General features: G+C 64.2%; 59 protein-coding genes (1 of these 59 only partly in view). 38 read left to right on the top strand and 21 right to left on the bottom strand.

Annotation, left to right across the window (positions count from 1 at the left end; all coding sequences use genetic code 11):
- Together NK214_RS13410 and hutH are read left to right on the top strand one after the other, a co-directional pair.
- Nucleotides 1-1148: the 3' portion of an amino acid permease gene (locus NK214_RS13410; protein WP_107801299.1), read on the top strand. It extends 238 nt beyond the left edge of the window; only the last 1148 of its 1386 coding nucleotides appear in the window; its start codon lies beyond the left edge, outside the window; its stop codon occupies nucleotides 1146-1148.
- A gap of 141 nt (nucleotides 1149-1289) precedes the next feature.
- The gene (gene hutH, locus NK214_RS13405; protein WP_107801298.1) at nucleotides 1290-2819 is read left to right on the top strand and encodes a histidine ammonia-lyase; all 1530 of its coding nucleotides are present in this window, start codon (nucleotides 1290-1292) and stop codon (nucleotides 2817-2819) included.
- Between the two features lie 63 nt (nucleotides 2820-2882).
- On the opposite strand, the gene NK214_RS13400 is transcribed toward hutH, so the two are convergent.
- Complete coding sequence (locus NK214_RS13400) at nucleotides 2883-3638, bottom strand: BPSS1780 family membrane protein (RefSeq protein WP_227105849.1); 756 nt, start codon at nucleotides 3636-3638, stop codon at nucleotides 2883-2885.
- A gap of 429 nt (nucleotides 3639-4067) precedes the next feature.
- On the opposite strand from NK214_RS13400, the gene tkt reads away from it, so the two are divergent.
- The 10 genes from tkt (at nucleotide 4068) to NK214_RS13350 (ending at nucleotide 14831) form a co-directional block, all read left to right on the top strand.
- Nucleotides 4068-6053, top strand: coding sequence for a transketolase (gene tkt, locus NK214_RS13395; RefSeq protein ID WP_253314737.1), 1986 nt, complete (start codon nucleotides 4068-4070; stop codon nucleotides 6051-6053).
- Between the two features lie 130 nt (nucleotides 6054-6183).
- Nucleotides 6184-7194, top strand: a complete 1011-nt coding sequence (gene gap / locus NK214_RS13390) for a type I glyceraldehyde-3-phosphate dehydrogenase (protein ID WP_048408492.1) — start codon at nucleotides 6184-6186, stop codon at nucleotides 7192-7194.
- A 186-nt stretch (nucleotides 7195-7380) separates the two neighbouring features.
- Nucleotides 7381-8496 (top strand): zinc ribbon domain-containing protein, encoded by a 1116-nt coding sequence (locus NK214_RS13385; RefSeq protein WP_253314736.1) that lies wholly within the window; start codon nucleotides 7381-7383, stop codon nucleotides 8494-8496.
- The gene (locus NK214_RS13380; RefSeq protein WP_107801295.1) at nucleotides 8483-9658 is read left to right on the top strand and encodes a phosphoglycerate kinase; all 1176 of its coding nucleotides are present in this window, start codon (nucleotides 8483-8485) and stop codon (nucleotides 9656-9658) included. Before NK214_RS13385 ends, NK214_RS13380 begins: the two co-directional genes overlap by 14 nt.
- 90 nt (nucleotides 9659-9748) lie before the next feature.
- A complete protein-coding gene (locus NK214_RS13375) occupies nucleotides 9749-10378 on the top strand; it encodes a LysE family translocator (RefSeq protein ID WP_107801294.1) in 630 nt (209 codons plus the stop codon).
- A gap of 86 nt (nucleotides 10379-10464) precedes the next feature.
- Nucleotides 10465-11529: a class II fructose-bisphosphate aldolase gene (fba, locus tag NK214_RS13370; protein ID WP_107801293.1), complete on the top strand. Its 1065-nt coding sequence runs from the start codon at nucleotides 10465-10467 to the stop codon at nucleotides 11527-11529.
- 137 nt (nucleotides 11530-11666) lie between these two features.
- On the top strand, nucleotides 11667-11918 hold the full coding sequence (gene moaD / locus NK214_RS13365; protein WP_253314735.1) for a molybdopterin converting factor subunit 1: 252 nt from the start codon (nucleotides 11667-11669) through the stop codon (nucleotides 11916-11918).
- A gap of 2 nt (nucleotides 11919-11920) precedes the next feature.
- Nucleotides 11921-12379 (top strand): molybdopterin synthase catalytic subunit MoaE, encoded by a 459-nt coding sequence (gene moaE / locus NK214_RS13360; protein WP_107801290.1) that lies wholly within the window; start codon nucleotides 11921-11923, stop codon nucleotides 12377-12379.
- Entirely contained in the window at nucleotides 12376-12960 is a 585-nt protein-coding gene (mobA, locus tag NK214_RS13355) for a molybdenum cofactor guanylyltransferase MobA (RefSeq protein ID WP_253314734.1), read from the top strand. Before moaE ends, mobA begins: the two co-directional genes overlap by 4 nt.
- A gap of 179 nt (nucleotides 12961-13139) precedes the next feature.
- Nucleotides 13140-14831, top strand: coding sequence for a 5'-nucleotidase C-terminal domain-containing protein (locus NK214_RS13350; RefSeq protein ID WP_253314733.1), 1692 nt, complete (start codon nucleotides 13140-13142; stop codon nucleotides 14829-14831).
- A 15-nt stretch (nucleotides 14832-14846) separates the two neighbouring features.
- Here the strand turns inward: NK214_RS13350 and NK214_RS13345 are convergent, their stop codons facing one another.
- A complete protein-coding gene (locus NK214_RS13345; protein WP_227105838.1) occupies nucleotides 14847-15461 on the bottom strand; it encodes a 3'-5' exonuclease in 615 nt (204 codons plus the stop codon).
- Between the two features lie 138 nt (nucleotides 15462-15599).
- Here NK214_RS13345 and NK214_RS13340 point away from each other — a divergent pair, with 138 nt between their 5' ends.
- A complete protein-coding gene (locus NK214_RS13340) occupies nucleotides 15600-16211 on the top strand; it encodes an EAL and HDOD domain-containing protein (RefSeq protein WP_107801286.1) in 612 nt (203 codons plus the stop codon).
- A 13-nt stretch (nucleotides 16212-16224) separates the two neighbouring features.
- Here the strand turns inward: NK214_RS13340 and NK214_RS13335 are convergent, their stop codons facing one another.
- Together NK214_RS13335 and NK214_RS13330 are read right to left on the bottom strand one after the other, a co-directional pair.
- Nucleotides 16225-17025: an ABC transporter substrate-binding protein gene (locus NK214_RS13335; RefSeq protein ID WP_199225955.1), complete on the bottom strand. Its 801-nt coding sequence runs from the start codon at nucleotides 17023-17025 to the stop codon at nucleotides 16225-16227.
- Nucleotides 17026-17503: 478 nt separating this feature from the next.
- On the bottom strand, nucleotides 17504-18937 hold the full coding sequence (locus NK214_RS13330; protein WP_235085632.1) for a DEAD/DEAH box helicase: 1434 nt from the start codon (nucleotides 18935-18937) through the stop codon (nucleotides 17504-17506).
- A 379-nt stretch (nucleotides 18938-19316) separates the two neighbouring features.
- Between NK214_RS13330 and NK214_RS13325 the strand changes: the two genes are divergently transcribed.
- Together NK214_RS13325 and NK214_RS13320 are read left to right on the top strand one after the other, a co-directional pair.
- Nucleotides 19317-20003: an MliC family protein gene (locus NK214_RS13325; RefSeq protein WP_107801284.1), complete on the top strand. Its 687-nt coding sequence runs from the start codon at nucleotides 19317-19319 to the stop codon at nucleotides 20001-20003.
- 237 nt (nucleotides 20004-20240) lie between these two features.
- Nucleotides 20241-20777, top strand: coding sequence for a YaeQ family protein (locus NK214_RS13320; protein ID WP_227105835.1), 537 nt, complete (start codon nucleotides 20241-20243; stop codon nucleotides 20775-20777).
- Here the strand turns inward: NK214_RS13320 and NK214_RS13315 are convergent.
- The 3 genes from NK214_RS13315 to NK214_RS13305 form a co-directional block, all read right to left on the bottom strand.
- Nucleotides 20770-20931, bottom strand: a complete 162-nt coding sequence (locus NK214_RS13315) for a hypothetical protein (RefSeq protein ID WP_158274390.1) — start codon at nucleotides 20929-20931, stop codon at nucleotides 20770-20772. The genes NK214_RS13320 and NK214_RS13315 overlap by 8 nt on opposite strands.
- Nucleotides 20928-21131: a hypothetical protein gene (locus NK214_RS13310; protein WP_107801282.1), complete on the bottom strand. Its 204-nt coding sequence runs from the start codon at nucleotides 21129-21131 to the stop codon at nucleotides 20928-20930. The genes NK214_RS13315 and NK214_RS13310 overlap by 4 nt, the downstream gene beginning before the upstream one ends.
- Before the next feature lie 143 nt (nucleotides 21132-21274).
- The gene (locus NK214_RS13305; RefSeq protein ID WP_227105831.1) at nucleotides 21275-21580 is read right to left on the bottom strand and encodes an antibiotic biosynthesis monooxygenase; all 306 of its coding nucleotides are present in this window, start codon (nucleotides 21578-21580) and stop codon (nucleotides 21275-21277) included.
- 114 nt (nucleotides 21581-21694) lie between these two features.
- Between NK214_RS13305 and NK214_RS13300 the strand changes: the two genes are divergently transcribed.
- A complete protein-coding gene (locus NK214_RS13300; protein WP_253314732.1) occupies nucleotides 21695-22222 on the top strand; it encodes a GNAT family N-acetyltransferase in 528 nt (175 codons plus the stop codon).
- 54 nt (nucleotides 22223-22276) lie between these two features.
- On the top strand, nucleotides 22277-22774 hold the full coding sequence (locus NK214_RS13295) for a M48 family metallopeptidase (RefSeq protein ID WP_107801279.1): 498 nt from the start codon (nucleotides 22277-22279) through the stop codon (nucleotides 22772-22774).
- 61 nt (nucleotides 22775-22835) lie between these two features.
- Here NK214_RS13295 and NK214_RS13290 read toward each other — a convergent pair whose 3' ends face one another.
- Nucleotides 22836-23834, bottom strand: a complete 999-nt coding sequence (locus NK214_RS13290) for a sulfate ABC transporter substrate-binding protein (protein WP_235085634.1) — start codon at nucleotides 23832-23834, stop codon at nucleotides 22836-22838.
- Between the two features lie 210 nt (nucleotides 23835-24044).
- On the opposite strand from NK214_RS13290, the gene NK214_RS13285 reads away from it, so the two are divergent.
- From NK214_RS13285 to NK214_RS13275, 3 genes are all read left to right on the top strand, one after another.
- Entirely contained in the window at nucleotides 24045-24617 is a 573-nt protein-coding gene (locus tag NK214_RS13285; RefSeq protein ID WP_107801277.1) for an alpha/beta hydrolase, read from the top strand.
- Between the two features lie 171 nt (nucleotides 24618-24788).
- Nucleotides 24789-25739, top strand: a complete 951-nt coding sequence (locus NK214_RS13280; protein ID WP_253314731.1) for a substrate-binding domain-containing protein — start codon at nucleotides 24789-24791, stop codon at nucleotides 25737-25739.
- Between the two features lie 113 nt (nucleotides 25740-25852).
- Nucleotides 25853-26395 (top strand): DUF2059 domain-containing protein, encoded by a 543-nt coding sequence (locus NK214_RS13275; RefSeq protein ID WP_107801275.1) that lies wholly within the window; start codon nucleotides 25853-25855, stop codon nucleotides 26393-26395.
- A gap of 89 nt (nucleotides 26396-26484) precedes the next feature.
- Here the strand turns inward: NK214_RS13275 and NK214_RS13270 are convergent, their stop codons facing one another.
- A complete protein-coding gene (locus tag NK214_RS13270) occupies nucleotides 26485-26709 on the bottom strand; it encodes a hypothetical protein (RefSeq protein ID WP_107801274.1) in 225 nt (74 codons plus the stop codon).
- Nucleotides 26710-26821: 112 nt separating this feature from the next.
- On the opposite strand from NK214_RS13270, the gene NK214_RS13265 reads away from it, so the two are divergent.
- The 3 genes from NK214_RS13265 (at nucleotide 26822) to NK214_RS13255 (ending at nucleotide 29338) form a co-directional block, all read left to right on the top strand.
- On the top strand, nucleotides 26822-27625 hold the full coding sequence (locus NK214_RS13265) for an ABC transporter substrate-binding protein (RefSeq protein WP_235085640.1): 804 nt from the start codon (nucleotides 26822-26824) through the stop codon (nucleotides 27623-27625).
- A gap of 88 nt (nucleotides 27626-27713) precedes the next feature.
- On the top strand, nucleotides 27714-28580 hold the full coding sequence (locus NK214_RS13260; protein ID WP_235085643.1) for an NYN domain-containing protein: 867 nt from the start codon (nucleotides 27714-27716) through the stop codon (nucleotides 28578-28580).
- A gap of 239 nt (nucleotides 28581-28819) precedes the next feature.
- Nucleotides 28820-29338, top strand: a complete 519-nt coding sequence (locus NK214_RS13255; RefSeq protein ID WP_107801271.1) for a GNAT family N-acetyltransferase — start codon at nucleotides 28820-28822, stop codon at nucleotides 29336-29338.
- A 105-nt stretch (nucleotides 29339-29443) separates the two neighbouring features.
- Here NK214_RS13255 and pyrI read toward each other — a convergent pair whose 3' ends face one another.
- The 4 genes from pyrI to NK214_RS13235 all read right to left on the bottom strand — a co-directional run bounded on the left by pyrI (nucleotide 29444) and on the right by NK214_RS13235 (nucleotide 33870).
- A complete protein-coding gene (pyrI, locus tag NK214_RS13250; RefSeq protein ID WP_107801270.1) occupies nucleotides 29444-29902 on the bottom strand; it encodes an aspartate carbamoyltransferase regulatory subunit in 459 nt (152 codons plus the stop codon).
- Between the two features lie 20 nt (nucleotides 29903-29922).
- Nucleotides 29923-30843: an aspartate carbamoyltransferase gene (gene pyrB / locus NK214_RS13245; RefSeq protein ID WP_227105817.1), complete on the bottom strand. Its 921-nt coding sequence runs from the start codon at nucleotides 30841-30843 to the stop codon at nucleotides 29923-29925.
- A 308-nt stretch (nucleotides 30844-31151) separates the two neighbouring features.
- Nucleotides 31152-31766: a LysE family transporter gene (locus NK214_RS13240; protein ID WP_235085645.1), complete on the bottom strand. Its 615-nt coding sequence runs from the start codon at nucleotides 31764-31766 to the stop codon at nucleotides 31152-31154.
- Between the two features lie 28 nt (nucleotides 31767-31794).
- Nucleotides 31795-33870: a methyl-accepting chemotaxis protein gene (locus tag NK214_RS13235; protein WP_253314730.1), complete on the bottom strand. Its 2076-nt coding sequence runs from the start codon at nucleotides 33868-33870 to the stop codon at nucleotides 31795-31797.
- Between the two features lie 493 nt (nucleotides 33871-34363).
- Here NK214_RS13235 and NK214_RS13230 point away from each other — a divergent pair, with 493 nt between their 5' ends.
- Nucleotides 34364-35578 (top strand): HD-GYP domain-containing protein, encoded by a 1215-nt coding sequence (locus tag NK214_RS13230; protein WP_107801266.1) that lies wholly within the window; start codon nucleotides 34364-34366, stop codon nucleotides 35576-35578.
- 28 nt (nucleotides 35579-35606) lie between these two features.
- On the opposite strand, the gene NK214_RS13225 is transcribed toward NK214_RS13230, so the two are convergent.
- Entirely contained in the window at nucleotides 35607-36332 is a 726-nt protein-coding gene (locus tag NK214_RS13225) for a 16S rRNA (uracil(1498)-N(3))-methyltransferase (protein WP_227105810.1), read from the bottom strand.
- Nucleotides 36333-36428: 96 nt separating this feature from the next.
- Here NK214_RS13225 and NK214_RS13220 point away from each other — a divergent pair, with 96 nt between their 5' ends.
- Entirely contained in the window at nucleotides 36429-37214 is a 786-nt protein-coding gene (locus NK214_RS13220; protein ID WP_197081382.1) for an inositol monophosphatase family protein, read from the top strand.
- A gap of 6 nt (nucleotides 37215-37220) precedes the next feature.
- Here NK214_RS13220 and NK214_RS13215 read toward each other — a convergent pair whose 3' ends face one another.
- The 5 genes from NK214_RS13215 to NK214_RS13195 all read right to left on the bottom strand — a co-directional run bounded on the left by NK214_RS13215 (nucleotide 37221) and on the right by NK214_RS13195 (nucleotide 42057).
- Nucleotides 37221-37568: a DMT family protein gene (locus NK214_RS13215; RefSeq protein ID WP_107801265.1), complete on the bottom strand. Its 348-nt coding sequence runs from the start codon at nucleotides 37566-37568 to the stop codon at nucleotides 37221-37223.
- A gap of 9 nt (nucleotides 37569-37577) precedes the next feature.
- A complete protein-coding gene (locus NK214_RS13210; RefSeq protein WP_253314729.1) occupies nucleotides 37578-37769 on the bottom strand; it encodes a Lar family restriction alleviation protein in 192 nt (63 codons plus the stop codon).
- Between the two features lie 72 nt (nucleotides 37770-37841).
- A complete protein-coding gene (locus tag NK214_RS13205; protein WP_253314728.1) occupies nucleotides 37842-39176 on the bottom strand; it encodes an SGNH/GDSL hydrolase family protein in 1335 nt (444 codons plus the stop codon).
- A 261-nt stretch (nucleotides 39177-39437) separates the two neighbouring features.
- Nucleotides 39438-40451: a class I SAM-dependent rRNA methyltransferase gene (locus tag NK214_RS13200; protein ID WP_253314727.1), complete on the bottom strand. Its 1014-nt coding sequence runs from the start codon at nucleotides 40449-40451 to the stop codon at nucleotides 39438-39440.
- A 247-nt stretch (nucleotides 40452-40698) separates the two neighbouring features.
- Nucleotides 40699-42057 carry an SGNH/GDSL hydrolase family protein gene (locus NK214_RS13195; protein ID WP_253314726.1) on the bottom strand — a complete coding sequence of 453 codons (1359 nt, stop codon included), beginning with the start codon at nucleotides 42055-42057 and terminating at the stop codon, nucleotides 40699-40701.
- A 283-nt stretch (nucleotides 42058-42340) separates the two neighbouring features.
- On the opposite strand from NK214_RS13195, the gene NK214_RS13190 reads away from it, so the two are divergent.
- Nucleotides 42341-43216, top strand: coding sequence for an HD domain-containing phosphohydrolase (locus tag NK214_RS13190; protein WP_253314725.1), 876 nt, complete (start codon nucleotides 42341-42343; stop codon nucleotides 43214-43216).
- A 322-nt stretch (nucleotides 43217-43538) separates the two neighbouring features.
- A complete protein-coding gene (locus NK214_RS13185; RefSeq protein WP_253314724.1) occupies nucleotides 43539-44474 on the top strand; it encodes an alpha/beta hydrolase in 936 nt (311 codons plus the stop codon).
- A 146-nt stretch (nucleotides 44475-44620) separates the two neighbouring features.
- Here NK214_RS13185 and NK214_RS13180 read toward each other — a convergent pair whose 3' ends face one another.
- Entirely contained in the window at nucleotides 44621-45205 is a 585-nt protein-coding gene (locus tag NK214_RS13180) for an SIS domain-containing protein (protein WP_107801259.1), read from the bottom strand.
- A gap of 61 nt (nucleotides 45206-45266) precedes the next feature.
- A complete protein-coding gene (locus NK214_RS13175; RefSeq protein ID WP_253314723.1) occupies nucleotides 45267-45986 on the bottom strand; it encodes a helix-turn-helix transcriptional regulator in 720 nt (239 codons plus the stop codon).
- Between the two features lie 329 nt (nucleotides 45987-46315).
- On the opposite strand from NK214_RS13175, the gene NK214_RS13170 reads away from it, so the two are divergent.
- The 11 genes from NK214_RS13170 to NK214_RS13120 form a co-directional block, all read left to right on the top strand.
- The gene (locus NK214_RS13170) at nucleotides 46316-46729 is read left to right on the top strand and encodes a Mor transcription activator family protein (RefSeq protein ID WP_048415913.1); all 414 of its coding nucleotides are present in this window, start codon (nucleotides 46316-46318) and stop codon (nucleotides 46727-46729) included.
- A 151-nt stretch (nucleotides 46730-46880) separates the two neighbouring features.
- Complete coding sequence (locus NK214_RS13165) at nucleotides 46881-47303, top strand: M15 family metallopeptidase (RefSeq protein ID WP_253314722.1); 423 nt, start codon at nucleotides 46881-46883, stop codon at nucleotides 47301-47303.
- Nucleotides 47300-47524, top strand: coding sequence for a hypothetical protein (locus NK214_RS13160; RefSeq protein ID WP_227105798.1), 225 nt, complete (start codon nucleotides 47300-47302; stop codon nucleotides 47522-47524). Before NK214_RS13165 ends, NK214_RS13160 begins: the two co-directional genes overlap by 4 nt.
- Complete coding sequence (locus NK214_RS13155) at nucleotides 47524-48102, top strand: hypothetical protein (protein WP_253314721.1); 579 nt, start codon at nucleotides 47524-47526, stop codon at nucleotides 48100-48102. Before NK214_RS13160 ends, NK214_RS13155 begins: the two co-directional genes overlap by 1 nt.
- Nucleotides 48099-48296 carry a TraR/DksA family transcriptional regulator gene (locus tag NK214_RS13150; protein ID WP_043589247.1) on the top strand — a complete coding sequence of 66 codons (198 nt, stop codon included), beginning with the start codon at nucleotides 48099-48101 and terminating at the stop codon, nucleotides 48294-48296. The genes NK214_RS13155 and NK214_RS13150 overlap by 4 nt, the downstream gene beginning before the upstream one ends.
- Before the next feature lie 14 nt (nucleotides 48297-48310).
- Complete coding sequence (locus tag NK214_RS13145; protein WP_019102036.1) at nucleotides 48311-48526, top strand: hypothetical protein; 216 nt, start codon at nucleotides 48311-48313, stop codon at nucleotides 48524-48526.
- 158 nt (nucleotides 48527-48684) lie between these two features.
- Nucleotides 48685-49932, top strand: a complete 1248-nt coding sequence (locus NK214_RS13140) for a tail fiber protein (RefSeq protein WP_107801255.1) — start codon at nucleotides 48685-48687, stop codon at nucleotides 49930-49932.
- Between the two features lie 116 nt (nucleotides 49933-50048).
- Nucleotides 50049-50747 (top strand): phage protein Gp37, encoded by a 699-nt coding sequence (locus tag NK214_RS13135; protein ID WP_253314720.1) that lies wholly within the window; start codon nucleotides 50049-50051, stop codon nucleotides 50745-50747.
- 75 nt (nucleotides 50748-50822) lie between these two features.
- The gene (locus tag NK214_RS13130) at nucleotides 50823-52244 is read left to right on the top strand and encodes a phage tail sheath C-terminal domain-containing protein (protein ID WP_227105788.1); all 1422 of its coding nucleotides are present in this window, start codon (nucleotides 50823-50825) and stop codon (nucleotides 52242-52244) included.
- A 296-nt stretch (nucleotides 52245-52540) separates the two neighbouring features.
- Nucleotides 52541-52915 carry a hypothetical protein gene (locus NK214_RS13125; protein WP_019104097.1) on the top strand — a complete coding sequence of 125 codons (375 nt, stop codon included), beginning with the start codon at nucleotides 52541-52543 and terminating at the stop codon, nucleotides 52913-52915.
- A 236-nt stretch (nucleotides 52916-53151) separates the two neighbouring features.
- The coding region (locus NK214_RS13120; RefSeq protein WP_253314719.1) for a hypothetical protein at nucleotides 53152-54300 on the top strand (1149 nt) is incomplete at its 3' end.

The following is a 54300-nucleotide window of genomic DNA, read 5'->3' as shown; positions in this document are numbered from 1 at the left end:
GCTATCTGGGCCCCTTGGCCGGGGTAATCACCGGCTGGACCTACGCTTTCGAGATGATCATCGTCTGCCTGGCCGACGTGACCGCCTTCGGCATCTATATGAGTTTGTGGTTTCCGGAAGTGGACCGCTGGGTCTGGGTGCTGAGCATCATCTTCTTCATCGGCGCCTTGAACCTGTGCAGCGTCAAGGTGTTCGGCGAGATGGAGTTCTGGCTGTCTATCGTCAAGGTGGGGGCCATTATCGCGATGATCATAGGCGGCGTGGCCATCATCCTGTTCGGCTTCGGCAGCGCCGAGGCCAGCGGCCTGCATAATTTATGGTCGCACGGAGGCTTCATGCCCAATGGCTGGGGCGGGGTGATCGCCTCGCTGGCGGTGGTGATGTTCGCCTTCGGCGGCATCGAGATCATCGGCATTTCCGCCGGCGAGGCTCAGGACCCGCAGCGCACCATCCCGCGCGCGATCAACGCGGTGCCGGTGCGCATCCTGTTGTTCTACGTGCTGACGCTGACCGTGCTGATGTCCATCTTCCCGTGGCCGAAGATCGGCAGCCAGGGCAGCCCCTTTGTGCAGATTTTCGAAAGCCTGGGCATTCCCGCCGCCGCCCACATTCTGAACGCGGTGGTGATCTCGGCGGCGATTTCGGCGATCAACAGCGACATCTTCGGCGCCGGCCGCATGTTGTACGGCATGGCGCGTCAGGGCCAGGCGCCGCAAAGCTTCGCCAAGCTGTCGGCCAACGGCGTGCCGTGGATGACGGTGCTGGTCATGGCCGCCGCCTTGCTGCTGGGCGTGGTGCTCAACTACCTGATGCCCAAGGACGTGTTCCTGCTGATCGCCTCCATCGCCACCTTCGCCACGGTGTGGGTATGGCTGATGATTCTGCTGTCTCAGGTGGCGATGCGTCGTCAGATGAGCAAGGAGCAGGCGGCGGAGCTGAAATTCCCGGTGCCGTTCTGGCCGTACGCGCCGCTGGCGGCGATAGGGTTCATGCTGTTCGTGATCGGCGTGCTCGGTTACTTCGAGGATACCCGCTCCGCGCTGCTGGTGGGCGCCGCTTGGGTGGCGCTGGTGGTGGCCGGCCACTTCCTGTGGAGCCGGGTGCTGGCGCCCGGCGCGGAGGCGGAGGCTCGGCGCGACGCCGCCTAAAGGCGCGGCGCAAGGTTTTCTGTCCGGCGGGCGCGGGCTCGCCGGAACATTCAAGCCGCTTGTCGGCAGGGCGCGATAACACAAGACCAGCGCTCACCGCGGCAAGCGGCGCTGCAAACGCTTTAGAAGGAGAATCTCAAGATGGTATTGAATATCGTTCCCGGCACGCTCAGCCTGGCCGAGCTGCGCCGCGTTTCACGTGAAACCGATCTGCAACTGCATCTGGACCCGTCCAGCCACGCCGGCATCGACGCCTCCGCCGCCACCGTGGCGCGGGTGCTGTCCGAAGGCCGCACCGCCTACGGCATCAACACCGGTTTCGGCCTGTTGGCCAATACCCGCATCGCGCCGGAAGAGCTGGAGCTGTTGCAGCGCTCCATCGTACTGTCGCACGCCGCCGGCATCGGCGCGCCGATGGACGAATCCACGGTGCGCCTGGTGATGGCCTTGAAGATCAACTCGCTGGCGCGCGGTTTTTCCGGCATCCGCCGGCTGGTGATCGAGGCGCTGATCACCCTGTTCAACCAGCGCATCTACCCGGTGATCCCGCAGAAGGGCTCGGTGGGCGCGTCCGGCGATCTGGCGCCGCTGTCGCATATGAGCGCGGTGCTGATCGGCGAGGGCGAAGCCTTCGTCAACGGCACCCGCGTGCCGGGCGCGGTGGCGATGCGCTCCGCCGGCCTGGAACCCATCACCCTGGCGCCCAAGGAAGGCTTGGCCTTGCTGAACGGCACTCAGGCGTCCACCGCCTTCGCGCTGGAAGGCCTGTTCGCCGCGGAAGACCTGTACGCCTCGGCTTCGGTGGCCGGCGCGCTGTCGGTGGAAGCCGCGCTGGGCAGCCGCACCCCGTTCGACGAGCGCATCCACGCGGTGCGCGGCCACGCCGGCCAGATCGACGCCGCCCGCATCTACCGCGATCTGCTGGAGCATAGCGAGATCGAGGGCTCGCACGAGAACTGCGGCAAGGTGCAGGACCCGTATTCGCTGCGCTGCCAGCCGCAAGTGATGGGCGCCTGCCTGACCCAGATCCGCCAGGCCGCCGCGGTGCTGACGGTGGAGGCCAACTCGGTGTCCGACAACCCGCTGGTGTTCGCCGCCGACAACGACATCCTGTCCGGCGGCAATTTCCACGCCGAGCCGGTGGCCTTCGCCGCCGACAACCTGGCCTTGGCCCTGGCCGAAATCGGCTCGCTGTCCGAGCGCCGGATGGCGCTGCTGATCGACAGCAATCTGTCCAAGCTGCCGCCCTTCCTGGTCAACAACGGCGGGGTCAACTCCGGCTTCATGATCGCCCAGGTCACCGGCGCGGCCCTGGCTTCGGAAAACAAATCGCTGGCGCACCCGGCCTCGGTGGACAGCCTGCCCACCTCGGCCAACCAGGAAGACCACGTGTCCATGGCCACTTTCGCCGGCCGCCGTCTGCGCGACATGGCCGGCAACACCGCCGGCATCCTGGCGGTAGAATTGCTGGCGGCCTGCCAGGGCGTGGACTTCCGCGCGCCGCACAAGACCTCGGCCAAGCTGGAAGCGGCCAAGGCCGAGCTGCGCGAACAGGTGAGCTTCTACGACAAGGACCGCTACTTCGCGCCGGACATCGAGAAAGCCGCCGCGCTGGTGGCCAGCGGCTCTTACAACCGCTTCGTCGAAGCCGGCCTGCTGCCCTCGCTGTAAGCGCCGCCGCAGCCGCAAAAAAAAAGCCCGCCAGAAGGCGGGCTTTTCTTATTCAACGGCGCTTTAGAACACCACCGGCTCGTCCGGCCGCGCCGGCGCCGCGGATTGGCCGAAGATATCCTTCCAGCCGGTGTAGGCGGTCACGTACAGCACCGGGAACCACAGCAAGAGGCCCAGACCCAGCGGAATCATCGCGATGAAGGCCAGCACCGCCAGCATCAGGCCGCTGACCAGCACCGCGCCCCAGTTGGCGAGGCCGGCTTGCAAGCTGGTGCGGATCGCTTGCCACGGGCCGGCCTGGTTCAGCGTCACCAGCGCCGGCGCGAACCAGTAAGCCAGGCTGACCAGGAAGATGGCCACGCCGCCGATGAAGGCGAACAGCGCGATGGGGCCGGCGATCACCGGGATCGCGTTGGGATCGCTCTTGGCCACGCTCACGCCCATCGCGCCCATCAACAGGCCCAGCACCACGCCAATGACGATCAGGATGGCCAGGTAGAGCATGCCCACATTGATCAGCGGCCGCAGCGCGGTCTTGAAACCGGCGAACAGATCGCCCAGTTCCAGCTCCGAGCCCTGCTCGCATTTCTTCGCCGCCAGGATGAAGCCGGCGGCGAATACCGGCGCCAGGAAGAAGGACAGCGGGCCGCCCAGCAAGGGGATCATGTTGACGATGAAATTGATCACCAGATAGGCCAGCGCCAGCAGGACCCAGGTCAGCGGCTGCTGGCGGACGATGTAAAAGGCCTCCACGATCCAGCGCCAGCCGCGTCCGAAAGCGACTTTGCGCGGAGCGGGTAGGGCATCGAATGATTGCATCGAAATCTCCAAAAAGGTTGTGGCGATCGAGCCGGCGGCGCTTGGCCGCGTCGGCCGGTTCGTTTTTTTTCGCGGCTAAAGACAGAGCCAGACTGACAGCGATTTGCGTCGCGGGTTTCCCTGCCGGCGCGTCTGTCGCGCATTCTGCCCATTCGTCATCGGCGGAACCCGGCGCGGAGTCGCTCGCAGGCTTTTGATTCAAAATGCATTTTATGCCGGCCTGGGCATTATCTTGCAAAACGGCCGCATCCGGCTATTTTTCATGCCCCTTCATGCCGCAGCGGTATTCCGCGCGGCGGGGCGGTTGCCGCCAATGGTGAAAATCGGCGATAATTCCATGATTTTGCGACGGTTGGTCCATGCCGGAGGCATGTTCGGATGGCGCGGCCGTCGTCCCGGTTTCCACACAAGTCTTGAGGTTTTCCCGAAATGGTCACCCGTACCGAGCTTGCCAACGCCATCCGTTTCCTGTCCATGGATGCCGTTGAAAAAGCCAAATCCGGTCACCCCGGCGCCCCGATGGGGATGGCAGACATCGCGGAAGTATTGTGGCGCGATCACCTGAAACACAACCCGGCCAACCCCAACTGGCCAGACCGCGACCGCTTCGTGCTGTCCAACGGTCACGGTTCCATGTTGATCTACAGCCTGTTGCACCTCACCGGTTACGACCTCTCCATCGAAGACCTCAAGCAGTTCCGTCAGCTTCACTCTAAGACTCCCGGCCATCCCGAATACGGCTACGCTCCCGGCATTGAAACCACCACCGGCCCGCTGGGCCAGGGCATCACCAACGCGGTGGGCATGGCGCTGGCCGAGAAAATGCTGGCGGCGCAGTTCAACCGCGACGGCCATCAGATCGTAGACCACCACACTTACGCTTTCCTGGGCGACGGCTGCCTGATGGAGGGCATCAGCCACGAAGCGTGCTCGCTGGCCGGCACCTGGGGGCTCAACAAGCTGATCGCCTTCTGGGACGACAACGGCATCTCCATCGACGGTCATGTGGAAGGCTGGTTCACCGACGACACCCCGGCCCGCTTCGAAGCCTACGGCTGGCAGGTGATCAAGAACGTCAACGGCCACGATCCGGTGGAAGTGGCCACCGCCATCGCCACCGCGCAAAAGGAAAGCGCGCGTCCGACGCTGATCTGCTGCAAGACCACCATTGGTTTTGGCGCGCCCACCAAGCAAGGCAGCCACGATTGCCACGGCGCACCGCTGGGCGCGGCCGAAATCGCCGCCGCGCGCGAAGGCCTGAACTGGCCGCACGCGCCGTTCGAGATCCCGGCCGAGATCTACGCCGAGTGGAGCGCGCGCGACAAGGGCGCGCTGGCCGAGATCGAATGGAACAAGCGCTTCGACGCCTACCGCGCCGCCTTCCCGGAACTGGCCGCCGAATTCAGCCGCCGCATGAGCGGCGAATTGCCGTCCGGCTGGGAAGAGACCAAGGCCGCCGCGCTGGCCAAGATCGCCGACGCCGCCCAGACCGTGGCCACCCGCAAGGCCAGCCAGATCGCGCTGGAAGCGCTGTCGCCGGCGCTGCCGGAATTCGTCGGCGGTTCCGCCGACCTGACCGGCTCCAACCTGACCAACTGGTCCGGCTCCAAGTGGATTGACCGCGACGGCCAGGGCAACTACATCAGCTACGGCGTGCGTGAGTTCGGCATGGCCGCCATCATGAACGGCATGACCCTGCACGGCGGCCTGCGTCCGTACGGCGGCACCTTCCTGATGTTCAGCGAATACGCGCGCAACGCCTTGCGCATGGCTTCGCTGATGAAGATCAATCCGATCTTCGTGTTCACCCACGATTCCATCGGCCTGGGCGAAGACGGCCCCACCCACCAGCCGGTGGAGCAAGTGGCCACGCTGCGCTACATCCCCAACCACCACACCTGGCGTCCGTGCGACACCGCCGAAACCGCGGCGGCCTGGGCGCACGCCGTCGAGCAGAAGACCACGCCGAGCAGCATGGTGCTGAGCCGCCAGAACCTGCCCTTCGTCGCCCGCGACGCGGCGCAGCTGGCCGCGATCCAGAAGGGCGGCTATGTGCTGCGCGACGCCGCCGGCGCCCGCGCGGTGCTGATCGCCACCGGTTCCGAAGTGGAACTGGCGCTGAAGGCGCAGGACGCGCTGGCGGCGGAAGGCGTCGCCGTGCGCGTGGTGTCCATGCCGTGCACCAATGTGTTCGACCGCCAGGACAAGACCTGGCGCGACAGCGTGCTGCCGGCGGGCCTGCCGCGGCTGGCGATCGAAGCCGGCCATCCGGACTTCTGGCGCAAATACGTGGGCCTGGACGGCGATGTGGTCGGCATCGACCACTTCGGCGAATCCGCCCCGGCCCCGCAGCTGTTCCAGGCCTTCGGCTTCACCGTCGACAATGTAGTGGCCAAGACCAAAGCGCTGCTGTGATGTAAAGACAGGCCATTGCGAAAGCAATGGCCTTTTGTTCGCCGTTTCATGTAGTGGACGCACTACACAACACGCGGAGCGCCGGCCGGGAAACCGGGCGCTCCGGATCGTCCCCAGGAGATTTAGAAGCATGACTATCCGCATCGCCATCAATGGTTACGGCCGCATCGGCCGCCAGGTACTGCGCGCCATCTACGAAAACCAGCTGCATGACGATTTCAAAGTAGTGGCCGTCAACGCCACCGGCGATCTCAACATCAATGCCCACCTGACCAAGTTCGACACCGTGCACGGCCGTTTCCCCGGCGAGGTCGAGCAGGACGACGCCCACCTGATCCTGAACGGCGACAAAATCCCGTTCTTCAGCACCCGCAATCCGGCGGAACTGCCGTGGAAAGCGCTGGACGTGGATCTGGTGCTGGAATGCACCGGCGCCTTCACCAGCAAGGAAAAATGCCAGGCCCACCTGGACGCCGGCGCCAAGAAGGTGCTGATTTCCGCGCCGGGCGGCGACGATGTCGACGCCACCATCGTTTACGGCGTCAATCACGACGTGCTGAAGCCGGAAATGACCGTGGTGTCCAACGCCAGCTGCACCACCAACTGCCTGGCCCCGGTGGCCAAGGCGCTGCACCAGGCCATCGGCATCAAGAAAGGCCTGATGACCACCATTCACGCCTTCACCAACGACCAGGTGCTGACCGACGTCAAGCACAAGGACCTGCGCCGCGCCCGCTCCGCCACCGACAATATGATTCCGACCAAGACCGGCGCGGCCAAGGCCGTGGGCCTGGTGCTGCCGGAACTGAAGGGCAAGCTGGACGGTTTCTCGGTGCGCGTGCCCACCATCAACGTGTCGCTGGTGGACCTGACGTTCAGCGCCGCGCGCGACACCACCAAGGACGAGGTCAACGACATCCTGAAGGAAGCGTCCAACGGCGCGATGAAGGGCATCCTGGGCTACAACACCCTGCCGCTGGTGTCCGGCGACTTCAACCACACCGAAGAAGCCTCCACCTTCGACTCCACGCTGACCAAGGTGACCGGCGGCAATATGGTGAAAGTGCTGGCCTGGTACGACAATGAATGGGGTTTCAGCTGCCAGATGCTGCGCACCGCGCGCGCGATGTTCGCTTGCTGACGACGAAGTGATCCAGGAAATCCGGGCCGGCATGCGTTGCCGGCCCGGATTTTTTGCGTCCGCTAGCGCGGGCGCTACATCCACCGGCATTTGATTGGTGTTAAGGTAGGGCCGTTTTTTTGGCATACACTTGCCGGGCGATCGCCGATATCGCCCCCCGCTGAACCGCCGTCACAGGAGAGCAGCATGCGACAGAACCAAGCATTGTCCCGCCCGGAAAAATGGGTCCGGCTGGCCTCCTGGCTGGTGGCTTTGGTGTTCGCGGGCTTTCTGTCCAATCTGGGCGAGCTGGTGATCCGCGATCTGTTCTACGTGCCGGACGGCGGCCCGCCGCAGCTGGAAACGCTGCAGCGGCAGGCCGGCATCGAGCCGCTGCGGCAGCGGCAGCAGGTCTTGCAGCGCCAGAACGACGCGCAGCGCGCCCAGCTGGAAAACCTCGGCGCCACCCGCGAGCAGCTGGAGCGCAATTACCAGACTCAGCGCAAGGGCCTGGCCAACTGGCTGGCCAGCCGCGCCGCCAGCGCCGATCCGCGGCAAAGCGCCGAAGTCAGCCGCCGCACCCGGGAACTGGACGACCTGCAGGCGCAAATCCTGCAATGGCAGCAGAAGGAAGACCGGGCGAGCGACGGCCTGCGCGCGCTGGAGCGGAGCCGGCAAACGCTGCAAGAAGAGATCGCCCGGGTGGATGCCGTCGCCCAGGACCGTTACCAGCAGGCCTACCAGCGTTTCGAGTTGAAAGTCTTCCTGCTGCGGCTGGCGGTGATCTTGCCGCTGCTCTTGCTGGCGGTATGGCTGTTCAGCCGCTATCGGACGCATCGCTACTGGTTCTTCGTTTACGGCTTCGGCCTGTTCGCGCTGTTCGCCTTCTTCGTCGAACTGCTGCCCTATCTGCCCAATTTCGGCGGCTATGTGCGGCTGGCCGTCGGCATCGCGCTGACGGTGTTCGCCGGCCTGCGCATGATTCAGGCCTTCCAGCGCTACGCCGAGAAAAAGCGCGCCGAGCTGCAGCAAAGCCAGAGCGAGCGCGCGCGCCACGTGGCCTACGCCCAGGCCTTGGGCGCCTACCAGAAGAAAACTTGCCCGTCCTGCGACCATCAATACAATATTGCCGGCGACGACGCCGATTACTGCGTGCATTGCGGCCTGCAGCTGTTCCGCGGCTGCGACTGCGGCGCGCGCAATTTCGCCTTTTTTCCGTACTGCAAAAAATGCGGCCGCCCCGGCGCCAAGCCGGAGCCTGCGCCGATGAATCAATCGACAAGCGAATCCAAACCCGAGCGAGCGAACGATGAAATTCAATAAACTTTCCGAACAGGCCCTGGCCGGCAAGCGCGTGCTGATCCGCGTGGACATGAACGTGCCGGTGAAAAACGGCGTTATCGGCGACGACACCCGCATCCGCGCCAGCCTGCCGTCCATCGAGCTGTGCCTGAAAGCCGGCGCCGGCGTGATCCTGATGACCCATCTGGGCCGCCCCACCGAGGGCGAGCCCAAGCCGGAAGACAGCCTGGCGCCGGTGGTGGAGCGCCTGTCCGGCCTGCTGGGCCGGCCGGTGCGCCTGGTGGCGGACTGGCAGTCCGGCCTCAGCGTGGCGCCCGGCGAAGTGGCGATGCTGGAAAACGTACGCCTGAACAAGGGCGAGAAAAAGAACAACGCCGACCTGGGCCGCGCCTACGCCGCCTTGTGCGACGTGTTCGTCAACGACGCTTTCGGCACCGCCCACCGCGCCGAAGCCTCCACCCACGCGGTGGCCCAGTTCGCGCCGGCCGCCTGCGCCGGCGTGCTGCTCTCCGCCGAGCTGGAAGCGCTGGGCAAGGCCTTGCAAGCGCCGGCGCGGCCGCTGGTGGCCATTGTCGCCGGCTCCAAGGTGTCCACCAAGTTGACCATTCTGGAATCGCTGGCCGACAAGGTGGACCAGTTGATCGTGGGCGGCGGTATCGCCAACACCTTCTTGCTGGCCGAGGGCAAGGCCATAGGCAAATCGCTGGCCGAAGCCGAGCTGGTCGACGAAGCCAAAAAAGTGATCGCCAAGATTCGCGCCCGCGGCGGCGATGTGCCGTTGCCGGCTGACGTGGTCTGCGCCAAGGAGTTCGCCGAAACCGCCGCCGCCGTGACCAAGAGCGCGGCGGAGGTGGAGGCCGACGACATGATTCTGGACATCGGCCCGGATTCCGCGCAGGCGCTGGCCGCCATCATCGCCCAGGCCGGCACCGTGGTGTGGAACGGTCCGGTGGGCGTGTTCGAGTTCGAGCAGTTCGGCGGCGGCACCAAGACCCTGGCCCAGGCCATCGCGGCTTCGCCGGCCTTCTCCATCGCCGGCGGCGGCGACACCCTGGCCGCCATCGCCAAGTACGGCATCACCGACGACATCAGCTACATCTCCACCGGCGGCGGCGCCTTCCTGGAGTTCCTGGAAGGCAAGGAGTTGCCGGCGGTGGCCATCCTGGCCGAGCGCGCGGGCTGAGGGGAAAAAGGCTATCGGGATGAATGGCTTGCGTTACACTGGCGTATTCGCCGCCGTTTCATTCTGATGGCCCACCCGCCGGAGATATCCATGTCGCTCAATACCTGGTTGCTGTTCGTCACCACTGTGTTTTTCGTCTCGGCCACGCCCGGCCCCAATATGCTGCTGGCGATGACCCACGGCATTCACTACGGGGTGCGGCGCACGCTGATGACTTGTCTTGGCCTGATGACGGCGCTGGGTTTGATCATGTTCGGCTCCGCCGCCGGACTGGGCGCGGTGCTGGCCACCTCCGAACTGCTGTTTTCCTTGGTAAAATACGCCGGCGCCGCGTATTTGATCTATCTGGGGATCAAGACCTGGCGCAGCCAGCCGCAGCCGGTGGAGGAAATCCGCGAGGCGGCGGCCGGCAAGCACACGCCCTGGGGCATGTTCCGCACCGGCTTTCTGGTGGCGATGAGCAATCCCAAGGCCTTTATCTTTTTTACCGCGCTGTTCCCGCAGTTCATGAACGCGCAGCAGCCGCAGGGGCCGCAGTTGGCGATCCTGGCGGCGACGTTTTACGTGATCGAGGCGTCCTGGCAGCTGGCTTACGCCGGCGGCGGCGCGCGTTTGGCCGGCTGGCTGAACAGCGCGCGGCGCCTCAAGCTGGTCAACAAAGTGTCCGGCGGCGCTTTCGTCGGCGCCGGCCTGTTGTTGTCCGGCGTGTCCAGACACTGAATTGATGAATTCGCCTCGGGCCGCCGCGCGGTCCGGGCGCCAACCATGCTCCGCCCCGGCGGAGCAGTTTGCGGAGATTGAACACCATGGCTCTCGTTTCCATGCGTCAGCTGCTGGACCACGCAGCGGAATTCGGCTACGGCCTGCCGGCCTTCAACGTCAACAACTTGGAGCAGATGCGCGCCATCATGGAGGCCGCCGACAAGGTGAACGCCCCGGTGATCGTGCAGGCCTCCGCCGGCGCGCGCAAATACGCCGGCGCGCCCTTCCTGCGCCACATGATCCTGGCCGCGGTGGAAGAGTTTCCGCACATCCCGGTGGTGATGCACCAGGACCACGGCACCAGCCCGGACGTGTGCCAGCGTTCTATCCAGCTCGGCTTCTCCTCGGTGATGATGGACGGCTCGCTGAAAAGCGACGGCAAGACCCCGGCCGATTACGCCTACAACGTGGACGTGACCCGCACCGTGGTTAATTTCGCCCACGCCTGCGGCGTGTCGGTGGAAGGCGAGATCGGCTGCCTGGGCAGCCTGGAAACCGGCATGGCCGGCGAAGAAGACGGCGTGGGCGCCGAAGGCGTGCTGGACCACAGCCAGCTGCTGACCGATCCGGAAGAGGCCGCCCAGTTCGTCAAGGACACCGGCGTGGACGCGTTGGCCATCGCCATCGGCACCAGCCACGGCGCTTACAAATTCAGCAAGAAGCCCACCGGCGACGTGCTGCGCATCGACCGCATCAAGGAAATCCACGCCCGCATCCCCAACACCCACCTGGTGATGCACGGCTCCTCCAGCGTGCCGCAGGAATGGCTGCAGATCATCAACGAGTTCGGCGGCGATCTGGGCGAAACCTACGGCGTGCCGGTGGAAGAGATCGTGGAAGGCATCAAGCACGGCGTGCGCAAGGTCAATATCGACACCGACCTGCGCCTGGCCTCCACCGGCGCCATCCGCCGCTTCCTGGCCCAGCATCCGGCCGAATTCGATCCGCGCAAATACCTGAAAGTGTCCACCGACGCGATGCGCGACATCTGTATCGCCCGCTACGAAGCCTTCGGCTCCGCCGGTCAGGCCAGCAAGATCAAGGCGATCAACCTGGACGCCATGGCCAATAAATACCTGAAGGGCGAGCTGGCGCAGATCGTCAAGTAAAGCCAAGTTCTTCTTCTTGAATCAGCCCGCCGCGAGCGGGCTTTTTTGCGGGCGGGCGCCTAGCCACCTTGACGTATTGGAGGCCCGGCGCGGATTGCTTACACTGCGGTATCCGCTCAACTGCGCAGAGGCAGGCGATGAAACTGAATCTTTTGTATTTTGCCCGCTTGCGGGACGAGTTCGGCCTGGAGAGCGAACATTTGGACAGCGACGCGGCCACGGTGGAGGAACTGCTGGTGGAGTTGCGGCTGCGCGGCGAGGCCTGGTCGCGGGAACTGGCCGCCGACCGGGTGTTCCGCGTGGCGGTGAACCAGCAGATGGCGCGCCTGGACGCCGTTCTGAGCGACGGCGACGAAGTGGCGGTGTTTCCGCCGGTGACCGGAGGATGAGCATGGACGCGTTCACGGTGCGGGTGCAGCCACAGCGTTTCAGCGCCGGCGTGGAAATCGACGCGCTGTCCGGTAACCCGGCCTGCGGCGCGGTGGTCAGCTTCAGCGGGCTGGTGCGCGATTACGGCGACAGCCGCGATGTGACGGCGCTGGAGCTGGAGCATTATCCGGGCATGACCGAAAAGGCCTTGGAGGCCATCGTGGAGGAAGCGCGCCGGCGCTGGCCGCTGCAGGCGGCCACCGTCATCCATCGCGTGGGGCGGCTGGCGCTGGGCGAGCCCATCGTGCTGGTGGCGGTGGCCAGCAGCCACCGCCGCGACGCCTTCGCCGCCGCGGAATTCCTGATGGACTATCTGAAGCAGGACGCGCCGTTCTGGAAGAAGGAAATCCTGGCGGACGGCCGCGAGCGCTGGGTGGAGGCCAAACACAGCGACGCCCAGGCGGCGGAACGCTGGCAATGAGCCACCAGGCGCTGATTCTGGCCGGCGGCCGCGCCACGCGCATGGGCGGCGTCGACAAGGGCCTGGCGATATTGTCCGGGCGGCCGCTGCTGGCGCATGCCTTGTCCGCCTTGTCCTCGCAGATGCCGCCGCCCGAACGGGTGTGGGTCTCGGCCAATCGCAATCTGGACGTGTACGCCGGCTTTGGCTGCCCGCTGCTGCCGGACAGCCTGCCGGATTATCCGGGGCCGCTGGCCGGGGTGCTGGCGGCCTTGGAGCGCGAGGACGGCGGGGTCTGGCTGGTGATGCCTTGCGACGCGGTGCGGCTGCCGGCCGATTTCTCGCGCCGGCTGCTGGCGGAAGTGGCGAACGGCCGCCAGGCCGCCAGCGCGCGCGACCGCGAAGGCTGGCATCCCAGCCTACTGGCGCTGGGGCCCGGCCTCCGCGCCGGACTGGCCGCCTATCTGGCCGGCGGCGGCCGTTCCATCCGCGGTTGGCTGGCCGGTCTTAACCATGTCGAAGTCGGCTTCGACCATCTCTTTCCCAATCTCAACACCGCGGACGCGCTGGCGGCGCTGGAGGCGGAGCCGCGCGCCGACTGAGGCCGCATGGCGATTTGTTTCGCATCACGAAAGTTTTAACTCTTTGTCATTTTGTTTTGCTATAGTGCGCGCGATCGGAGCGTCTATCGCGGTCCATGGCAGTGGACGGACGTCTCCTCATTCGGTCGCGGCCGGCGGCGCCGGCGCGCGCGACAACAAACAAGACAAGGATGCGTTTCGTGAAACTGAAAACCATGAGCTTGTGCCTGGCGGCGAGCCTGGCGCTGTTCGGCTGTTCCGCCGGCTCCGGCGGCTGGGGGCCGGGCGACCAGAACACCGGCGTCTCGCGCCAGCCGGTGGCGGTGAAGATGATCGCCTTCAACGATTTCCACGGCAATCTGGACATGCCGGGCCAACTGACGGTGCCAGATCCGGCCGACCCGAGCAAGACGATCAAGATCAACGCCGGCGGCGTTGATTACCTGGCGGCCTGGGTGCAGGCGCTGCGCGCCAAATCGCCCAACACCGTGGTGGTGTCGGCCGGCGATCTGATCGGCGCCAGCCCGCTGGTGTCCGGCCTGTTCCACGACGAGCCCACCATCGAGGCGATGAATCTGCTGGGCCTGGACCTCAACGCCGTCGGCAACCATGAGTTCGACGACGGCCAGCAGGAATTGCTGCGCATGCAGAACGGCGGCTGCAAGACGGGCGCGCCCACCACCTCCTGCCAGAACGGCAAGTTCGCCGGCGCCAAGTTCAAGTTTCTGGCGGCCAACGTCAAGAAAAGCGACGGCGGCACCTTGTTCCCCGCTTACGAGATCAAGAAGTTCGGCGGCATCCCGGTGGCCTTCATCGGCATGACGCTGAAAGGCACGCCGGAAATCGTGTCGCCGGACGGCATCAAGGGGCTGAGCTTCCAGGACGAGGCGGCCACGGTGAATCAGCTGATTCCGCAACTGAAACGTCAGGGTGTGTCCGCCGTGGTGGTGGTGGTGCACGAGGGCGGCTATCAAAGCGGCAATTTCAATGAATGCAACGGCGTGTCCGGCCCCATCGTCGACATCGTCAAGAAGCTGGACCCGGCGGTGAAGCTGGTGGTCACCGGCCACACCCATCAGGCCTACAACTGCGTGATCGACGGCCGCCGGGTGACCAGCGCCAAGAACTACGGTCAGTTGTTCACCGAGATCGACTTCGTGCTGGACCCGGCCACCCGCGACGTCAAGCCCGGTTCCATCCAGGCGCAGAACCGGGTGGTGGCGCGCGACATCGCGCCGCTGGCCTCGGTCAGCAATCTGGTTAAGCTGTACAAGGATTTGGTGGCCCCGGTGGCCAACCGCGTGGTGGGCCAGGCGGCGGGCACCCTGGACCGCACTCCGTCCGCAGCCGGCGAAACTGCGCTGGGCGACGTGGTGGCCGACGCGCAATTGGCGGCCGGCGCCGCCCAGGGCGCGGTGGTGGCCTTCATGAATCCGGGCGGCGTGCGCGCCGACATCCTTCCCGGCGTCGGCGGCGCTGTGACGTACAACCAATTGTTCACCACCCAGCCCTTCGGCAATGTGATGACCACGCTGACCCTGAGCGGCGCGCAGATCGACCAGCTGCTGGAGCAGCAATGGAGCGATCCGTCCAAGGTCAAGATTCTGCAAGTGTCCAAGGGATTCAGCTATAGCTGGAGCCAGTCGGCGCCGGTGGGCGCCAAGGTGGACATCGCCAGCATCAAGATCAACGGCGTGGCCATTGATCCGCAGGCCAGCTACCGGGTGCAGGTCAACAACTTCATCGCCGGCGGCGGCGACGGCTTCACCGTGCTGACCCAGGGGAGCAACCGGGTGGGCGGCGGCGTGGACGTGGACGTGCTGGAGAGCTATTTCGCCAGCGCTTCGCCAGTGGCGGTGCCGGCGCTGAACCGCATCACGCGGCTGCCTTGATGTTCCGGCGCGGCTTCAGCCGCCGCGCCGCAAACCGCCGCGGGCGTCCAGCTCGCGGTACACCCGCAGCGCCACCCAGGCGTCGTTGCCGGCGTAGGCTTGTTGCGCCGGCGTTAGCGGCAGTTTGGACCAGTTGGTGGTGGACAGCTTCTTGGATTTGCGGAAGTACTGGCCGAACAGCCGCGCCACCGCCTGCACCGCGCCGACGGTGATGCGCGCATCGTCGCTGGAGAAGTGGTCCACCAGATCCAGCACCCGGCCGCAGCGGATGCCCAGCCGCTGTTGCAGCAGCGTCTGGTCCGAACTGAGCTCGAAGCCCACCAAGAGCCGCTGAGGGTCTTCCAGCAGGGTTTTCAGCTCCGGCGCGCACTGGCCGTCCTGCACCGGGAACAGCCAGGCGCGGTCGTCGCAGGCCAGCTGGACCAGGTGGGGACCGGTCGGTTTTTCGCCCTTGTGGAAAGTGGGGCGGGATTCGGTGTCGAAGCCCAGCTCCGCGCAGCCGGCCAGGTCCCGCAACGCGGCGGCGGCCAGCTCCGGCGTGGCGGCCAGCCGCACCTGTTCCGGCGTCAGGCCGGCGAACAGCGGCAGCGCCTTGATCTCCTCGCGAGGAATTTGTCGGGTTGGCAACATGGCGGACTCGCTGACTTGAGGGTAATTTGCAACCTTACCGCATTTAATGACGATGGTCAGGCATAAGCTGTCATATTTTTTGACGGTACCAGCAGGAGATGCCCAACAGCGGCGGCAATATCCTGTAGTATCGTCGGCATGCCTAATTCTTCACGTTATCTTGGCCGGCAGGCAATCGTCGACCGCCAGCAGCAGCTGGTGGCCTATGAACTATTGTTCCGTTCCAGCCCGGCCAATTTCGCCTTGGTGCGCGACGATCTACTCGCCAGCGCCGAGGTGCTGCGCAACGCCTTCGGAGAGCTGGGCTGCGCGGATGTGTTGGGCCAGTTCCCCGGCTTCATCAACGCCAGCGCCGATTTGTTGCAAGATCCCATCCTGGACCAATTGCCGGCGGAGCGGCTGGTGTTGGAAATCCTGGAAACGGTGACCGTCACCCAGGACTTGCTGCAACGCATGGCCTTGTTGCGCCAGCGCGGCTTTCGCCTGGCGTTGGACGACGTGATCCACCTGGGGCCGGATCAGGCGGCGATGCTGCCGCTGGTGGACATCGTCAAAGTGGACGTGGCGGCGGTGGAAGCGGAACGCTTGCCGGAACTGATGGCGCAATTGAGCGATTTCGACGGCATCCTGCTGGCGGAAAAGGTGGACAGCCGCGAGCAGTTCGAACGTTGCCGCGCGCTGGGCTTCCATTGGTTCCAGGGCTATTTTCACGGCCGGCCGGTGGTGTTGAGCAGCGCGGACGCGCCTTAGCGCCGTTTTCGCTTCACTGCGCCTTGATCGGTTTGTGGTAGGCCAGGCTGGCGGCGCGGGTCTCCGCCACGATGCGCTCGAACTCCCCGCTGTCCTGCAAGGCCTTCAGGCCGCGATTGAAACGTTCCACCAACTCCGGGCCCTGGCGGTGCTTGCGCCAGATCACCACGTGCAGCGGCGCCACCCAGAACGATTTGCTCTGCGGCTCCAATTGCTGGGCCAGCCGCGGCTGGAAGTTGCGGGCGATCAGGTATTGGCCCACTTCCACGTCGATGGGGAATAAGTCGATGCGGCCGGCCAGCAGCTTGCGCAGATTGGTGACGTCGTCCGGCGCCATGTCCGGAATCAGGTGGCCGGCCTTGACCTGCCGGTTGAACTCGTCGGAATAGAAGTTGCCGACCGTGACGCCCACCCGCGCGTGGCGCAGATTGGACAGATCGTTCCAGGGAAAACTGGCGCTGCGGCGCTGGAAAAACACCATGCGCGCATGCAACACCGGTTGGGTGAACAGCAGGTCCTGCTTGCGTTCCGGCGTCGGCGCCCAGCCGAAGCTGCCGTCCACGGTGCCGTTGCGCGCCGATTGCAGCGTGCGGTTGTTGGGGTAGTAACGGAAGGCGACGTCGACGTTGGCGCGGGCGAAGGCCTCTTTGACCAAACGCGACAAAATGCCGTCGTACGGCAGTTCCTTGCCCATATAGGGCGGCCACTCCTGGTTGGACAGGGTGATTTTCAGACGTGGCGCGGCCTGCGGCTGAGCTGCCGCCAGCAGGACTACAGCCAGGCTGCCCAGCAGCCAGCTGCGAAGTCTCATCATTTCCCCGAATCCTTGCTCGATCTGTGCGCGCGGCATGCGTGCTGCCCGTGCGGAGCGCGGCGCGCGCCGTCTCCGCTCGATATTGTTGTCGGCCCCAAGGGCCTATTGCTGAATCGTAGGCAGGTTTGGCGTCCGGCGTAAAGCGCTTCCATCGCCGCGGGGTCGGCGAAGAAGCGCGGCGGCGGCCGCGCCGCAAGGGCGCGGCGCCGCTTGCGCGGGCTTAGAGCCGCTAACCAAACCTCGCAGAGAACCTGAGCCAAGGCGCGCCGACGTAGGCAGTACTAGTCGTACGACAAGGAGGCGCAACGCTGGATCAGGGGTTTTGTTAGCGGGTCTTAGAGCCTGTTCAAAGTCTCGCGAGCAAGGGCGGGACAAGGCGAAAACAAGCGAAAAAGCGGAATGTACACGTGGTACATGAGCATCTTGAGCTTGTTTTCAACGCCGTATCGCCGAAGCACAGCAGACTATGAACTGGTTCTTAGCGGCCTTTCGGCGGGCTGAACAACGCCGAGCTCGGACGCGAGGAGGCGGGCTTGCCGCGCTGACCCTGACCCTGGCCTTGCGACGAGCGCTGACCCGGCTGGCCGTTTGTGGCGTTTTTGGCCTGACCCTGTCCTTGACCCTGGCGCGGCTTGGACGCCGGCGAGCGATGGCCGTGGCCGGTGGGCTTGCTGTCCGGCTGGTGGCGCGGTTTGCCGCCGCCGCCCTGGCGTTGCGGCTGGCCGCGGCGGTTGCCGCCGCCCATCGGGATGGGTTCCGGCTTCACCGACAGATCGGCCTCGAAGCCCGGCACCGCGAAGCGCTCGATCGATTGCTTGGTGAGCTTCTCGATGTCTTTCAGGAAGCTGAACTCGTCCACGCAGACCAGCGATACCGCCTCGCCCCTGCTGCCGGCGCGGCCGGTGCGGCCGATGCGGTGCACGTAGTCTTCCGGCACATTGGGCAGTTCGAAGTTGACCACATGCGGCAGTTGGTCGATGTCCAGGCCGCGCGCGGCGATGTCGGTGGCGACCAGCACCTGCAATTCGCCGCTCTTGAAGTCGGCCAGCGCGCGGGTACGCGCGTTCTGGCTCTTGTTGCCGTGAATCGCGGCGGCGGGGATGCCGGTCTTGTCCAGTTTTTCCGCCAGACGGTTGGCGCCGTGCTTGGTGCGGGTGAACACCAGCGCCTGGAACCAGTTGTGTTCCTTGATCAGATGGATCAGCAGATCGGTTTTGCGGTCGCGGTCCACCAGGTGGATCTTCTGATCCACCAGCTCGTTGGTGGTGTTGCGGCGCGCCACTTCCACCAGCTTGGGGCTGTCCAGCAGACGATCGGCCAGGCCCTTGATCTCGTCGGAGAAGGTGGCGGAGAACAGCAGGTTCTGGCGCTTGGCCGGCAGCAGCGCCAGCACTTTGCGGATGTCGTGGATGAAGCCCATGTCCAGCATGCGGTCGGCTTCGTCCAGTACCAGGATCTCAACGCCGGACAAATCGATGTTGCGCTGGCCGGCGTGGTCCAGCAGGCGGCCGGGGGTGGCCACCAGGATGTCCAGCGGCTTGCGCAGCTCGCGGGTTTGCGGGTTGATGTTGACGCCGCCGAACATCACCATGGATTTGAGCGGCAGGTATTTGCCGTAGGTTTGCACCGACTCCTCCACCTGAGCGGCCAGCTCGCGGGTGGGCGTCAGCACCAGCGCGCGCGGACGGCCCGGCTGGGTGGACGGCTTGCCCATCAGCAGCTGCAGCAAGGGCAGGGTGAAGCCGGCGGTTTTGCCGGTGCCGGTCTGGGCCGCGGCCAGCAGATCGCCGCCTTGCAGCACTTGCGGGATGGCTTGGGCCTGGATCGGGGTGGGGGTGGTGTAACCGGTTTCGCTGACGGCGCGCAACAGGGATTCGGCCAGACCGAGGTCGGCAAAGGTGAGTGTGGACATGTTTGCTCCTGCGACGGCCTATCGCAGTATGTGCGAACCAATCCAGGCTGACGGGAAAAAGTTAGGGATGCGATGGGCGCTTCGGGATGAAGCGCGCGCGACGCGCAAAGATTGGAATTGCGCGCGAGAGGCCGGAGTTTACCTTCAAATTGTCGGTTTGGGAACTTGTCGCGGCATTGTCATATCCATTCCAACGGAATCCTGAGCCGCGAAAAGCCTTTTTGACGGCCGATATTATTAATAAATGCGAATGGGCGAACTGGTATCATGCTGTCACGTCGCCTGGGGTTGAGCGCATCGGCCCGCGGCGGAGAGATGCCCTGTTTTGATGTGTCCGCCCGGCATGGGCGGCGAATAACGCAGTTCAGAGGAAATCGGTATGCCTGGATCCGCCCATAGGCTGGTCGGCTTGATCATATTGTGTCCGGCCTTGGCGCTGGCCGCCGGCAAGGGCGGGTCGGAAGGCGGCCACGGCCGCGCGGCGGAGAGCGGCAGGATCGCAGAGGACACGGCGGAGGCCAATCCGCCGGCGGCGACCGATTTCAATTGCGAAAAGCCGGGCAATCCGGTGGAGGCCATGGTGTGCCAGGACGACAGCCTGACCCGCCAGGACAATCGGCTGGAAAAGGTCTACGCCCTGGCGCTGGAACAGGCCCAGCAAGGCCGGCCGGGGGCCGAGGCCAAGCTGATCGCCGAGCAGCGCCGCTGGGTCAAAAGTCTGAAGGACTGCGTCAAGACCGAGGACATGCATATGTGTCTGGGCGACGTCTACATCATGCGCATCACCCAATTGCAGGCGGCCTGGGGGCTGGCGCCGTCGCTGACGCCCTTGCGCTATGTCTGCAAGGGCAACGCCACCCGCACCGTGCTGGCCACCTTCTATCGCACCCACCCGCCCACGGTGAAGCTGGAGTACAACGGCTCCACTGCCATTCTGCATCAGGGCCTGAGCGGCAGCGGCGCGCGTTACGCGGCGCCGGGGCTGGAACTGTGGATCAAGGGCCGCGAGGCCAGCATCACCTGGCGCGGCGAACCTTTGGACTGCTCCAGCCAGCCTTCGCCTTAAGAACCTGTTTACGATCTGCTGCGCGTCGTCAGACGTCACACGGTGAGTACCGCTTCGTACCGTGTGTACACTCCGCTTTCTCAGCCGTTTTCGCCTTGTCTCGCTCTAGCTTGCGAGATCGTAAACGCGTTTTAAGAGGCCGTTCATGGCGGCGCGCCCCGCCGTCTAGCGATTGAACGGGCGCAATGGCCGGCGGCCCCGTACAATGGCTTCTTTTTTCGCAAAGCCGGTTTCCGCATGGCCCTGTCCGCCACCATTTATAAAGCCAATCTCGCCGTATCCGACATGGATCGCGGCTATTACGCCAGTCATCAGCTGACGCTGGCCCAGCATCCGTCCGAAACCATGGAACGCATGATGCTGCGTCTGGCCGCCTTTGCGCTCAACGCCAGCGAAACCCTGCAATTCAGCCGCGGTCTGAGCGCCGACGACGAGCCCGAGTTGTGGCAGAAAAACTATGCCGACGAGATCGAGTTGTGGGTGGAACTGGGCGAGCCCGACGAAAAACGGCTGAAGAAAGCGTGCAGCCGCGCCGAGCGCGTGGTGTTGTACAGCTACGGCGGCCGCGCCAGCGAAGTGTGGTGGCCGCAGATGGAGAACAAGCTGGCCCGGCTGGACAAGCTCAGCGTGTTTCGCGTCGAGACGGCCACGCTGGCGGAACTGGTCGCCATCTGCCAGCGCAGCATGCAGTTGAGCGCCACCATCCAGGACGGTCAGATGTGGCTGGCCGACGAGTCCAACAATGTGCTGGTGGAGCCGCTGCGGCTCAAATAAGACGTAGCCAGGCGCGCAGCCGCTGCAGCAAGCCCGTTTGGGCCGCGCGCGGCAGCCGCGTCTTGCGTTTGAGCCAGGGCCTATCCTGATGGCGGGCCTGGGCGTAGGCGTGCAATAGCCGGCGGTGGCGCAGGGCGAGATCGCCGCGCTTCATCGCCGCGCGCTCACCAAGCGCCACCAGGCGCGCAAGGACGCTCGCCAGCCGCCATCGGGCGGGGTCCGAGCGGGCGCGGCCGGAAAGCGGGCGTTGAGAATATAACGGCGCAGCGCCAAGGGCGCCGCGTCATCGTCCGGCAGATAGTCGGGAATGCCGCGCGTCGGCAGCGCGCGGCGGACGGGTTTGCTTGCGCTCATCGGCAAGGGCCTCGCAGTGGGATCTTGGCTGCATGCTAGGCTCCGGCGCGTAAAAAGCGGCTAAAGAAAGCGCGGGCGCGGATAAAAAGCGGCTAGTCGCGCCGCGGTCCGGTTCCACGTGAAACAGCGCCATGCCGCGGACCTCAGTCTGACGCGTCCAAGGTCCATTCATAGCTGCGTTCGATACAGGCCACCTCCACCCGGTATTGCCGATACCAGCGCTCCCGTCCCAGTTGCTGCGCCAGCACGTGGTCGGCATGCGCCTTCCAGGCGCGGATGCTGTCGGCGTCCGGCCAGTAGGACAAGGCGATTTCCTGGCCGTCTTCACAGGCGGAAACAAAGGCGAGGCAGCCGAAGTGCTCCATGGCCAGCCGGCGCATCTGCTGGGCGACCGCGGAGTATTCCGCATCCAGTTGCCGCGTGGCGGCGCGAAAAATCACGACATGCATGGAAAGTCTTCCTCGCATAAGGTAGGCGGTATCGGTATTGTCTCGATTGCCGGCGGCCTTGGCCAGAGCCAGTTGGACCGCCGGTGTGGAACCACCGCGGCAAGGGGAGCGAACATGAATCAGGGTTTGTTGTTGCGAGCGGCCGACGCTCGGGACGCCGAGCGGATCGCGGCGCTGCATGTCGCCAGTTGGCAAGAGCATTATCGCGGCATCTTGCCGGACGAATACCTGGATTTGCGCGCCGCGGACGAACGCCTGGCCATGTGGCGGGAGCGCTTCGCCGCGCCGGGCGCGCTGTGGGTGCGGCTGGCGCTGTGGCAGGATGAGCCGGCGGGCTTTGTTTGCCTATTGCCGGACGAGGCGCCGGAGCGGGGCGTGTATCTGGATAATCTGCATGTGAAGGCCGGGCAGCAGGGGCGCGGCATCGGCCGCGCCTTGATGGCGGCGGCGGCGGCGGAGGCCTTGCGCGTCGCGCCGGGGCGGCCCTTGTTTCTGTGGGCCTACCAGGCCAACCGGGACGGCTGCGCCTTTTACCGGGCGCTGGGCGGCGTGGCGTCCGCGCCTTGCGAGGTGGACACCGTCGGCGGCCGGCGCGCGCTGGCGCTCAGTTATCAGTGGGACGATCCGTCCTGCTTGCTGTAATGCCGGTTTGCGCCGCGGCAACACCTGATCGCGCAGTCGTTTTACAATGGTGCGATGTCTACCCTCAACTATTTGCAGCATTATCCCGCCGCCTTGCTCGGCCAGGTGCAGGCGCTGCTGGATTCCGGCCAGCTGGGCGGCTGGCTGGCGCGCAAGTATCCGGAAAGCCACGATGTGCAGACGGACAAGGCGCTGTATCAGTACGTGTCCGAGATCAAGCTGCGTTATCTGAAGAACGCCGCCTTGCCGGCCAAGGTGAGGTACGACAGCCAGCAGCACCCGGTCAAGGGCACGCTGGGCACCAATACCTTTGTGTCGCGGGTGCAGGGCGGCAAGCTGAAGACCAAGAACGAAATCCGCGTCGCCGCGCTGTTTCGCGACGCGCCCTTGCCCTTCCTGCGCATGATCGTGGTGCATGAGCTGGCCCACCTGAAGGAGAAGGACCACAACAAGGCCTTCTACCAGCTGTGCTGCCACATGGAGCCGGACTACCACCAGCTGGAGTTCGACATGCGGGTGTGGCTGACCTGGAGAGAAAGCCAGACGGCCTGATCCGCGTTTCCCGCATTGACAACAGCCCGGCTTTGCCGGGCTGTTCGCGTTGAGGGGCGGGTTATTTCTTGGTGATGAGCTGATCAAACACGCCGCCGTCGGCGAAGTGTTTGTGCTGGGCGCCGCGCCAATCGCCGAAAGTGTCTTTCAGCGTGAACAGCTTGACCTTGGGGAACTGGCCCGCGTATTGCGCGGCGATCTTGGCGTCGCGCGGCCGGTAGTAGTTCTGCGCGGCGATGGTCTGTCCCTGCGGGGTGTACAGGAACTTCAGATAGGCTTCGGCCAGCTTGCGATTGCCTTTCTTGTCGGCCACCTTGTCCACCACCGCCACCGGCGGTTCGGCCAGGATGGACAGCGAAGGGGTGACGATGTCGAATTTGTCCGGACCCAGTTCCTTCACCGCCAGCACCGCCTCATTTTCCCAGGCCAGCAACACGTCGCCCAAGCCGCGCTGGGCGAAGGTCAGCGTCGCGCCGCGCGCGCCGGTGTCCAGCACCGGCACATGCTTGTACAGTTCGCCGACATAGGCGCGGGCCTTGGCCTCGTTGCCGCCGGGCTGCTTCAGCGCGTAGCCCCAGGCCGCCAGATAATTCCAGCGCGCGCCGCCGGAGGTTTTGGGATTGGGCGTGATCACCTGGATGCCGGGCTTGATCAGATCGCCCCAGTCGCGGATGCCCTTGGGGTTGCCCTTGCGCACCAGAAACACGATGGTGGAGGTGTAGGGCGAGCTATTGTCCGGCAGCCGGCTTTGCCAGTTCTTGGGCAGCAGGCCCTGGTCCGCCAGCACGTCGATGTCGTAGGCCAGCGCCAGCGTGGCCACATCGGCTTCCAGGCCGTGCTGGATGGCCAGCGATTGCTTGCCGGAGCCGCCGTGCGATTGCTTGATGGCGACGTCGCCGCCCTGTTTCTTCCATTGCTCGGCGAAAGCCTTGTTGACGTCCTGATACAGCTCGCGGGTGGGGTCGTAAGAAACGTTGAGCAGCTCGGCGGCCAGCAGCGGCGCGGCGGCGCCGAACAGGGCGAGAGACAGCAGGGCGTGGCGGAAGGTATGACGTGGCATGGCGGTGTCCTGAGGAGGCAAGCGATGAATGCATCTAATCAGAAATGTTTTAGCGCCAGAAGTGATTGTTTTTTATCTTTAAATTCCAAATAGATCTATGTAACGGCGCGATCTTTTAGAGGAATCGGGAATAAGTTTCTCGTTCAATATCATTTCCAAGAATATCAAAGTCATTCTACAGTGCGAGTTCCCCCTTTGAGGAGCTGAGCGATGGAACCTTCGCTGGCGGATTTCGACTTGATCATTCAGCCCGGCTGGCGCAACTCCGGCCCGCGGCACTGGCAAAGCCATTGGCAACGCCGCTTGAACGCCGCGCGGGTGGAGGTGGGCGATTGGGACGCGCCGCAGCTGGATGACTGGCTGCGGGGTTTGGATCAGGCGCTGGATCGGACGCGCAAGCCGGTCATCGTCATCGCCCACAGCCTGGGTTGCGTGGCGGTGGCGCATTACGCCCAGCGCCATCCGCGGCGGATCGCCGGCGCCTTGCTGGTGGCGCCGGCGGACGTGGAGCGGCCCTTCGTGCCGCGCGAGCTGATGGGCTTTGCGCCGACGCCGCGCCAAGCCCTGCCGTTTCCCGCCAGAATGGTGGCGAGCAGCAACGATCCCTTCTGCAAGACCCCGCGCGCGGCGCGGCTGGCCGGTTACTGGCGCGCGCCCATCGCCTGGCTGCGCCAGGCCGGCCACATCAATGTGGAGTCCGGCCACGGGCAGTGGGAGGAGGGCTGGCTGCAGCTGGATTTGCTGGCGCAAAGGGTGAGGGCCAGCTTGAACCAGGCGGCTTGAGAAGCGGTTGACTGTCTGCCGCCTTGCGGCGGGCGATAGCGGGCTCGCCTATCCGCGGCTTCGGCCGCAAGGCCTTGCCTCGCCCTGGCTCGGCGGCGCCGAGTCCGGTTTCGTAGCGGGGTCGGCGTGATCTAAACTGGGGTGACACGCATCTAACCATCCTGGGTGGCCATGAGATCGAGCCGATTCCTTGCCTGTTGCTGGCTGTCCCTGGCCGGAGCCGTTTACGCCGCGCCCTTGAGCCGCATCGGTATCTCCGTGGGAGCGCTGGACAACCCTTTCTACCAGATCGTCGCGCGCGGCGCGCTGAACGAGGCGCGCGCGGTCAATCCCAATGCGCAAGTCACCACCCTGTCCGCCAATTTCAGCCTGGAGCGGCAGGAGGAACAAGTGCGGCAGCTGCTGCGCCAGCAGGTGGAGCTGATCCTGCTGGTGGCCGCGGACAGCAAGGCGGTGGCGCCGCTGGTGCGGCTGGCGCATCAGGCCGGGGTGCGGGTGGTGGCGGTGGACGTGGACGCGCCCGGCGCCGACGGCACGGTCAAATCGGACAATGTCCAGGCCGGCGCGCTGGCTTGCCGTTATCTGGCGGAGCGGATGCGCGGCCGCGGCGCGCTGGTGATTCAGAGCGGTCCGCCGGTGTCTTCGGTCTGGGACCGGGTGGCCGGCTGTCGCCGCAGTCTGGCCGCTTTCCCCAAGATCCGGCTGCTCAGCCATCAGGAGAGCGGCTTGGCGTCCAGCTGGGGCGGCAAGCGGCTGATGGAGCGGCATCTGCGGCGCTACCCGGAGATCAACGGCGTGTTCGCCAGCAACGACCGCCAGGCGCTGGGGGCGGAGCAGGCGGTGAGAGAGGCGGGGCGCAAGGAGGTGATGATAGCCGGCGTGGACGGTTCGCCGGACATCGAGAAGGCGCTGCGCGGCGATAGCCAGATCGTGGCGTCCTCCAGCCAGGCCCCGTACGCCATCGGCGTGGAGGCGGTGAAGCTGGGCCGTCAATTGCTGGACAATCCCAAAGCCAAGCCGCGCACGGTGACGGTGCCGGTGCAGCTGATCACCCGCGCCAATATCGGCGCCTATCAGGGTTGGCAGAGTCAGCTGCCGCCGGCGCCCGCGGCGGCGCGCTAGGAGACGGTTCCCGGTCTTTTTTGACCTGCGGCGGCGGCGGTGTCACACTGCCGGTGTTTCCGCGTCGGCCTGGCCGACGCCAGCTGTTTCCAACTCAAGCCAAAGGATTCCACATGTTCGCATCACGCCCGCTCAAAGCCGGCCTGGCCGCCCTGGCGCTGACTTTGCCGCTGCTGGCGCACGCCGACGCCGCCCAGGACGCCGCCGTCAAAGAGTTGTCCGCCACGCTGAACCTGAACAATATGCTGCCGGAGCTGGCGCAGCGCACCACCGCCAGCGCCATGCCGCTGCTGCAGGAATACTTCGTCAAGAACAAGATCAAGCTGAGCGAAGCCCAGCAGAAAAAAGCGCAGGAAGGCTTCAAGACCTACGGCGAGAACGTGCACAAGCTGGCCAGCGATTACTTCGGTTCCAGCGCGGCCAAGCAGCAGTTCGAACAGACCGTGGCCAAGGCCTACAGCGCTCAGTTCAGCGCCGACGAACTCAAGCAGATCAACGTGTTCTACAAGACCGCCGCCGGTCAGAAACTGCTGAAGCAGCAGCCGCAGATCATCAACACCATCGCCGGCGATACGCTGAAGGCCGCCGAGCCGGTGCTGCTGCCCAAGATGCGCGCCGCCGCGGAAAGCTTCGGCAAGAGCGTCGCCAAGAAATAAGCGAAGACGCGTAGCGCGATCCAAGCCGCCCAAGGGCGGCTTTTTGCTTGTCCGCGCGCCAGCTTGGTGCCGCGGCGCACCATTCCGGTTCAGTTCAGCATCAGGCTGAGCCGGCGCGCGGTGTCCACCGCGGCCTCCGCTTGGCTGGATTCTTCCTGCCATACCCAGACATTGTGGGTCGGGTCCAGCGCCTCGACCAGCCACAGGCGGCCGCCGCCGCCCAGCGCCACCTGGCGCGCGCGCACCGGCCGGCGATAATTGAACATCACCACCTCGCTGGCGGCGGCGGGCGTTTGGCGCGAAAACAGTTTCATGGCGGGCCTCGCGGCAGGAGTGGACGATGCCTGCGACGCTGCAAGACTCGTGCCAACGCCTGGACGGCGCAGCGGCTATAACGTGTTTATCGACACGGATTATGTCATTCAAATGATCAGATCGGGCTTGTTGTTATGGTTGCTGGCCGGACTGGCGGCGGGCGCCGCCGCCGCGCCGCCGCGCCAGGTGGTGGTCTTGGTCGACAACGGCTATCCGCCGTATTCCTACGAGAAGGACGGCCGGGCGGAGGGCGTTTACAACGAGGTGCTGCGCGCGGCCTCGCAGCGTTTGAGCGACTATCGCATCGATCTGCGGCCGGTGCCGTGGAAGCGCGGCCTGTCCGAGCTGGAAGCCGGCCGCGCGCCGGCGCTGTCGCCGCCGTATTACCGGCCGGAGCGCGACTACATGGGATATTCGGCGCCGTTCTGGCAGGAGCAGCTGGCGGTGTATTGCCGGGCGGAGATCATGCGCGCGCCGCGTCCGCACTGGCCGGCGGACTTTGTGGGCCTGCGCTTCGGCAACAACGCCGGTTTCCGTCCCGGCGGCAAGGCGTTCTGGCTGGCGGTGCAGCGCGGAGACATCCAGCTGGACGAGGCGCCGGACACCCAGGGCAATCTGCTGAAGCTGATCAATGGCCGCACCGACTGTTATTTGAACGACAAACTGTCCATTCTCTACGTGCTGGAGCGCTTGCAGCGGCGCGGCGCGATCAGCCCGGAGCAGCGCGGCGAACTGGTGGCGGCGGCCAGCCTGAACGGCGAGCAGGCCTATGTCGGTTTCACCAAGCACGGCCAGCAGCGTTTTCCCTATCTGGACGATTTCATCCGGCAGTTGAACGCCGTCTTGGAGCAGATGAAGCGCGAGGGGCGGATTGCCGCCATTGTGGAGCAGACGCTGCGCGCCGCGCCGCCGTAGCCGCGGTTCATCGCCGCGTCCGGCCGCCGGTTTTGACAGCCGCGACGGCCGGTTTTAGCATGGCTCGGTTGCCTAAGGGAAAGCAAGCATGGAAAACCGCAAACTGGCGGTATTGATCGACGCGGACAACGCGCAGTCGGCGCTGATCGCCGAGTTGCTGGCCGAGGTGGCCAAATACGGCACCGCCGTGGTCAAGCGCGCCTACGGCGACTGGACCACCAGCCAGCTGAAGGGCTGGAAGGAAGTGCTGCACCAGTACGCGATTTCGCCGATCCAGCAGTTCGCCTACACCAAGGGCAAGAATTCCACCGACTCCGCGCTGATCATAGACGCGATGGACCTGCTCTACACCGGCAATTTCGACGGCTTCTGCCTGGTGTCCTCCGACAGCGATTTCACTCGGCTGGCCACCCGGCTGCGCGAATCCGGGCTGATGGTGATCGGCCTGGGCGAACAGTCCAAGACGCCGCGGCCCTTCATCGCCGCCTGCGACAAATTCGTGTTCACCGAGATTCTGCGGCCGGAGCCGGCGGCGGCCAAGAGCGCGGCCGACAAGCCCAAGACGCGCAGCGCGCGCAGCCGCGCCAAACCGCAGCCGGAGAAGGAGCGCCATCCGCTGCAGGACATGTTCACCAATGCGATCGAGGCGGTGTCGCGCGACAGCGGCTGGGCCGAGCTGTCGGTGGTGGGCACTTATCTGGCCAAGAACGACCCCTCGTTCGACCCGCGGGTTTACGGTCATTCCCGGCTGTCGCAGATGGTGAAAAAGCTGGACTTCCTGACGGTGCAGGAAAGTCGCAACGGCTCCAAACTGCATTGCGAGATCCGGCTCAAACAGGACGGGGAATCCGTACTCGCGGCGCCCGTGATAACGCCGCCCGCGGCGGAGCCGACGCCGGAGACGCCGGTGCGCAAGAAGCGCAGCCCGCGCAAAAAGCCGGCTGCTGCCGGCTGAACCGGCTGCTGGTACACTGTTTGCATTCCTAAAGAACGTGTTTACGATCTCGCGAGCTAAGGCGAGACAAGGCGAAAACAGCTGAGAAAGCGGAATGTACAGGTGGTACATGAGCATTTTGAAGTTGGTTTCAACGCGGTATCGCCGACGCGTAGCAGATCGTAAATAGGTTCTAAGGATCCGCGTCGGCGTCCGTGCCCGCGATCCAAACAACAAGCCACATCAGCAAGGGACAGAACATGATTATTCGCGACGCCACGCTGGAAGACCTGGCGGCGATACTCGATATCTACAACGAGGTCATCGCCACCACCACCGCCATCTACAACGACGATCCGCTGTCCGCTGGCGAGTTCGCCGTCTGGTTCCAGGACCGCACCGCCGCCGGTTATCCGGTGCTGTTGGCCGAGGAAAACGGCAAGATCCTGGGCTTTTCCAGCTTTGGCGATTTCCGCGTCAAGCCGGGCTACCGCTTCACCGTGGAACACAGCGTGCATCTGTCCGCCGACGCGCGCGGCAAGGGCATAGGCACCGCCTTGGTGCAAGCGCTGTTCCCGCGCGCCAAGGCGCTGGGCAAACACACCATGGTGGGCGCGGTGGACGCCGCCAACGCGGGTTCTATCCGCTTCCATGAAAAATTGGGTTTCCAGCAGGTGGGCATGCTGCCGCAGGTGGGATTCAAGTTCGGCCGCTGGCTGGACCTGGTGTTCTTGCAGCGCTTCATCGACGGCGCCAGCGAGGGTCCGGCGGCGTCCTGAGCCTGAAATGAGAAGCGCCGCAGATGACTGCGGCGCTTGCTCGTGCTTTTTACCACTGTCGAACGCAGTGTTTTCTTGATATTTCTCTATTCACCCTTGTACGACTTAGCGCACCTCTGCAACGATATCCCTACTGAACACCTTTTCGCAATACTTGCATTTCATTTTTGTGTCGCGCGCCTGGGGTTTGACGTAGAAAAAGCTGGTTACCGGCTCATTGTGCGAGACGCAATTGGAGTTGGGGCAGGAGAAGATGCCTTCGATGGTGTCCGGCAGCGCCAGCTTGTGTTTCTTCACCACTTCGAAATTGTCGATCACGTTGACGGTGGCCTGCGGCGCGAACAGCGCCAGCTCGTTGGCCTGCTCTTCCGACAGCGCGATGTTCTCCACCTTGATGATGTCCTTGGCGCCCATGTGGCGGCTGGACAGGTTCAGGCCCACGGTGACGCGCTCGCCGGTTTCGCTGAGCTTGAACAGGCGCAGGATGATCAGGCCCTGGCCGGCCGGGATGTGGTCGATGACGGTGCCTTGTTTCAGCGCTTCTACGGTGCGGGTGTATTGCATGATGGTTTCCTTTTCCTGAATCAGACGGTCTCGTTCAACACCAGCGACAGCAGCGCCTGGCGCGCGTAGACCCCGTTCTTGGCCTGTTCGAAGTAATAAGCGTGCGGCGTGGCGTCCACGCTGGTTTCGATCTCGTCGACGCGCGGCAGCGGGTGCAGAATCTTCATATTGGTGCGGGCGCTGTGCAGCATGTCGGCGCGCAGCACGAACTTGCCCTGGATTTTCTTGAACTCGGCCTCGTCGAAGCGCTCGCGCTGCACCCGGGTCATGTACAGCACGTCCACTTGCGGGATCACGTCGTCTAGGCTGCCGACCACGGTGTACTGAATGCCTTTTTCGTCCAGCTCTTCGCAGATGTAGTCCGGCATCGCCAACTGCTCCGGCGACACGAAGTAGAAGCGCGCGCCGAACAGCGACAGCGCCTGGGTCAACGAATGCACGGTGCGGCCGTATTTGAGGTCGCCGACGAAGGCGACGGTGAGGTTTTCCAGCGTGCCCTGGGTTTCGCGGATGGTGAACAGGTCCAGCAGGGTTTGGGTCGGGTGCTGGTTGGAGCCGTCGCCGCCGTTGATGATGGGCACGGCGGAGAATTCGCTGGCCAGCCGCGCCGCGCCTTCCTTGGGATGGCGCATCACCACCGCGTCGGTGTAGGACGCGATGATCTTGATCGAATCCGCCAGGGTTTCGCCCTTTTTGGCGCTGGTGTTGCCGCCGTCGGCGAAGCCGATGACGCTGCCGCCCAGCCGTTGCACCGCGGTCTCGAAGGACAGCCGGGTGCGGGTGGACGGTTCGAAGAAACAGCTGCCCACCAGCTTGTCCTTCAGCAGGTCGTTGCGCGGCTGTTGTTTCAGGCGGGCTGCCGTGGCCACCACCAGCTCCAGTTCCTCGCGGCTGAAGTCCGGTATGGAAATGATGTGTTTGCGGTAGAGGGGGTTGGCCATGGTCGCGTCCTTTCAATATTGGCTTTATGAGTCGCGGGTAAAAAAAAAGCCCCTGGCATCAGGAGCTTGTTTTATTACTGCGTCGGGGTCCGGGAACGGCAAGGCCTCGCGCCAACGCCAGATCGCCGCCGTGGCGGGCGGTGCGTCGTGCGGGAAGCGTCGTTGCGTGGTTCATTGCCTGTGGTCCGAACAAAATTGCGGGATTGTAATCCCAATTCTGGATCGGCGGTAAGACCCGTGTCGCATTTATCGAAATTGATGGCAGAAAAGGGACACTTCCGCGCGCGCAGCAGACTATGAACAGATCCTCAGCGCAGCGCGTATTTGATCCCCAGGCCCAGAAAGCAGACGCCTAGCAGGCGGTTGAGCAGCAGGCGGCCGCCGGGGGCGAACGCGCGGCGGCGCAGATGGCCGGCCAGCCACACCAGCAGCGCCAGGTAGAGCATATTGATCAGGCAGAACACCGCGGCCAGCTGTGCGAAGCCGGCCGGGCCGGCGCGGCCGGCGTCCAGGAATTGCGGGAAGAAGGCCATGAAGAACAGGATGGCCTTGGGGTTGGCCAGGGTGATCAATAGCGAGCGGCGGAAGCAGGCGCCGGGGCTGCGTTGATCCGTCGCGGTCACGGCCGCGGCTCCGCCGTTGCGGCGGAACAGCAGCTTGGCGCCCAGCCAGGCCAGATAAAGCGCGCCGGCGTAGCGCAGCAGTTCGAACCAGCCGGGGTGGGCGGCCAGCAGCGCCGCCACGCCGCCGCCGGCCAGCGCGATCAGGATCAGGTCGCCGGCCAGCAGGCCGGCCTGGGCCGCGTAGCCGGCGCGCAGCCCGCCGCCGCTCAGCGCGCCGAGGATGGACAGGGTGCCGGCGCCCGGCGTCACCACCAGCAGCAGCGAGGCGGCGACAAACGGCCACCAGTCGATTGCCGTCATCAGGATTTCCCTTTCGTGGTCCGGCGGTTCAAGTGCGGAAATCGCCCACCAGCGCCTCCAGCCGCGCCGACAATTCGCGCAGATGGCCGACCGAGGCGGCCACCTGGCGCACCACGTCGCTATTGCTCTGCGCCATGCTGCTGATGCGCTCCACGTTCTGGGCGATCTCCAGGCTGGCGGCGGATTGCTCGCGGGTGGAGGAGGCGATGTCGACGATGCTGCCCACCAGGCCGTGGCTGCGGTCCAGCACGGTCTGCATCGCCTGATTGGCGTCTTCGGCGATGGCCACGCTATTGCCCACCAGCTGGCTGCTCTTTTGCACATCGCTGACCGCGTCGCGGGTTTCCTGGCCGATAGCGTTGACGATGCGGCTGATCTCCACCGTGGCCTCGGCGGTGCGGCCGGCCAGATTGCGCACCTCGTCCGCCACCACGGCGAAGCCGCGGCCCATTTCCCCGGCGCGCGCCGCTTCGATCGCCGCGTTCAGCGCCAAGAGATTGGTCTGGTCCGCGATGTCCTTGATCACGTTGACGATGGTGCTGACCTCGGCCGAACGCGCGCCCAGGCCGTTCACCCGCTCCGCCAGCGCGTGCATATTGTCGGTCATGCGGCGGATTTCGGCGGTGACCTGGTTGACGGTGGCGACGCTCTGCTCGGTCAGGCTGCCGGTTTCCCGTGCGGTGCTCTCCGCCAGTTGGGCGGTGTTGGCGATGTGCTGCACGCTGACGGTAACTTCCTCCACGCCGGCGGCGGTGGCGCTGGCGGCGTCCGATTGCGAGGCGGAGGCGCTTTCCACTTGGCGCGCGGACTCCTGCAGGGACACCGCCGCCGCGGTGACCGCCAGGCTTTGCTCGCGCACTTCCACGAACATGTCGCGCAGGCTGGCGATGAAGCGGTTGAAGGCGTCGGCGGTGCGGCCGATTTCGTCGCGGTTGCGGATCGGGATGCGTATGGTCAGATCGCCCTTGCCGGACGCCAGCTGTTCCATGGTGGCGGCCAGATGATTCAGCGGCCGGGTCAGCGCGCGCACCACGCCGGCCAGCACCAGCAGGATCAGCGCCAGCGCCACCGCGCCGATCAGCACCGCGGTCAGGCTTTGCCTGCGCGCGTCGGCGGTGATGGCGGCGGTGGGAATGCTGACGCCCAGCGTCCAGAACTGGCCGGTATTGGCCACTTTGACCGGGTGGAAGAAGTGGGTGAAGCCGCCGGCCTCGTAGACGAAGTCCTCGCCTTGCTTGATCTTGGCCAGATAGGGCGTCAGCGGGCTGTCCTTGGGCGCGGGTTTGCCCAGCAGGCCGGCTTCCGGGTTCACCACGTAGAGGCCGCCTTCGGACAGCATGCTGACGTAGCCGGTTTCATACAGCCGGATCTGGCCGAATTTTTTTTGCAGATCGTCCAGCGCGATGTCGGTGGCGGACACGCCCAGCATCTTGCCGGCGGCGTCCTTGATCACCACGGCCAGCGAGCTTTCCAGGATCTTGCGGTTCTGCACCTCGTAAGGGTAGGGCTCGGTGATGGTGTCGCGGCCGCGTTGCTTGGGCACGTAGTAGAAATCGCCCCAGCCCGGTTTTTCGTAGTCCGGCTGATAGCTGTCCGGATGCTCCTTGAACTTGGGGAATTCCTTGACCCGGTCCGCCGACATCATCACGTCCATCTGCGCCTTGCCCTTGTCGTTCTTGGTGACATAGGGCTGGTAGCGGCCGGTGGGGTCGTGGCGCGGCCAGTCCATGCGGAAGCCGTTGTCGTTGCCGTCGAAGGCGTTGGGCTCCCACAACATCCACAGGCCCACGGATTGCGGCGCGTTGTCCAGCATCTGCTGGATGGTGTTGTCGGTGTGCTTGCGGTCCGGGTGCGCGACGCGCTGTATGCCCTGCACCGCGTCGGCCAGATGGCGCGGCAGGGTGAAGTTGCGGGCGAAGTCGCTTTCCGCGTCCTTGGCGTAGCTGCTGGCCTGTTCCGAGGCCAGCTTGTAGCCCTGGTCCACCGCCGAGCTATAGCTCTGCCAGGCGATCAGGCCGATCATGACGGCGAAGCCGACGGCGATGGCGGCCGCGGCCACCAGAATGATGCGGGTGCTCAGGCGGCCCCATTTCTGCTGTTCCATTCTTCTTTCCCCAATACCTTGCGAAGCTTGTTCTATGGCGGTCTGCCGCGGCCGCGCGCGAGCGGAGGCGAAGCCCGGCGTCTTGCCCTTATTTATAGACATTAAAGCCAGAGCCACGCACCGGTCCATGCCGACGCGCTAAAAGCGGGCCGCGGAGCGGCCGAACGTGGGGAGCGCGCCACAGCGGACGCGGCGGCAATATTTACAGCCGCGTGACAAGCGGCGGCGCGCTGCGTTATCTAGCAGGCTTTGCGCGAGTTTGACGGTGAATTCGCACGTCATGCGAAGCCGCTTGCCTGACCGACGGGCTAATGGAATACCTTGCAAATGCCGATAGTGGAGTTGATGCTGAAAGAAGGCGCGCCCGGGCGGCAAGGGGCGGGCCGGTCCATTTTCGCCGGCGACATCGGCCGGCGGGGTCTGGGTGACAGGATGGCGGAGACGCATGCGCGCGGCCGGCGGCACAGGCGCGCGGCGGGATAAAGAGCACAGAATGATCAAGTGCATAGAAGTGGCCGATCTCAAGGTGGGCATGTACATCCACGATCTGAACTGCGATTGGATGTCGCACCCCTTTTTGCTTAAGCGTTTTTTGATCAAGCACGAGGAAGAGATCCACAAGATCGCCGACTCCGGCATTCACGAGGTGTACATCGATACGCGCAAGGGCTTGGATCTGCCTTCCGCGCCGACCGCCACCGAGGTGAAGAAGCTGCTGGAGGAGCAGATCCGCGAGTTCGGCAGCAGCGAAACCATTTTGGAGCGGCAGGTGGAGGCCGGCGCCGAGTTCGGCCGCGCCCAGCTGATCCACAGCGAAGCCAACCAGATCATCCAGGGCATTCTCAAGGACGTGCGTCTGGGCAAGCAGGTGGAGCTGGAGATGGTGGAGCCCTCGGTGAGCAAGATGACCTCGTCCATCCTGCGCAACGGCGGCGCGCTGCTGTCGCTGTGCCGGATCAAGGACAAGGACAATTACACCTTCCAGCATTCGGTCAGCGTCGGCGCCTTGATGGTCAGCTTCTGCAACGCGATGGGGATGAGCAAGGAGGTGATTCATCACGCCGGCATCGGCGGCATGCTGCACGATATCGGCAAGATGAAGATTCCGGACCGCATCCTCAACAAGCCGGGCAAATTGACCGAGCAGGAGTTCTCGGTGATGAAGTGCCATGTGGTGGAGAGCAAGCAGATCCTGCTGCAAACCACCGGCATTTCCGAAACCGCGGTGCTGGTGGCGGCCCAGCACCATGAGCGCCACGACGGCAGCGGCTATCCGGCCGGGCTCAAGGGCGAGGAGATTTCACAACTGGGGCAGATGGCGGCCATCGTCGACGTCTACGACGCGCTGACCTCGGACCGCTGCTATCACAAGGGCATGGCGCCCACCGACGCCTTGCGCAAGATCTACGAGTGGTCGAAGTTCCACTTCAATCCGCAGCTGGTGCAGGCCTTTATGCGCAGCATTGGCATTTATCCTATCGGCACCCTGGTGCGGCTGGAGAGCGGCCGGCTGGGCGTGGTGGTGGAGCAGAACGAGAGCAATCTGATCTCGCCCAAGGTGAAGGTGTTTTTCAGCACCAAGAGCAATGTCTACATCCCCCCGGAGCTGGTGGACCTGTCGCGCGGCATGGGTTTCGGCGGCGGCGACCGCATCGTCAAACATGAGTCGCCGGACAAGTGGAAGATAGATCCGCTGCGTTTCCTATAGCGGGGCAGAGCGCCCCGCGCCGCTCGGGCTAGCGGTAATCCCCCCACACGGTCTGTATCGCCGCCACCGCGGCCAGCGCCGCGGTTTCGGTGCGCAGGATGCGCGGACCCAGTTTCAGCGGCGTCCAGCCGGCGCTTAGCGCCGCGGCTTCTTCGCGCGCGGAGTAACCGCCTTCCGGGCCGGCCATCAGCCAGGCGCGCGCCGGCGCGGCGGCGATGTCGGCCAGGCGCCGGGTGCCGGCCGGAGACAGAATCAGCCGCGCGTCGGCGTCCGGAGCCTGTTTCAGCCATTGCTCCAGCGACAGGATGGGCAATACTTGAGGAATGGCGTTGCGGCCGCTTTGTTCGCAGGCGGAAATCACGATCTCCTGCCAGCGGGCCACGCGCTTGTCGGCGCGCTCGCCGGACAACTTGACGATGGAGCGCTCCGCGGCGATGGGCTGGAACGCGGATATGCCCATTTCCACGCCTTTTTGCAGGGTGAATTCCATTTTGTCGCCGCCGGAAATGGCTTGGGCCAGGCCCAGCCAGATCGGCGTTTCACGTGAAACGTCGTCGAAGCCTTCGATGAGGCAATGCGCGTCGCGCTTCATCACCGCGTCCAGCGTGGCGGCGTACTCGCCGCCGCGGCCGTTGAACAAGGTGACGGCGTCGCCGGCGCCTAGCCGCAACACCTGGACATGGCGCACCACGGTGTCCGGCAGGGCCAGCGTTTGGCCGACGCTGAGGTCGGCGTCAATGTAAAACCTGGGCATGACGTATTGAAAGTCGCTGTTGATACCGGTATTTTGCTTTGTTTGCTGCGATTGCAGCAAATAGATTGCAGCGGCCTTGGGGGAAAACGAATGCAGGTGCTGGAACAGGTGATGCAGGTGCTCAGGGAAGTGGCGCGCGACGAGGTGATGCCGCGCTTTTTGCGAGTGGGCAAAAGCCGCAAGGACGACGGCACGCTGTTCACCGAGGCCGATATGGCTTGCCAGCAGGCTTTGCAGGCCGCCTTGCCCCGCATCCTGCCGCATCCGGTGCTGGGCGAGGAGATGGAATTGGCCGAGCAGGACCGGCTGTGGGCGGAAAATCAGGACGGTTTGTGGGTGGTGGACCCGATAGACGGCACCACCAACTTCGTCAACGGCCTGCCGTATTTCGCCATCTCAGTCGGCCTGATGGTGGGCGGCAAGAGCCGGCTGGGCGTGATCTACAACCCCGTGTCCCAGGAAATGTTCTACGCCAGCCGCGGCGAGGGCGCTTATCTGAACGGTCAGCGCCTGCCCCTGAAAACCGTGGTCAACACCATGTGCGACGCCATCGCCAGCGTGGAGGTCAAATACCTGCGCTCCGGCAAGCTGGCCGCGCGCATCGGCAGCACCTGCCCCTGCGGCAGCCTGCGCAATCTGGGTTCCAGCACGCTGGATTGGTGTTATCTGGCGGCCGGCCGCTACGATCTTTATCTTCATGGCGGCCAGCGGCTGTGGGATTACGCCGCCGGCGCGGTGATCCTGGAAGAAGCCGGCGGCCAGATCGCCAGCCTCAACAGCGACGATTACTGGAGCGATGTGATCTGGAAGCGTTCCGCCATCGCCGCGCTCAATCCGGAGTTGTTCTCCCAATGGCATCGCTGGGTGCGCGCCAACCAGTAGCCGGCTTCAGCCGCGGAACATGAAGTAGACCGCGCCCACCAGACACAGCCCGGCCCAGACATAGTCCCAGCGGAAGGGCTGGTTCATGTAGAACACCGCGAACGGTATGAATACCGACAGCGATATCACTTCCTGAATGATCTTCAGCTGCGACAGCGTCATTGCGCCGTAGCCGACGCGGTTGGCCGGCACCTGCAGCAAATACTCGAACAAGGCGATGCCCCAGCTGGCCAGCGCGGCCAGCCACCAGGGTTTGGACGACATGTCCTTCAGGTGGGCGTACCAGGCGAAGGTCATGAACACATTGGACAACACCAGCAGCAGCGGCGTCAGCAGATAGGGCGAGAGATTCATGGTGCGCGCTCAGCGGCCGGTGTTCCAGTTGGCGACGGCTTCTTTCTTGTTGTCGGCCTGGGCGCCGATGGCGCTGCAATTGCCGTTGTCCGGATAGCGGCTGCATTGCACCCAGAAGCGGCGGGAGCCGGCCTTGACCAGCAAGGCGGGCGCGCCGCATTTGGGGCAGGGTCTGAGGACGGTTTGCGGTGTCTGGCTCATGGCGGAAAGTCCGGCTGAAACCGGCATCTTACCCCAAGCCGCCGCGCCATGGCGGCGGCATGGGGTCAGCGCTTAGCGGCGCGCCTTCAGCGCCGCCGCGGAGGAGACCGCCGGATCCGCGGCCTTGACGAAGTTGGCGACATAGCCGCCCAACAGCTTATGCGTGTGGGTGGTGGGGTGCAGCACGTCCCAGAACACGAAGGCGTCCGGATTGCCGCATTCCGCGCGCGGCTTCTGCTCCCAGATATAGGGCAGGCTGGCGTTGCCGGCGATGTCCAGGCAGGACTGGGTGGCGTTGCTGACCTGGTACTTGGCCGGATGGTCGAGCAGGTCGTCGAACAAGGTGTTGCTGTCGAACAGATTCAGCTTCAGCGTGCTGCCGTACTTCTGCTGCAATTGCGTGATCAGCAGCGCCAGCTTGGCGTTGTAGTCGCGCACTTGCGGCGCCAGCGCGGCGGCCTTGCCGCTGGCCTGGGCCGCCGGGGTGCGGGCCAGATTGGGCAGGTTAAGCACCACGATGTGACGCGCGCCGGCGGCGATGATGCGTTCCAGCGCCTTGCCCTGATCGCTTATCACCTGGTCCACGGTGCGACCGTAGTTGAGCAAGTCGTTGCCGCCTATCAGCATGGTGAACAGGGTGTTTTCCGGCCGGTAATTGGCGGCTTTCTGCATGTATTGCGACCATGATTCCACCTGCTGCAGCAAGCCCGGCACCACCAGGTGCTGATCGCCGGCGGAGCCGCCTATCGCCCAGTTGTAGATCGGCAGCTTCAGCTGCTCGGCCAGATATTCCACCCAGACCCGGTCGTTGCTGAAGCGGCCGATGAACCAGCTCTTGGCGTTGGGCAGCCGCCATTGCGAGGCGCCGTACATGTTCTGAGTGTCGGACAGGCTGTCGCCGAACACGATCAGCTTGTTGACGCCGGCCGGCTGGCTGGCGCTGTCCTGGCTCCAGATGGTGTGGTTGTAGGACATCTGGTTGTTGGCGGCGGCGTACAGCGCCACGGGACGGCTGAGGCCCTTGGCCGCCAGCGTCTTCTGGCAGACGGCGGCCAGGGTGTCCTGGGCCACGTCGCTGTAGAACATATTCTTCAGCGCGACGATGCTGCCGGACCACCAGTAGCCGTTGACGCGGTAGTAATCGCCGCTGCTGGGGTCCAGCGCCCAGTGGTAATTGGTTTGCGGCTTGCCGGGGCTCATGTCCAGCCGGTAATAGCAGCGCAGATAGGTGTAGGTGGCGGCTCCCATCGCCACGGCCGGTTTGGCCGCCGCGGCCTTGACCTGGGCTTCGCTGAGCGGGCCGCCCGGGGACAGATAGTCCAGTTGCGGGTCCAGCTGGGCGTGAACCTGGCTGGCGGCGAACAGGCCGGCCGCGGCCAGCAGGCCGCGTAGCAGTTGAGGTTTCATAGAGACTTTCCCGATACGTGATTTGAGTCAAGCTGTCTGTTGTATGCCGTCTAGCGCGGCTGTAGCGGCGTGATGCCGTACCGGGATCTTTAAGTATTTACAGGTGAAAATAAACGGTAATTTTAAATCATCAGTAAAAATGCCATATGGTTCAAACGGTGTGGTTTTTCATGCAAAAACGCCCGCGCAAGGCGGGCGTTTAGCCAGATTGGATCTGGTCGCGGCAACTGGGGCGTAGCCTCAAGCCGTCAAGAGCACAGATCAGACGCTGAGCGCGACAATCTTCAAGGGATGTTTGCCGTCCGGGCTGGGGAAGTCCGCGTCCGGGCTTATCCATTCCGCCGCACGCACTTCGCGGCCGGCCTTGGCCGCGCTGCGCTGGAGCGCTTCCAGCCAGGCGTCGCCGTCCACTTGCGCGACGTTGTTGCAGCAGATCAGCGTGCCGCCGGGCGCGGTGGCCAGCAGCGCCGGCTTGAACAGCGCCTGGTAGTCGTTGATCAGGTCCACCACGCCGAAGGGGCTCTTGGAGTAGCGCGGCGGGTCCAGGAACACCAGGTCGAACTGGCGCGCTTCCAGTTTGGGGAAGGGCGGCATTTTCTTGCCGCGCACGCGTTCCGGCTGGCCGATGCCGGACAGCTGGCGGATGGCGGCGAACACATCGCTCTGCACGCAGCGCGGGCGGGTGGCCAGCAGATTGAGCTTGGCGTTGGCGCGGCCGATGCTGAGGCTGGATTCGGCGAAGTCGACGTTCATCACGAAGCTGGCGCCGGCCTTGGCCGCGGCCACGCCGACGCCGCAAGTGTAGGCGAACAGATTGAGCACGCTCTTGCCGGCCGCCAGCTGCATCACATGGCGGCGCGCGGCGCGCAGGTCCAGAAACAGCCACGGGTCCTGGCCCTTGTGGCGCGCGCGGTAGTGGTAGTTGACGCCCAGCTCGCGAATGGTGTGGTCGGCTTCGGCCTCGGCCTGCTGTTCCAGGCTCAGCGCGTTGCCGATGCGCGAATTGCCGGCGCTGCGGTCGTTGTACATCAGCGGCAGGCCGGGGTGGCTGGCCTGGTAATGGGCGCGGATTTCCGCCAGCTCGTCGTCGCTCAGCGGTTGGTGAAAGCTTTGCGCCAGCAGCTGCTCGCCGTAGCGGTCCACGGTCAGGCCGGGCATGCCTTCCACGCTGCCGTGAAACAGGCGGTAACAATTGGTGTCTTCGGCTTGCAGCCGGGCGATCAGTTCTGCGCGCGCCGCTTCGGCGCTGTGCAGCAATGGGGTCAGGGAGGACATCGGGGGCCTTCGCTTGCGGTTCCGGGCCGGCTCGCTGCGCGGAGGCGGGCGCGCCGGAAAATCCTTCATTGTATGCTTTGCCGCAGCCGCGCTCAAATGCGCGTCGGGAAAACCCTTTGCAAAACAATAGGCCAGGGGCGGGCCAAGCGCATCCGCGTGTCGCCCAAAGGCCCGGCAAAGCCGGGCCTCGTCCTCTCCGCGTGGGCTCAGGCCCCCTGCGGCGGCCTGTTGGAGAACGCGCGGCGGCTCAGCGGCGGGCCAGGGCGGCGGAGCCGTTCAGGAAGGCGTACACCTCGTCCGCCAGCACTTTATGCGTGCGGGTGGTGGGGTGCAGGGTGTCCCAGAACACGAAGCTGTCAGGATTGACGCAGTTGGCGCGCGGGCTCTGCGAACTCAGATAGTTGGTGCTGGAGTCCGCGTTGATGTTGAGGCAGGACTGGGTGGTGTTGTTGAACTGGTAGGCGGAGGGGTTGTTCAGCACCTTGTTGAACAGCGCGTAGCTGTCGAACACGCGCAGATTCAGGCCGCTGCCGTACTTGAGGCGCAGCTGGTCGGCCAGGGCGTTCAGACGCTGGTTGTAGTCGCGCACCTGGACGGCCACCTGGGCCGCGCCGGATTTGAACTGGAACACCGGCGCCCGCGACACGTCGGGCAGATTGAGCACCAGGATGTTGCGCGCGCCGGCGTCGATCAGGCTGGTCAGCGCCTGGCTCTGGCCGCTGATCACCTTGTCCACCGAGTTGTTGTAGTTCACGAAATCGTTGCCGCCGATCAGCATGGTGAACAAGGTGGTGGCCGGATCGTAGTCGCGGGCCTGCTTCATGTAATCCTTCCATGACTGCACCTGCTGCTGCACGCCGGGAATCACCAGTTTTTGCGTGTCCACGCCGGCGCCGCCTATCGCCCAGTTGTACACCGGCAGCTGCAGGCGGCCGGCCAGGTATTCCACCCACACCTGGCCATTGCTGAAGTGGCCTAGGAACCAGCTGTTGCGGTTGGGCAGCGTCCACATCGAGGCGTTGTAGACGTTCTGGTTGTCGGACAGGCTGTCGCCGAAGGCGACGATCTTGTTGACGGCGGCGCCCTGGCCGGCCTTGCCGTTGGTCCACACGGTGTAGTTGAAGGACAGCTGGTTGTCGGCGGCGAACACCATCGCCGGGTTCTGCTGAATGCCTTTTTTCTGCAAGGTGTTGCGGCAGACCGATTGCAGCGTGCTCTGCGCCACGTCGGTGTAATACATGTTTTTCCAGTCCAGCGCGCTGCTGGACCACCAGTAGCCGTTCAAGCGGTAGTAATCGCCGCTGCTGGGGTCCAGCCCCCACACGTAGTCGGTGGTGGGCTTGGCGGCGTCGCTGCCGGTGCGGTAATAGCAGCGCAAATAGGTGTAGGTGGCCGGGCCGGGCACCGACATCAGCTCGATATTGGCGTCGCCGCGCGCGGCGCGGCTCATCGGCGCCGGCGGAGCCGTCTTCAGCAGCTGTTCGCGGCTGAGCGGGCCGGACGAGGACAGCACATGGCTGTAGCGCGGATCGGGTTGAATCGGTTCGGCGGCGGCGGCATGGGCCAAGGGGCTCAGGGCAAGGCCCAGCAATAGCAGCGATTTCATTGTTGTCTCCTCGTGTGGAACGCCGTCAGGCGACGGCGAAAACGCATGGACCGGCGCCGCGGGCGGCGCGCAATCCGCGTGCCGCCTAGGCTAGCCAAGAAAAATGAAAATTTCATGCAAATGGAATGATTGCTCTATTTCCGGGCGTTTGACTGTCGTATTGCTGCCAGCGCAGCAAAGCCGCATTGATATGCCATATTGAAATCATTCGGCCTGAGTCGCCGCCGGAGCGCTTGCAGATATCGCTCTCGCGGCCGGGCCTCATCGGTATGCGGGGATAGAGATGCGACAAGCGCGGGAGCTGCTGAAAACGCTGTATACGATGGCGATGATGGTGGAGGCGCGCGACGCTTATACCGGCGGGCATTTATGGCGGGTGTCGCGGCTGTGCTACGCCTTGGCCGATCATCTGGGCCTGCCGCAGTCCGAGGTGGAACGCATCGCGCTGGGCGGCTTCCTGCACGATCTGGGCAAGGTGGGCGTGCCGGACGCGGTGCTGAACAAGCCGGACAAGCTCAGCGACGCCGAATACGAGGTGATCAAGACCCATCCGCAGGTGGGCGCGGATTTGTTGAGCGATCATCCCTTGGCGGAACTGGCGCTGGACGCGGTGCTGCGCCATCACGAAACGCCGGACGGCCGCGGCTATCCGCAGGGGCTGAGGGACAAGGAGATACCGCTGGCGGCGCGCATCGTCGGCATCGCCGACGCCTTCGACGCGATGACCAGCACCCGGCCGTACCGGCAGGGCATGCCCAAGGAGCGCGCCTTGGCCATCATCCGGGAAAACCTGGGCAGCCAGTTCGACCGCGAACTGGGCGAGCGCTTCATCCAGCTGGGCGAGGCCGGCCGTTTCGATCACATCATCGGCCACAGCGAACCGGGCATTCCCTTGCAAAGCTGCCAGGGCTGCGGCCCCATCATCGCCGTGCCGCGCGGCATGGCCGACGGCGAGGAAATTTTCTGTCCCAGCTGCGCCGGCGGCTATAGGCTGACGCGGCGCGGGCCGAACCTGGATCTGGCGCCGTCCGGCCGTTCCAATCCGGCGCAGGCGCGGCAACCGCGCGCCGACCCGGGGCTGATAGACGATTTGCTCTTGGGCGCCGAGCAGTTGTTGCAAACGCGCAAACCCAGCCTGCTGGAACGGCTGTTTGGCTGAGCGCCTAAAGAGCCTGTTCAAAATCTCGCGAGCAAGGGCGAGACCAGGCGAAAACAGCCGAGGAAGCGGAATGTGCTCGTGCTGCATGAGCATTTCGAAGGTGTGCACACCGTGTACGCTCCACGACGCGCAGCAGGCTTTGAACAAGTTCTAAGGGGGCGGGCATGCCAGGCGCGTGCGGCGGGCTTGCGCTGCAATACCAATGGTATAAGCTGGCTAAATCCGTAGACGGAATAGCCTGCCAGCGCGTTTCGCGTCCGGCTTCCCCTCTTCCCGCTTGCGCCCGCGCGCCGTCCTTCACGCTGGGCCGATAGGAGCTCGCATGCATCAGCTCGATCCCGCTCTGGCCGTCTGGCTGGAGGAATACAACCGCGAACTGGCCGAACTGGTGGCCAAAGGCTATAAGGCGACGTCGATCGGCGCACGCGAAGCGCTGGCCAATCTGACCCGGCAGATGGTGACGCCGGGGCCGGACATCGCCTGGGTCAACGACGATCTGGTGCCGGGCCGCGACTTCACCGTGCCGGTGCGCATCTACCACCCGGACCCGAAGCGCGCGCTGCCGGTGCTGGCGTTTTTCCACGGCGGCGGACACATGGTGGGCAGCGTCAGCGTTTACGACCCGATCTGCCGCCGCCTGGCCGCCGCCAGCCAGCACGTGGTGGTGGCCGCCGACTACCGGCTTGCGCCGGAAAGCCCGTATCCGGCGGGCCTGCAGGACGCCGCCGTCGTGGCCAAGGGCTTGTGGCAGGCGTTGGACGCGCGCCAGCTGCCCTATGTGCGTCAGCTGTCGCTGGCCGGAGATTCCGCCGGCGGCGCGTTGACCTCCAGTCTCAGCGGCCTGGGCCAGTACGACGCCTCCTTGCGGATCAAGCGTCAGGTGCTGATCTATCCCAGCGTCGACTACACTTTGAGCCAGCCCTCGGTGGACGAGAACGGCGAAGGCTATTTGCTGACCAAGGCGCGGGTGGCCTGGTATTTCGACAATTACTTCCAGCATGCCGAGAACCGGCTGCAGGCTTCGCCGCTGCATGGCGGCTTCAGCCGCAAACTGCCGCCGACCCTGCTGGTGTCGGCCGGTTTCGATCCGCTGCGCGACGAGGCGTTTCTTTACGCGGACAAGCTGCGCGCGGCGGAGGTGGAGGCGGAGCACATGCACCTGAACGGCATGGTGCACGCCTTTCTCAATCTGGAGGCCATTGTGCCGGAGGCATGCCGCGCGGTGTATCAGCGCATCGGCGCCTTCCTCAACCGCTAGCGCCGCGCAGCCGTAAAGCAAAACCGCCGCCGGGTTGACCGGGCGGCGGTTTTTTACGCGGTGCCGTCATGCCGTTGTACTGACAGGCGTCGCATAGGGCGCGGCGCGCATCTTCCGCACAATGGCAAGCGTGACGAAAGGGAAACTCAATAGTTTTCCGGGCAGAAGTGGCGTTCCACCAATTCAATCAGGATGTGCAGCACCTTGATGTGCAGTTCCTGCACCCGGTCCGCGAACTGACCGCCGGGCGTGTTGACGTAGACATCGGCCAGTGGCTCCAGCCGCGTGCCGGCGCGGCCGGTGAGGATGATGACTTTGACGCCCATGTCGCGGGCCACCTCTGCGGCGTTGACGATGGTCTGGCTGTTGCCGCTGGTGCTGATGCCGATCAGCACGTCGCCGGCGCGGGCATGGCTTTCCAGATAGCGCGAAAACACGAACTCGTAGCCGTAGTCGTTGGCCACGCAAGTCATGTGGCTGGGGTCGGAAATGGCGACCGCGGCCATGCCGCGGCGGTTCTTGCGATAGCGGCCGGTCAGTTCCTCGGCGAAATGCATGGCGTCGCACATCGAACCGCCGTTGCCGCAGGAAAAGACGCGTCCGCCGGCCGTCAGGCTGGCGATCAGGGTTTGCGCCGCCGCGTCGATGCTGGCCAGCGCTTCCGGGTTGGCCAGCAGATTGGCCAAGGCGGTTTGCGCCTCGCTCAGGCTGGCTTCGATGTGTTGAATCATGGTGGTGTCTCGTTTCATGCGGTGCGGCAAAACAGCAGTTTACACCCGCGTCGGGTCCGGGTCAGCCGATCTGGCGGCCAAACCAGACCACGCGGCCGATGACCTCGAACTCGCCGGTATTGCGTTGCAGGTCCACAGTGAAGGTCTCGTACAAGGGATTGGCGCTGCGCACCTGCACCGCGCCGCCGGGCAAACGCTGCAACTGCTTGACGAAGATGTCCTCGCCCATGCGGATCACGTACAGGCCCTCGCCGGGGGAGTGCTCGGCGGTGTTGACCAGGATGGTGTCGCGATCCTCCAGCACGCCGCTCATGCTGTCGCCCTTGACGCTGATCACCGCCAAGTCCCGGGCGGAGGCGTTCAGATGGTTCTTGATCCAGTATTTGCGGAAGGCCATATAGAACATCGGCGCCTCTTCGCTGGCATTGGAACCAAAGCCGGCCGAAGCCTTCAGGTTATAGCGCGGGATGAAACAGAACTCATCATGGACGTTGTCGGGTACAAAACAGTCCGAATCGCGTTCTAGTCTAATCGAGGCGCCTACCGGCGGCGCCGCGTCGTACTGCGGGCCGCTGCCGTGCAATAGCCATTCCAGCCTGCAACCGCTGGCCTCCGCGATCTTGCTGGCGGTAGCCGCGCGCGGCACGCCGCCGTGATACCACATATTGGTGAACGAGCCTTTGTTGATTCCAATGCGAGTGGCCCAGGCGTAGGGCTTCTCCGCGCCTATCAACGACTCCAGTCGCTGCTTGAAGTCACTCTGTTCCAAGTCTTTTTCCATATAGAACTCCATTTGGCGTGCGAGGCCGGCGCCACGGCCCGGTCAAATGCCCTGTACAAAAGGACAGGTAGTGACATCGTACTAATTGATCAGTTTTATGTTTTGAACTAAAATAGCACTCATACACCTGGGTAAAGTTCAAAACAAATATGCCCCCAGCCATCCCCCCGTAGAAGAAGATGCCACCGAGGCCGATTTCAATAGAATTCATGGGCTTGCCAGCGTTTAGAACACGAGTTCTAAATGCGAACGGCGTACATGGCCTTGATTAATTATAACTTATTTAGAACTTATCGTCTTTGTTCCGTGCTCACAAGGAGATTTCCGCGATGACCGTAGCCAATATTGCCCCGGCCCTGCCCGAAACCATGCGCCTGGTGGCTGAGCTGATCGGGCTGCCGCGCACCTTGCAACTGGTGCAGGCGCTGGGCGGCACCACCTTGCCCATCTCCAAAAACCAAAGCAAGGCGGGCCAGCTGCGCTTCGCCGCGTTGGTGGAGGTGATTGGGGAGGACGCCGCCGCCAGTCTGACCCATCATTTTGGCGGCGACATCCTGTACGTGCCGCGTTGCAGCCAAGCCTTGCGTCTGGCGCGCAATCAGCAGCTGTTGAGCGACTTCGATCAGCTGCTGGACCAAGGCCTGGGCGCCAACGAGGCGGTCAGCGTGCTGGCCATCCGCTTCCAACTGAGCGACCGCATGGTGTGGCGCGTGCTGAAAACGCCCAGTCAAGATCTGCATTAAGGCTGTACTCCGCTTCTCCTCTCTATCCGATTTCTCCTGTTTGTTTTCAGCCGGTTCCGCCTCTGCCTGGCAGGGCAGCGCGCGCGCCGCGCAAGGCGGCCGGCTTGCGGCCGGCCGATGAGCCACGTTTCGCCAACAACAAGGAGTTTTCATGGCCAGCAGAGCTATTTCCGACCTGCATCCGCAGTTGCAACCCCTGGCAGAGGCCTTTGTGCGGCGCTGCCGCGACGCCGGCGTGGAGGCTTTGATCACCTGCACCTGGCGCTCCGGCGCGGAACAGGACGCCTTGTACGCGCAGGGCCGCAGCCGGCCCGGTCTCAAGGTCACCAACGCCCGCGCGGGCCAGTCCGCGCACAACGCCATGTTGCACGACAGTCCGGCCGCGCGGGCCTTCGACGTGGTGCCACTGATCGGCGGCAAGCCGGTCTGGGACGCCCACCATCCGCACTGGCAGCTGATGGGCGAGATCGGCGCCGCGCTAGGCCTGAATTGGTATGGCCGACCGGACGCGCCGTTCCGCGAGTTTCCCCACTTTGAGTTGAATCCGACCGACCTCGACAAGGAGAAAAAATGATGCGTCTGTCCGACTTGCTGACCCGGCCCGGCGGCCGCCGGCTGAGCCATTCCCGGCTGTGGGCGAACATCGCCTGCGCGGCGGCCACGCTCTTGTTCGTGGTGGAAGGGCTGCGCGGCACCCTGGGCGCGGATATCTGGCTGATTTATCTCGGCATCGTCGGCGGCTACTCCGCCGGCTTGCGGCTGATCGCCGCCTGGCGCGATCGAGGCGGGCGCTGATGGGGCCGGGCTTCGCATGGCTGAAATTGGGGGGCTGGCTGCTGCCGCCCTTGCTGGCGGCGGGCCTGGCCTACCCGCTGGGGCTGCGACACGGCGCGGAGAACTGGCGCGCGCGCTTGGCCGAACAGCGGGCGGCGGATCAAGGCCGCCAGGCCGCGGAAGCGGAGCGCGCCCAATTGCAACTGCAGGCGGCCTTGCAGCAGCAGCAACGTCTGCGCGAACTGCTGGGCAGGCAGGAGGCGCGCTTGTTGAGTCAGCAACAGAATCTGCAGCAGCGGCTGCGAGACCAGAAACAAAGGATCGAATATGTCGTGCAACAGGATGGCGGCCGCTATGGCGGCCTTGGCCCTGACAGCCTGCGCCTCTACCGGCAAGTCCTCGGCTACGCCGCCGCCGCAGTGCCCGCAACCGACTCCGTATCTATTGCAAATCCCCATCAAGCCGCCTCCGCCGGCGCCGGGCTACCGGCAGCAGACCTCCTGGCCCACGCCGCCGATTACGGCGCCTGGTGCCAGCAGCTGGAACAAAGGCTGACGGCGCTCGGCGGGCTGTTTACTTCCGAAGGACCACAACCATGAGCGACTTTTTCGATCGGGCCAGCGAGCTGGAAACCGAGTTCCGCGAGCAAGCGATTGCCCGCCATTACCAGCAGTTCGACCAGACAGGCTACAGCCACTGCGAGGATTGCGGCGACCCCATTCCGTCCGCGCGACGGGCGATCATGCCCAGCTGCACCCGCTGCGTGATTTGCCAACAACTGGCCGAAGGCTGAAAGGCGGGTTTCACGTGGAACATGACAATCTGATGGCCCTGGGCCGCATAGAAGGCAAGCTGGACATGATCGTGGCCCACCTCGCCAAACAAGACAAAAAACTGGAAGAGCTGGACAGCCGGCTGCGCGACGTCGAAGTCCAGGCCGCGCGCAGCGGCGCCTTGTCCGGCGCGGTGTCCGCGCTGGCGGTGACGCTGCTGGGCGAGTTCCTCAAGCGCTTGATCCACTGAGCGCGCAAACAGCTTTGGCGCAAATGCCGCGCGTGCATTTCTACACCGGTTCCAAGTTATTTTCCTCCCCCCGCCCACGCGCTGCGGATCGGTAACAGCATCCAAGGCGCGACGCCGATTCTGCCTCGTATTCAATCAACCCAGAGAAGGAGAGCCAGATGTCGAACACGACTGTCTGCATCAAGCCGCAATTCCAGGTCAATGTCCTGGGGCAAGCGGAAACCAATCCCGTACGTATCGAAATGAATCAGTGCTGCTGCGACGACGGCGCAAACTCGGGCGCTTCGGTTCCGAGCGGCGCCATCCAGTATTTCGCCCGCAAGGAAGCGCCGGCGGGCTGGATCAAGGCGGATGGCTCGCTGGTGTCCAAACAGCAATATGCCTCTTTGTACCAGGCTATTGGCGATATGTTCGCCAACAAGGAAATGGACACGGACATCCAGGCGCTGCTCAAGTTTGACGATCGCAACAAATTGATCGATCTGATCAGCGGCAAAGAGGCGGTGCTGGTGGGCACCGCGAACCTGAGCTCCGAGCAAAGCAAATTCGGCAAAACCAGTTTGCAGACCAAGGCCAAGGGCCATTACGCCCGCTTCACCGTGCAAAGCAAGTTCAACCCGGACGCGTTCACGATTGAAGGCTGGCATTACCCGATGTTCACCGGTCATCCCAACTGGATTTTCGGCATGAACGCTTCGGCGCCCTGGGGCGAGATCGGTCTCGGCATCCATTCGCAGACCAAGGCGCCGATGGTTTGGTTGGCCGGTCCCGGTTCCGGTTTTATCTGCGAAGGTGTACAGGGCCAGGCCAATGCGTTTCCTGAGGCCCGCTGGTATCACATCGCGTTGTGTTACGACGGCGCGACCTATCGCCTGTTTGTCGACGGCAAGCTGGCGTGGAGCCTGAAGACTGAGCTGAAAGTCAATATTCCGGACAACACCATCGTGTTCTCGGTGGATGGCCACGACCCGATTTACGCCGACTCCGCCGGCGGCTACTTCCAGGATTGGATGATTTCCAAGAAGTGCCGCTACCAGGCCGAGTTCACCCCGCCGGGTGAACAAACCGGCTCGTCCCGTCCGGAAAACACCGAGCTGTTTCAATTGCCCGATCTGCGGGGCGAATTCATCCGTGGTTGGGACGATGGACGTAAGGTTGATGCAGGTCGGGTATTAGGTTCGGCGCAAGCATCGACGCAAGCACTAGTGGACGACGATGTTGCTCTGGCGGTTGGAGTCATCGATCGCAAGAGCAATAACTTGCTTGAATTGGGGTATGAGCCGGCGACTTCCTCATCCGTTCAAGTTCACAAGCTCACTCCTAGTGGCCAAGCGGTGGGCGACGCCCAATCGCTCCGATCCATCCGTCCTCGCAACCTCGCCCTGCTGGCCTGCATCAAGGCCTGATCCACCTCGGCCGCGCCCGCGGCCGCAAGCCCCCACTGACATCGCTCAGCTAAGCCCAAAACCGCGGGCGCGAGACAATAGCCGTATCGATAAACCGCTGAATCATTGAGGAAATCATGTCCCAGCTGATCCAACTGCAAGACGCCATCGCCGACCGCCTGCGCCAAGGCCTGGGCCGCATGGTGCGCGAAGTGGCGGCCGATCTGGACGAAACCGGCCTCTGCGGGCTGGATCTGGCGCAAGGCCGTTACCAAAGCCGGCTGACGCCGGCGGCGGGCAGCCCGGGTCTGAATCCGCAGGCGTTGGCGCGCTTGCCGGCGTTGTGGACCGTGGCCGGCGGCGTTATCGCCTGCCAGCCTTCGGCCAGCCAACGCCAGCGCTACAAGGCGCAGACCCGCTTCACCGTCATCGTCGGCGACCGCCTGCAGGCGGATCGGGGCTACGCCGGCGCCGGCGTCTGGCAGCTGGTTTACGCGGTGCGTCGCTTGCTGGCGGCTCAGGATTTCGGCCTGGCGGTGTCGCCGCTGATTCCCGAGCAAGTGCGACCGCTGGCTCAGGCGCAGCGGGACGGCGAGCCTTGGAGCCTGGTGGCTTGCGATTTCGCCACCCACTGGCTGGACGAGGCGCTGGACAACGGCCACTGGCCGTCGCCGCAAGGCGAGACGGATCCGGACCAGCTGTTCGCCCGCTTCGGCGGCAGGCTGGAAGGCCCCGCCGCCGAATGGCGCAGCACCCGGCTGGACTACAGCCTGGACGGCAAAACGGCCGTCCAGGCCCAGGATGTCGTGCTGCAGCCCAAGCCGCCCGCCGTTTGATTTTTCGCAGTATCCCGCCGCGCTGTCCGGCGCGGCGACTTTCCCCCAACCGCATCAATCAGGAGCCCATACTTTATGGCCAGCCCCAACATCAGCTTCGACCAGATTCCGGCGTCCATCCGCAAGCCGGGCAAATACTTCGAGTTCAACACCAAGCTGGCGGTGCGCACCCTGCCGGGCAATCCGCAGCGCGTGCTGGTGATCGGCCAGCGTTTCGCCGACTCCGCTCAACCGGCTCTGGCCGCGCTGGACGTGTTCAGCGACGAGCAGGCCGCCCAGGCTTTCGGCCGCGGCTCCTACGCCCATCTGTTGGCCCGCGCCGCCATCAACGCCAACCCCTATCTGCAACTCAGCGTGATCGCGGTTGACGACGCGGACAGCGCCGCCGCCGCCGTCGGCACCTTCACCTTCACCGGCCCGGCCACCGGCGCCGGCGTGGCCAGCCTGTTCATCGGCGGCCGTCGCATCGACGTGGCCGTGGCCGCCGGCGACGACGCCGCCAAGATCGCCGCCGCCGCCAAGGCCGCCGTCGACAAGCTGGCGGATCTGCCGGTGACCGCCGCCGCGGCCAAGGAAGTGCTGACCCTGACCGCTCGCCACAAAGGCGCGGCCGGCAACGCCGTCGCCTTGAAAGCGCAGGAACAGATCGCCGGCCTCGGCATCACCGTGGGCGCGATGAAGGGCGGCGCTGCCGATCCGGACATCGCTCCGGCGCTGGCGGCCGTGGTCAGCGGCGGCCACCACATCGTGGTCAACCCCTTCAACAACGACACCGCCTTCACCGCGCTGCGCACCCATCTGGACTTCGTGTCCGGTCCGATGGAGCAACGCGGCGCCATCGGCGTGGTCGGCGCCGTCGGCGCGCTGTCGGAAGTCAGCGCCGTCGCCTCCAAACTGGCCAGCGGCCGCGTCAGCGCCGCCTGGTATCGCGGCTCCGCCAAGCTGCCGGGCGAACTGGCCGCCGCTTACGCCGCGGTGATCGCCAGCGAGGAAGATCCGGCCCGTCCGCTGAACACCCTGGAGCTCAAAGGCCTGGACGTGGTGGAACTGGCCGCCCGCACCAGCCGCACCGAGCAGGAAAACGCCCTCTACAACGGCGTGACCCCGCTGGAAGTGGGCCCGGGCGAACGCGTGCAGATCGTGCGCTCCATCAGCACCTACACCAAGGACGCGCAGGGCGTGGACGACGTGTCGCTGCTGGATCTGACCACCATCCGCACTCTGGACTACGTGCGCCGCGCCTGCCGCGAGCGCGTGGCGCTGCGCTTCCCGCGCGAAAAACTGTCCGATCGCACCCCGTCCAAGGTCCGCTCCGAGCTGCTGGACGTGCTCTACAAGCTGGAAGAGCTGGAAATCATCGAGGCGGTGGAGGCCAACAAGGACGGCCTGATCGTCGAGCGCGACGCGCAAGACGTGAACCGTCTGGACGCCAAGATCCCGGTGGACGTGGTCAACGGCCTGCACGTGTTCGCCGGCCGCATCGATCTGCTGCTGTAAGAACGTGTTTACGGTCTCGCGAGCTAAGGCGAGACAAGGCGAAAACGGCTGAGAAAGCGGAGTGTACGCGTGGTACATGAGCATTTCGAAGCGGTTTCAACGCCGTATCGCCGACGCGCAGCAGATCGTAAACAGGCTCTAAGCGGCGCTGGGTAAACACGCGGGGTGCCGCGGCGCGCCGTCTTGCTCCCGCGCGCTTACCCGGGCGGACCTAGTTTTCCCCCGTTAACGCTTGATCCGGCGGCCCGCCGTCAAACCGGTCGGGCCGCCCACATGAAACCGAAAAGGACATTCACATGGCTTTGAAAGAATACGCAGGTTCGATCGTACTGGAAGTCAACGGCCAGGAAATCGACGTCATCGATCTGAACGTCAGCAGCAAGACCGGCCGCAAGCTGGTGAAAACCATGAACAGCAGCGGCCGCGCCCGCGGCTTCGCGCGCGGCATCTCGGAATACGAGCTGTCTGTCACCGTCTCCATCCCGCTGTCCGGCGAGCTGGACTGGGAAGCGATCGAAGGCGCCAAGCTCACCGAATTCCCGGTGGCGCCGGGCGGCAAGCGCACCAGCTACCTGGACTGCTTCACGCTGGAAGTGGGCGAGAAATACGGTGTGGAAAGCGAAGCGCGCCGCGATATCAAGCTGCTGTCGCTGCGTAAAGTTCAGGAGTGAGTTCAAGCTTATTTAATCGGCTGATTAAATAATGAACGGCTGGATGTGGAGCGTTGATTAACAGGAAGCATCTGGCCGTCTTCTCATATATTCCCGCCTTGTCGCCTCAGAAAATCATATGAGCGAATACGCAGTTTTAAGCTGCGGTAAAACATCAGTGCATTTTGACAGGTATAGAGTCTTATCTGATGAGTAGTTGATTTCACGGGGCGGTGAAGTATTGACCTGGAGCAGTTATGCTTAAATTAAGCCCGGAGCAGTTGAAGAAGCTAGAAGAAATGGCCGCCAGGAAAAGAGGGAATTATGCAGATATCTACTCTTTTCTGAAGGGTGCGGTTGCAGAAAAGATGAAGCAAGAAGCGCATCAAAGCGCAGTGCTGCCGCATGAAAAAGCCAAGGCAATTAAGCGTTCGCAGGAGCTGGATGGGCTGTATCTATGGCTGTCCGTGGCGGAGTCGACCAATGGCGGGACTGGAGATGTTTATGACTCTTTTCTCCGTGGATCAACCAAGAATTTAATGAAGAAGCATGGGAAAAAGCCATATTCCGATGCGATTTACAATCAGGCCTCAAATAAGCTTGCCAAAGAAATGATCCCCCAGATCCTAAAGGATCAGGGGATGGATATCAAAAAAATAGTGCAAGCGGACGCCAAAAATTTTACCGAGGCTTTTGACTTGCCGGAAGGCAGCTGGCCTGGAACCGCTTTCGATACCTTTGCTTTGGGCGGAGACCATGTATCCCTGCCCAAGGATGGCAAGATCGGCCTTGCCGACACATTGTTGAATGCAGCCGAAAGCTCGATGGATGTGGTTGGCAGCAAAGTCAGCGAAATAACCGACCCACTCGAAAATAAAATAACAGGATCGCTCGCGGACACGGGGCTGGGACTGTATGAAAAACTATTTGGCGACAAGAAAAAACAGGAGCCTGCACGGCCGAAAAAACAAGCGCCTAAAAAACTTCCCAGCCCAGCCAAGACTCTTGAGGACCTGCCCGAAGGGCAGAAGAAAATCAAGCTGGAGCAATTAAGAAAGAAGGTGGCCAGCAAGCAGGCGATTCCCGATGCCGCGACATTGGCGGCATCAATTTTGGGGAAAGAGGCGGTGCCGGGTGCATTGGCAAAATTAATTCCCAAGCTTCCCGACATGATGCCTGGTGCGGCAATGGCCTTGAGCGCGACAAACGATGTTATCGCGTTTGGCGACCATGTCATTAATGGCCGATTCCATGAGGCAATGACCGAGGGTCTTGGAGTCGCGGCTTCAATGAGTGTCGGGGGTAAAGCTGGAAAACTGGTGAAAGGCGCTGCTGCGCAACGCGCGGCGGAAGCCATTGTGGGCAAGGCTGCGGGGGATAGTGTCAAATTGTTCGCCCAAGGCATG

It is taken from the genome of Chromobacterium sp. S0633 (assembly GCF_024158805.1).
Classification (GTDB): Bacteria; Pseudomonadota; Gammaproteobacteria; order Burkholderiales; family Chromobacteriaceae; genus Chromobacterium.
This window is presented reverse-complemented; position numbering and strand designations above follow the sequence as displayed.

What these genes read in the sequence shown, in the direction of transcription:
- NK214_RS13240 (WP_235085645.1), bottom strand. Translation starts at nt 31,766, where the DNA reads ATGACGGCAATCGACTGGTGGCCGTTTGTCGCCGCCTCGCTGCTGCTG.
- NK214_RS13200 (WP_253314727.1), bottom strand. Translation starts at nt 40,451, where the DNA reads ATGTCCTCCCTGACCCCATTGCTGCACAGCGCCGAAGCGGCGCGCGCA.
- gap (WP_048408492.1), top strand. Translation starts at nt 6,184, where the DNA reads ATGACTATCCGCATCGCCATCAATGGTTACGGCCGCATCGGCCGCCAG.
- NK214_RS13280 (WP_253314731.1), top strand. Translation starts at nt 24,789, where the DNA reads ATGAGATCGAGCCGATTCCTTGCCTGTTGCTGGCTGTCCCTGGCCGGA.
- NK214_RS13170 (WP_048415913.1), top strand. Translation starts at nt 46,316, where the DNA reads ATGACCGTAGCCAATATTGCCCCGGCCCTGCCCGAAACCATGCGCCTG.
- NK214_RS13160 (WP_227105798.1), top strand. Translation starts at nt 47,300, where the DNA reads ATGATGCGTCTGTCCGACTTGCTGACCCGGCCCGGCGGCCGCCGGCTG.
- moaD (WP_253314735.1), top strand. Translation starts at nt 11,667, where the DNA reads ATGAAACTGAATCTTTTGTATTTTGCCCGCTTGCGGGACGAGTTCGGC.
- NK214_RS13310 (WP_107801282.1), bottom strand. Translation starts at nt 21,131, where the DNA reads ATGAGCGCAAGCAAACCCGTCCGCCGCGCGCTGCCGACGCGCGGCATT.
- NK214_RS13265 (WP_235085640.1), top strand. Translation starts at nt 26,822, where the DNA reads ATGATCAGATCGGGCTTGTTGTTATGGTTGCTGGCCGGACTGGCGGCG.
- NK214_RS13270 (WP_107801274.1), bottom strand. Translation starts at nt 26,709, where the DNA reads ATGAAACTGTTTTCGCGCCAAACGCCCGCCGCCGCCAGCGAGGTGGTG.
- NK214_RS13135 (WP_253314720.1), top strand. Translation starts at nt 50,049, where the DNA reads ATGTCCCAGCTGATCCAACTGCAAGACGCCATCGCCGACCGCCTGCGC.
- NK214_RS13400 (WP_227105849.1), bottom strand. Translation starts at nt 3,638, where the DNA reads ATGCAATCATTCGATGCCCTACCCGCTCCGCGCAAAGTCGCTTTCGGA.
- tkt (WP_253314737.1), top strand. Translation starts at nt 4,068, where the DNA reads ATGGTCACCCGTACCGAGCTTGCCAACGCCATCCGTTTCCTGTCCATG.
- NK214_RS13285 (WP_107801277.1), top strand. Translation starts at nt 24,045, where the DNA reads ATGGAACCTTCGCTGGCGGATTTCGACTTGATCATTCAGCCCGGCTGG.
- NK214_RS13175 (WP_253314723.1), bottom strand. Translation starts at nt 45,986, where the DNA reads ATGGAAAAAGACTTGGAACAGAGTGACTTCAAGCAGCGACTGGAGTCG.
- NK214_RS13125 (WP_019104097.1), top strand. Translation starts at nt 52,541, where the DNA reads ATGGCTTTGAAAGAATACGCAGGTTCGATCGTACTGGAAGTCAACGGC.
- NK214_RS13165 (WP_253314722.1), top strand. Translation starts at nt 46,881, where the DNA reads ATGGCCAGCAGAGCTATTTCCGACCTGCATCCGCAGTTGCAACCCCTG.
- NK214_RS13230 (WP_107801266.1), top strand. Translation starts at nt 34,364, where the DNA reads ATGATCAAGTGCATAGAAGTGGCCGATCTCAAGGTGGGCATGTACATC.
- moaE (WP_107801290.1), top strand. Translation starts at nt 11,921, where the DNA reads ATGGACGCGTTCACGGTGCGGGTGCAGCCACAGCGTTTCAGCGCCGGC.
- NK214_RS13155 (WP_253314721.1), top strand. Translation starts at nt 47,524, where the DNA reads ATGGGGCCGGGCTTCGCATGGCTGAAATTGGGGGGCTGGCTGCTGCCG.
- pyrB (WP_227105817.1), bottom strand. Translation starts at nt 30,843, where the DNA reads ATGGCCAACCCCCTCTACCGCAAACACATCATTTCCATACCGGACTTC.
- NK214_RS13290 (WP_235085634.1), bottom strand. Translation starts at nt 23,834, where the DNA reads ATGCCACGTCATACCTTCCGCCACGCCCTGCTGTCTCTCGCCCTGTTC.
- NK214_RS13180 (WP_107801259.1), bottom strand. Translation starts at nt 45,205, where the DNA reads ATGATTCAACACATCGAAGCCAGCCTGAGCGAGGCGCAAACCGCCTTG.
- NK214_RS13315 (WP_158274390.1), bottom strand. Translation starts at nt 20,931, where the DNA reads ATGAAGCGCGGCGATCTCGCCCTGCGCCACCGCCGGCTATTGCACGCC.
- NK214_RS13340 (WP_107801286.1), top strand. Translation starts at nt 15,600, where the DNA reads ATGCCTAATTCTTCACGTTATCTTGGCCGGCAGGCAATCGTCGACCGC.
- NK214_RS13330 (WP_235085632.1), bottom strand. Translation starts at nt 18,937, where the DNA reads ATGTCCACACTCACCTTTGCCGACCTCGGTCTGGCCGAATCCCTGTTG.
- NK214_RS13345 (WP_227105838.1), bottom strand. Translation starts at nt 15,461, where the DNA reads ATGTTGCCAACCCGACAAATTCCTCGCGAGGAGATCAAGGCGCTGCCG.
- NK214_RS13140 (WP_107801255.1), top strand. Translation starts at nt 48,685, where the DNA reads ATGTCGAACACGACTGTCTGCATCAAGCCGCAATTCCAGGTCAATGTC.
- pyrI (WP_107801270.1), bottom strand. Translation starts at nt 29,902, where the DNA reads ATGCAATACACCCGCACCGTAGAAGCGCTGAAACAAGGCACCGTCATC.
- NK214_RS13130 (WP_227105788.1), top strand. Translation starts at nt 50,823, where the DNA reads ATGGCCAGCCCCAACATCAGCTTCGACCAGATTCCGGCGTCCATCCGC.
- NK214_RS13150 (WP_043589247.1), top strand. Translation starts at nt 48,099, where the DNA reads ATGAGCGACTTTTTCGATCGGGCCAGCGAGCTGGAAACCGAGTTCCGC.
- NK214_RS13255 (WP_107801271.1), top strand. Translation starts at nt 28,820, where the DNA reads ATGATTATTCGCGACGCCACGCTGGAAGACCTGGCGGCGATACTCGAT.
- NK214_RS13375 (WP_107801294.1), top strand. Translation starts at nt 9,749, where the DNA reads ATGTCGCTCAATACCTGGTTGCTGTTCGTCACCACTGTGTTTTTCGTC.
- hutH (WP_107801298.1), top strand. Translation starts at nt 1,290, where the DNA reads ATGGTATTGAATATCGTTCCCGGCACGCTCAGCCTGGCCGAGCTGCGC.
- NK214_RS13325 (WP_107801284.1), top strand. Translation starts at nt 19,317, where the DNA reads ATGCCTGGATCCGCCCATAGGCTGGTCGGCTTGATCATATTGTGTCCG.
- NK214_RS13205 (WP_253314728.1), bottom strand. Translation starts at nt 39,176, where the DNA reads ATGAAACCTCAACTGCTACGCGGCCTGCTGGCCGCGGCCGGCCTGTTC.
- NK214_RS13215 (WP_107801265.1), bottom strand. Translation starts at nt 37,568, where the DNA reads ATGAATCTCTCGCCCTATCTGCTGACGCCGCTGCTGCTGGTGTTGTCC.
- NK214_RS13300 (WP_253314732.1), top strand. Translation starts at nt 21,695, where the DNA reads ATGAATCAGGGTTTGTTGTTGCGAGCGGCCGACGCTCGGGACGCCGAG.
- NK214_RS13260 (WP_235085643.1), top strand. Translation starts at nt 27,714, where the DNA reads ATGGAAAACCGCAAACTGGCGGTATTGATCGACGCGGACAACGCGCAG.
- NK214_RS13380 (WP_107801295.1), top strand. Translation starts at nt 8,483, where the DNA reads ATGAAATTCAATAAACTTTCCGAACAGGCCCTGGCCGGCAAGCGCGTG.
- NK214_RS13305 (WP_227105831.1), bottom strand. Translation starts at nt 21,580, where the DNA reads ATGCATGTCGTGATTTTTCGCGCCGCCACGCGGCAACTGGATGCGGAA.
- mobA (WP_253314734.1), top strand. Translation starts at nt 12,376, where the DNA reads ATGAGCCACCAGGCGCTGATTCTGGCCGGCGGCCGCGCCACGCGCATG.
- NK214_RS13185 (WP_253314724.1), top strand. Translation starts at nt 43,539, where the DNA reads ATGCATCAGCTCGATCCCGCTCTGGCCGTCTGGCTGGAGGAATACAAC.
- NK214_RS13385 (WP_253314736.1), top strand. Translation starts at nt 7,381, where the DNA reads ATGCGACAGAACCAAGCATTGTCCCGCCCGGAAAAATGGGTCCGGCTG.
- NK214_RS13210 (WP_253314729.1), bottom strand. Translation starts at nt 37,769, where the DNA reads ATGAGCCAGACACCGCAAACCGTCCTCAGACCCTGCCCCAAATGCGGC.
- NK214_RS13190 (WP_253314725.1), top strand. Translation starts at nt 42,341, where the DNA reads ATGCGACAAGCGCGGGAGCTGCTGAAAACGCTGTATACGATGGCGATG.
- NK214_RS13225 (WP_227105810.1), bottom strand. Translation starts at nt 36,332, where the DNA reads ATGCCCAGGTTTTACATTGACGCCGACCTCAGCGTCGGCCAAACGCTG.
- NK214_RS13235 (WP_253314730.1), bottom strand. Translation starts at nt 33,870, where the DNA reads ATGGAACAGCAGAAATGGGGCCGCCTGAGCACCCGCATCATTCTGGTG.
- NK214_RS13335 (WP_199225955.1), bottom strand. Translation starts at nt 17,025, where the DNA reads ATGATGAGACTTCGCAGCTGGCTGCTGGGCAGCCTGGCTGTAGTCCTG.
- NK214_RS13320 (WP_227105835.1), top strand. Translation starts at nt 20,241, where the DNA reads ATGGCCCTGTCCGCCACCATTTATAAAGCCAATCTCGCCGTATCCGAC.
- NK214_RS13295 (WP_107801279.1), top strand. Translation starts at nt 22,277, where the DNA reads ATGTCTACCCTCAACTATTTGCAGCATTATCCCGCCGCCTTGCTCGGC.
- fba (WP_107801293.1), top strand. Translation starts at nt 10,465, where the DNA reads ATGGCTCTCGTTTCCATGCGTCAGCTGCTGGACCACGCAGCGGAATTC.
- NK214_RS13275 (WP_107801275.1), top strand. Translation starts at nt 25,853, where the DNA reads ATGTTCGCATCACGCCCGCTCAAAGCCGGCCTGGCCGCCCTGGCGCTG.
- NK214_RS13195 (WP_253314726.1), bottom strand. Translation starts at nt 42,057, where the DNA reads ATGAAATCGCTGCTATTGCTGGGCCTTGCCCTGAGCCCCTTGGCCCAT.